General features: G+C 39.1%; 42 protein-coding genes (2 of these 42 cut by a window edge). 23 read left to right on the top strand and 19 right to left on the bottom strand.

Annotated elements, in window-relative coordinates; translation table 11 throughout:
• Positions 1 to 384, top strand: the 3' portion of a protein-coding gene (locus RM539_RS13135) for a hypothetical protein (protein ID WP_311503869.1). 147 nt of this gene lie to the left of the window's left edge; the window shows 384 of its 531 coding nt (coding positions 148–531); its start codon lies beyond the left edge, outside the window; its stop codon occupies positions 382 to 384.
• Positions 385 to 526: 142 nt separating this feature from the next.
• Complete coding sequence (locus RM539_RS13130) at positions 527 to 1,717, top strand: glycosyltransferase family 2 protein (protein WP_311503868.1); 1,191 nt, start codon at positions 527 to 529, stop codon at positions 1,715 to 1,717.
• On the opposite strand, the gene RM539_RS13125 is transcribed toward RM539_RS13130, so the two are convergent.
• The 4 genes from RM539_RS13125 to RM539_RS13110 form a co-directional block, all read right to left on the bottom strand.
• On the bottom strand, positions 1,642 to 2,955 hold the full coding sequence (locus RM539_RS13125; protein WP_311503867.1) for a PIG-L family deacetylase: 1,314 nt from the start codon (positions 2,953 to 2,955) through the stop codon (positions 1,642 to 1,644). The genes RM539_RS13130 and RM539_RS13125 overlap by 76 nt on opposite strands.
• A complete protein-coding gene (locus RM539_RS13120) occupies positions 2,952 to 4,010 on the bottom strand; it encodes an acyl-CoA dehydrogenase family protein (protein WP_311503866.1) in 1,059 nt (352 codons plus the stop codon). Before RM539_RS13120 ends, RM539_RS13125 begins: the two co-directional genes overlap by 4 nt.
• A gap of 312 nt (positions 4,011 to 4,322) precedes the next feature.
• Positions 4,323 to 6,578, bottom strand: a complete 2,256-nt coding sequence (katG, locus tag RM539_RS13115) for a catalase/peroxidase HPI (protein WP_311503865.1) — start codon at positions 6,576 to 6,578, stop codon at positions 4,323 to 4,325.
• A 322-nt stretch (positions 6,579 to 6,900) separates the two neighbouring features.
• On the bottom strand, positions 6,901 to 7,746 hold the full coding sequence (locus RM539_RS13110; RefSeq protein ID WP_311503864.1) for an alpha/beta hydrolase: 846 nt from the start codon (positions 7,744 to 7,746) through the stop codon (positions 6,901 to 6,903).
• A gap of 207 nt (positions 7,747 to 7,953) precedes the next feature.
• Between RM539_RS13110 and RM539_RS13105 the strand changes: the two genes are divergently transcribed.
• Positions 7,954 to 9,945 (top strand): serine hydrolase, encoded by a 1,992-nt coding sequence (locus RM539_RS13105; RefSeq protein ID WP_311503863.1) that lies wholly within the window; start codon positions 7,954 to 7,956, stop codon positions 9,943 to 9,945.
• 100 nt (positions 9,946 to 10,045) lie between these two features.
• Here the strand turns inward: RM539_RS13105 and wrbA are convergent, their stop codons facing one another.
• Positions 10,046 to 10,660, bottom strand: coding sequence for an NAD(P)H:quinone oxidoreductase type IV (gene wrbA / locus RM539_RS13100; protein ID WP_311503862.1), 615 nt, complete (start codon positions 10,658 to 10,660; stop codon positions 10,046 to 10,048).
• Between the two features lie 75 nt (positions 10,661 to 10,735).
• Positions 10,736 to 11,983, bottom strand: coding sequence for a cation:proton antiporter (locus tag RM539_RS13095; RefSeq protein ID WP_311503861.1), 1,248 nt, complete (start codon positions 11,981 to 11,983; stop codon positions 10,736 to 10,738).
• A gap of 110 nt (positions 11,984 to 12,093) precedes the next feature.
• On the opposite strand from RM539_RS13095, the gene RM539_RS13090 reads away from it, so the two are divergent.
• Positions 12,094 to 12,651 (top strand): hypothetical protein, encoded by a 558-nt coding sequence (locus RM539_RS13090; protein WP_311503860.1) that lies wholly within the window; start codon positions 12,094 to 12,096, stop codon positions 12,649 to 12,651.
• Entirely contained in the window at positions 12,648 to 13,037 is a 390-nt protein-coding gene (locus RM539_RS13085; protein WP_311503859.1) for a hypothetical protein, read from the top strand. The genes RM539_RS13090 and RM539_RS13085 overlap by 4 nt, the downstream gene beginning before the upstream one ends.
• Positions 13,038 to 13,063: 26 nt before the next feature.
• Here RM539_RS13085 and RM539_RS13080 read toward each other — a convergent pair whose 3' ends face one another.
• Complete coding sequence (locus RM539_RS13080) at positions 13,064 to 14,149, bottom strand: acyl-CoA dehydrogenase family protein (protein WP_311503858.1); 1,086 nt, start codon at positions 14,147 to 14,149, stop codon at positions 13,064 to 13,066.
• Between the two features lie 118 nt (positions 14,150 to 14,267).
• Between RM539_RS13080 and RM539_RS13075 the strand changes: the two genes are divergently transcribed.
• The 8 genes from RM539_RS13075 (at position 14,268) to RM539_RS13040 (ending at position 21,344) form a co-directional block, all read left to right on the top strand.
• Positions 14,268 to 15,164, top strand: a complete 897-nt coding sequence (locus tag RM539_RS13075; protein ID WP_311503857.1) for a cation diffusion facilitator family transporter — start codon at positions 14,268 to 14,270, stop codon at positions 15,162 to 15,164.
• 115 nt (positions 15,165 to 15,279) lie between these two features.
• Positions 15,280 to 15,630: a SpoIIAA family protein gene (locus RM539_RS13070; RefSeq protein WP_311503856.1), complete on the top strand. Its 351-nt coding sequence runs from the start codon at positions 15,280 to 15,282 to the stop codon at positions 15,628 to 15,630.
• Between the two features lie 134 nt (positions 15,631 to 15,764).
• Positions 15,765 to 16,724 (top strand): ring-cleaving dioxygenase, encoded by a 960-nt coding sequence (locus RM539_RS13065; RefSeq protein WP_311503855.1) that lies wholly within the window; start codon positions 15,765 to 15,767, stop codon positions 16,722 to 16,724.
• Positions 16,724 to 17,338, top strand: a complete 615-nt coding sequence (locus tag RM539_RS13060; protein ID WP_311503854.1) for an alpha/beta hydrolase — start codon at positions 16,724 to 16,726, stop codon at positions 17,336 to 17,338. Before RM539_RS13065 ends, RM539_RS13060 begins: the two co-directional genes overlap by 1 nt.
• Before the next feature lie 86 nt (positions 17,339 to 17,424).
• Positions 17,425 to 19,569, top strand: coding sequence for a M3 family metallopeptidase (locus RM539_RS13055; RefSeq protein ID WP_311503853.1), 2,145 nt, complete (start codon positions 17,425 to 17,427; stop codon positions 19,567 to 19,569).
• A 14-nt stretch (positions 19,570 to 19,583) separates the two neighbouring features.
• Positions 19,584 to 20,375 carry a HipA family kinase gene (locus RM539_RS13050; RefSeq protein ID WP_311503852.1) on the top strand — a complete coding sequence of 264 codons (792 nt, stop codon included), beginning with the start codon at positions 19,584 to 19,586 and terminating at the stop codon, positions 20,373 to 20,375.
• Entirely contained in the window at positions 20,353 to 20,736 is a 384-nt protein-coding gene (locus RM539_RS13045) for a DUF3037 domain-containing protein (RefSeq protein ID WP_311503851.1), read from the top strand. Before RM539_RS13050 ends, RM539_RS13045 begins: the two co-directional genes overlap by 23 nt.
• 29 nt (positions 20,737 to 20,765) lie before the next feature.
• On the top strand, positions 20,766 to 21,344 hold the full coding sequence (locus RM539_RS13040; protein WP_311503850.1) for a pseudouridine synthase: 579 nt from the start codon (positions 20,766 to 20,768) through the stop codon (positions 21,342 to 21,344).
• A gap of 69 nt (positions 21,345 to 21,413) precedes the next feature.
• Here RM539_RS13040 and RM539_RS13035 read toward each other — a convergent pair whose 3' ends face one another.
• The 5 genes from RM539_RS13035 to RM539_RS13015 all read right to left on the bottom strand — a co-directional run bounded on the left by RM539_RS13035 (position 21,414) and on the right by RM539_RS13015 (position 30,213).
• Positions 21,414 to 22,973, bottom strand: a complete 1,560-nt coding sequence (locus RM539_RS13035) for a hypothetical protein (RefSeq protein WP_311503849.1) — start codon at positions 22,971 to 22,973, stop codon at positions 21,414 to 21,416.
• A 225-nt stretch (positions 22,974 to 23,198) separates the two neighbouring features.
• Positions 23,199 to 23,756: a biliverdin-producing heme oxygenase gene (locus RM539_RS13030; protein ID WP_311503848.1), complete on the bottom strand. Its 558-nt coding sequence runs from the start codon at positions 23,754 to 23,756 to the stop codon at positions 23,199 to 23,201.
• Entirely contained in the window at positions 23,746 to 24,303 is a 558-nt protein-coding gene (locus RM539_RS13025) for a response regulator (protein ID WP_311503847.1), read from the bottom strand. Before RM539_RS13025 ends, RM539_RS13030 begins: the two co-directional genes overlap by 11 nt.
• 36 nt (positions 24,304 to 24,339) lie before the next feature.
• Positions 24,340 to 26,568 carry an ATP-binding protein gene (locus RM539_RS13020; protein WP_311503846.1) on the bottom strand — a complete coding sequence of 743 codons (2,229 nt, stop codon included), beginning with the start codon at positions 26,566 to 26,568 and terminating at the stop codon, positions 24,340 to 24,342.
• The gene (locus tag RM539_RS13015; RefSeq protein ID WP_311503845.1) at positions 26,569 to 30,213 is read right to left on the bottom strand and encodes a chemotaxis protein CheB; all 3,645 of its coding nucleotides are present in this window, start codon (positions 30,211 to 30,213) and stop codon (positions 26,569 to 26,571) included.
• 755 nt (positions 30,214 to 30,968) lie between these two features.
• Between RM539_RS13015 and proC the strand changes: the two genes are divergently transcribed.
• From proC to RM539_RS13000, 3 genes are read left to right on the top strand one after another with little or no spacing between them, the layout of a single operon-like run.
• Positions 30,969 to 31,775: a pyrroline-5-carboxylate reductase gene (gene proC, locus RM539_RS13010; protein WP_311503844.1), complete on the top strand. Its 807-nt coding sequence runs from the start codon at positions 30,969 to 30,971 to the stop codon at positions 31,773 to 31,775.
• A 24-nt stretch (positions 31,776 to 31,799) separates the two neighbouring features.
• Positions 31,800 to 32,570 carry a glutamate 5-kinase gene (proB, locus tag RM539_RS13005; protein ID WP_311503843.1) on the top strand — a complete coding sequence of 257 codons (771 nt, stop codon included), beginning with the start codon at positions 31,800 to 31,802 and terminating at the stop codon, positions 32,568 to 32,570.
• A 26-nt stretch (positions 32,571 to 32,596) separates the two neighbouring features.
• Positions 32,597 to 33,796, top strand: coding sequence for a glutamate-5-semialdehyde dehydrogenase (locus tag RM539_RS13000; RefSeq protein ID WP_311503842.1), 1,200 nt, complete (start codon positions 32,597 to 32,599; stop codon positions 33,794 to 33,796).
• Positions 33,797 to 34,034: 238 nt separating this feature from the next.
• Here RM539_RS13000 and RM539_RS12995 read toward each other — a convergent pair whose 3' ends face one another.
• Positions 34,035 to 38,033 (bottom strand): T9SS type A sorting domain-containing protein, encoded by a 3,999-nt coding sequence (locus tag RM539_RS12995; RefSeq protein ID WP_311503841.1) that lies wholly within the window; start codon positions 38,031 to 38,033, stop codon positions 34,035 to 34,037.
• A 158-nt stretch (positions 38,034 to 38,191) separates the two neighbouring features.
• On the opposite strand from RM539_RS12995, the gene RM539_RS12990 reads away from it, so the two are divergent.
• From RM539_RS12990 to RM539_RS12970, 5 genes are all read left to right on the top strand, one after another.
• The gene (locus RM539_RS12990; RefSeq protein ID WP_311503840.1) at positions 38,192 to 40,063 is read left to right on the top strand and encodes a M61 family metallopeptidase; all 1,872 of its coding nucleotides are present in this window, start codon (positions 38,192 to 38,194) and stop codon (positions 40,061 to 40,063) included.
• 245 nt (positions 40,064 to 40,308) lie between these two features.
• A complete protein-coding gene (locus tag RM539_RS12985; protein WP_311503839.1) occupies positions 40,309 to 42,309 on the top strand; it encodes a cation:proton antiporter in 2,001 nt (666 codons plus the stop codon).
• Between the two features lie 99 nt (positions 42,310 to 42,408).
• The gene (locus RM539_RS12980) at positions 42,409 to 44,058 is read left to right on the top strand and encodes an ABC1 kinase family protein (RefSeq protein ID WP_311503838.1); all 1,650 of its coding nucleotides are present in this window, start codon (positions 42,409 to 42,411) and stop codon (positions 44,056 to 44,058) included.
• Positions 44,059 to 44,147: 89 nt separating this feature from the next.
• Positions 44,148 to 45,632 (top strand): S10 family peptidase, encoded by a 1,485-nt coding sequence (locus RM539_RS12975; RefSeq protein ID WP_311503837.1) that lies wholly within the window; start codon positions 44,148 to 44,150, stop codon positions 45,630 to 45,632.
• 61 nt (positions 45,633 to 45,693) lie between these two features.
• On the top strand, positions 45,694 to 46,197 hold the full coding sequence (locus RM539_RS12970; protein WP_311503836.1) for a hypothetical protein: 504 nt from the start codon (positions 45,694 to 45,696) through the stop codon (positions 46,195 to 46,197).
• A gap of 116 nt (positions 46,198 to 46,313) precedes the next feature.
• On the opposite strand, the gene thrC is transcribed toward RM539_RS12970, so the two are convergent.
• From thrC to RM539_RS12945, 5 genes are all read right to left on the bottom strand, one after another.
• Positions 46,314 to 47,609, bottom strand: a complete 1,296-nt coding sequence (gene thrC / locus RM539_RS12965) for a threonine synthase (RefSeq protein ID WP_311503835.1) — start codon at positions 47,607 to 47,609, stop codon at positions 46,314 to 46,316.
• A complete protein-coding gene (locus tag RM539_RS12960; RefSeq protein WP_311503834.1) occupies positions 47,606 to 48,529 on the bottom strand; it encodes a homoserine kinase in 924 nt (307 codons plus the stop codon). Before RM539_RS12960 ends, thrC begins: the two co-directional genes overlap by 4 nt.
• A 2-nt stretch (positions 48,530 to 48,531) precedes the next feature.
• Complete coding sequence (gene thrA, locus RM539_RS12955; RefSeq protein WP_311503833.1) at positions 48,532 to 50,979, bottom strand: bifunctional aspartate kinase/homoserine dehydrogenase I; 2,448 nt, start codon at positions 50,977 to 50,979, stop codon at positions 48,532 to 48,534.
• Between the two features lie 343 nt (positions 50,980 to 51,322).
• Positions 51,323 to 52,786 carry a magnesium chelatase gene (locus RM539_RS12950; protein WP_311503832.1) on the bottom strand — a complete coding sequence of 488 codons (1,464 nt, stop codon included), beginning with the start codon at positions 52,784 to 52,786 and terminating at the stop codon, positions 51,323 to 51,325.
• A 16-nt stretch (positions 52,787 to 52,802) separates the two neighbouring features.
• Complete coding sequence (locus RM539_RS12945; protein ID WP_311503831.1) at positions 52,803 to 53,933, bottom strand: vWA domain-containing protein; 1,131 nt, start codon at positions 53,931 to 53,933, stop codon at positions 52,803 to 52,805.
• A 537-nt stretch (positions 53,934 to 54,470) separates the two neighbouring features.
• On the opposite strand from RM539_RS12945, the gene RM539_RS12940 reads away from it, so the two are divergent.
• Entirely contained in the window at positions 54,471 to 55,547 is a 1,077-nt protein-coding gene (locus tag RM539_RS12940; protein ID WP_311503830.1) for an endonuclease/exonuclease/phosphatase family protein, read from the top strand.
• On the opposite strand, the gene RM539_RS12935 is transcribed toward RM539_RS12940, so the two are convergent.
• Entirely contained in the window at positions 55,544 to 56,899 is a 1,356-nt protein-coding gene (locus RM539_RS12935; protein WP_311503829.1) for a capsule assembly Wzi family protein, read from the bottom strand. The genes RM539_RS12940 and RM539_RS12935 overlap by 4 nt on opposite strands.
• A 79-nt stretch (positions 56,900 to 56,978) precedes the next feature.
• Between RM539_RS12935 and RM539_RS12930 the strand changes: the two genes are divergently transcribed.
• Positions 56,979 to 57,671 carry the 5' portion of a tyrosine-protein phosphatase gene (locus RM539_RS12930; protein ID WP_311503828.1) on the top strand. 39 nt of this gene lie beyond the right edge of the window, so the window shows 693 of its 732 coding nt (coding positions 1–693); its start codon is at positions 56,979 to 56,981; its stop codon lies off the right edge, out of view.

Here is a 57,671-nt window from a genome sequence, read left to right as displayed (position 1 = left end):
GAAATTACCCAGGAAGTTCCATGCGATACGCGAGAGCCGGAGCTAAATGAACTTAACTATGAACCTGAAATGCTGGAGAACTTCACTTATGAAGTGCTGACTTTTAATTTCACTCCCGATACAGGGAATAATACCTCTAGGCTTCAGTTTGAAATTCAGCTTAACAACAATAATGATTTTGCAGCTGAAGGAATTACGGTGTTAACATTAAATATTGATGGAATGGAAACTACAGGAAATTTTTCTGCCAATGCCTCCTCTCCCTGTAATGAAATTGCGGCCAATTCCATTTGCACTTTTGTTTTTGACCAAGAATCTTCCCTGGATTATGGAACAACGGGTTCTGTGGAATTTGTTGATGTCCAATATTATGTCCCAAACTAAGTTGAGGCAGAAGCTACTACAGGAACTTTCAGAAAAATGGATTTCCGAATTCCTTAGACGCTTTAGATGAGCATGTATGTTAATTTCATGATAAGATTATTTCATCGGGAAATCATTTTCAGTACTTTTCCACATAAAAATTGTGATTGCAGATACTCCGTTTGTTGAATTTTCTGCGGAATTAGAACTTTATGGTAAGCAGTTACCGACTAAAAACAAAGCCTTAAAGCTTGTTGTAACTATACCCGCAAAAAATGAATCTGAAAATATCTGGAAAACATTATTTGCGCTTGCTAACCAATGTTCAGATAAAAATTCCCTGCCTGCCAGTGTTTATGAAGTGCTGGTATTATGTAACCACTGTGATGATGATACCAGGGACATCTGCTATCTTTTCCAGGAGATGCATCCTGAATTTCCGCTTTACATCTATGAAACCAATGATCCTAAAATCAATTCTGTAGGAGCTGCACGAAAGGCTTTAATGGACCTCGCCAGCCCACGACTTCCCGATGATGGTTTTATTATAATGACAGATGCAGATACGGTGGCAGATAAATACTGGCTGAATGCTTTTCTCAAAACTCAAAATACACCCGGTGATTTAATTTGCGGTATCATAAATCTGGACCTTAGAAGATTAAACAAAAACGTGAGGAAGCAGCTATACCAAACCAGGCAATATCTGGATATGGTAACAAGACTTGAAAGTGAACTATACCCACGGGAGTATGACCCCTGGCCACGACATTCTTATAATTCAGGACCTAACATGGCCATAAGAAAATCTGTTTACCGGGAGGTGGGTGGTATGCCCCCTCTGGCCTGTTTTGAAGATATTGCTTTATATCAAAAAGTAATCAGCAACGGATTTAAGGTAAAACATTCCTCTAAGCCTGTTGTTACCACCTCCTGCCGAAGTTCCGGGAGGGTTCCCGGTGGATTCGGCTCACAGATAAAAAATTGGTCAGAATCAAAAACAGAATCTGTAGAAAGCCTGAAAAAATTAAACGAGAGATTTAAGGCATTCGCTGAAATACGGGAATATTATCAAAATCCTTCTGCAAATCTTTTAAATTCTTTTTGTTTTCGTTTGCGTATGCAGGCATCAGATATGCAAGTTTTACTTCAAAACCACATTAGAAGCAGCTCACTCATTATTTATCTTGAGCAAACATTAAAATATCATATTCCCTGGAATTCAGCTTACCCAGATATTCCCTTGGAAATGGCTATTGAAGAACTTGTAGCCTATTTCTACTGCTTTTCCCAAACCACCAAATCATATAACTCCTGCCGTTCCGAATTTATCAATCTGAATAAGTTAGAATAATCTTTAGCAAAAACCTCATGCACCTGTAAGCCGGTAAGTGGATAGCTACGTACATATGCCGTCCAGTGAACCATTACCAGAATACCGCCAGGAGCCAATGCATCGTTAATATTTGCAAATAATACCTGTAATTTCTCCTCTTCAAAATAATATGCTACTTCAGACAGAATGATGATGTCAAAATCACTTGACGGCAAGCCGTTAGCAACATCCCACTTCATAAAATGGCATTGAGGAAGGTGTGAACAGCGCTTTCTGGCACTTTCCACTGCATTTCGATTTAGGTCAAGTGCCAGCAGTCTCTTACATTGAGGAGCAAATAATGCTGTAAATACTCCGTTGGCACATCCTATTTCCAGGGCATTTTTAAAATTTCTTTCGGGAATGGCATCTAAGGTTTTATTATATTTCTTCTGCTCGTAAGGGCTGGTTTCAAAATCCCATGGATCGTCATCATTAGAATAAAGATCATCGAAATAAGAAATATTTACTGCCGGTTTGGCTTCTGAAGGGAAAAAAAAGTATTCATAGTCACCTAAAAAAGGTTCCAATAGTTCCGGGCTTAGGGTAAAACCTTCCGGGTCATCATCAATTAATTTGGTAGTCTGACTTACATGCGCCTCGATGGCTTTCCTTTTCTTCTGTTTTACTGAATCTGTTACCAGCCTGAATGGTAATATTTCGCCTTCGGCTGGCCAGTCTTCCGGTTTGCCTTTTTTCCAAAGCCAGATAGGATATTCAGCAATTATCAGTTTCATATCTTCAGCTGCCTTCCCAATGATGCTGTTGGTAGCCACATGGTCTATATGATGATCTCTTCTCCAGGGCACAAAAAGCGTATCAATATTTTTCTGCTGAATTATACCAGTTAATTGCGCCACAACCGGATTATTTGCTTCAGAATATGAGGCAAGCTGCCCATCCCCGGCATCTAGAAAAATAAGATGATCTTTTGAAACTCCTAATATCTTACAGGCATTTACAGCTTCATTTTTTCTGAGCTTCCCCAATTTCTCCGGAGGATAAGCTGAAGAGTTAGGATGTGATGCTTCCCCGCTGGTCATAAAAAGTACCCAAACCTCAGCTTGTTGCGCCCTAAGATGTGCTATAAGAGCGCCGCAACCTAAAGTTTCATCATCGGGATGCGGGGCAACAATCATCACCGTTCCCATATCACGGCTAAGGCCCCCGGTATTCAGGATAGGGGCATCTTCTAAATTCTTGCTGAAATCCTTCATAAATTATAATGTTCAAAAGTAAAAGAACCTACATTTTGCAATGCCAAATCGGGGCCCGGCTGCTTCAGGTAAACCTTTAAATCCCGGTACAGGCGTTCAAGCGGATGATTTTCCATAAATCCCTGCACCCCTACCGAGCGTTCAGTTAAATGAAGAATATTTTCTGAAATCTCTAAAACAACACTCCGCATCATATTCCCAAAATTGATAATCTCGCCACTGGTGTATTTATCCTCATTATCATATATATCCTGTGCTTTTTCAAGCCAAAATTTACCAGATTGTATTTGTACAGCCATAGTTCCCATACGTTGCTGCTGGTATGGATCTGCCGTTCTGTTCTGTTTTTTTAAATGTTCCAGGCCGGCGATCATTACTGCCTCGGCCCCACCTAGTTGTACCGCGGCAAACCGCATGGCGCCACCCGAAAACCAGGGTTCCTGCTCATAATCATTTAAACTGCCCAGCAGATTTTTCGGAGGAATAGCTATTCCGCTAAAGTCTATCCGGCAGCTAACCGAATTCTTCATTCCCATAGGCTGCCACAAAGAGCAATCCTCCTCCAGCTGTTTATATTCTTTAAGAGGAATTATAAGCAACTGTTTCCCTCCGTCCATTTTGGCAGTTATTAAAGCATAGTCAATACCAAGGCCTCCGGAACAAAAAGTTTTAGCCCCGTTTAAATGTACCTGACTTTTGATCCTTTCAGCCGTAACTGCTTCAGAATTCATTTCAGTATTCCAAACACTAAATAATTTTCCGTTTATAGCCTCGCGGAAATAAAAATCTTTTTGAGAAGAGGAACCATAAGCCTTTATAAGTTCAAGCCCGTTAATATGTCCTTCATAAATACGACCAGCCGGGAGACCGGCCTTTCCAATTTCGAATAAGGCTTGAAAAACAGATATTGGGAAAGCTTCTTTCCGAAATTCCCCGGAAAGGTTTATATAAAGTAAGCGCTGTTCTGTAATTAACCTGAATACTTCTGAAGGAAAATGATGGGGATCATCAGGCACTCTTTGGCTGCAAGCCCTGATTTCTGAAAATTTAAGCATAAATTTAATTTAATACTAAAGATAGAAGGACGTCTTTTTTCTACTGTTAATTTGATACTAAAAATTGCTTTAGCCTGTCAGGCTTTCGGCGGAAAAAAATACGAAACCATCCTGGCTCGCTTTTACCGTATGTTGCAGATAAAACTTACGATGCTTGGATAATAGATTTTAATAAACTCTTTTATCTCTAATCTCTTCAAAATAGTAGCAAAACCATTGACTGGTAGCGGGCAAAAATCAAAAAAGATGACCCGTTTCCGGATCACCTTTTATTTTAAATTCTGAACAAAAATTACAAGGAAATTGTGAAACCTATTTCACATCAAAACGATCACTATCCATAACCTTAGTCCAGGCAGCAACAAAATCTTTTAAGAACTTCTCCTGCCCGTCTCCTGTTCCGTAAACTTCAGCTATTGCCCGAAGCTCTGAATTAGAACCGAAAATAAGGTCCACCCTTGTTCCGGTCCACTTTAAATCACCTGTTTTACGGTCACGGCCTTCAAATTCTTTTTTATCATCAGAAGTTGCCTTCCATGTTGTGCGCATATCCAGAAGGTTTACAAAATAATCATTGCTAAGCGCCCTGGGTTTATCTGTAAATACACCGTGCTTTGATTTGTTAAAGTTAGTATCCAGTACACGAAGTCCGCCAATAAGCACAGTCATTTCAGGAAGAGTCAGGTTCATTAACTGGGAGCGATCAATAAGCATTTCTTCCGGTTTTGTGGAAAATTCACTTCGATGGTTCACAAAATTTCTAAATCCGTCAGCCATAGGTTCAAGTACGGCAAAAGCATCAATATCAGTTTGCTCTTGTGAGGCATCAGTACGACCGGGTGTAAAGGGCACACCAATTTCATGTCCAGCTTCTTTAGCTGCTTTTTTAAGTCCTACACAACCTCCAAGCACAATAAGATCTGCAATTGAAACTTTCTTATTGCCTTTTTGTGAGTTATTAAATTCTTCCTGAATACCTTCCAGGGTACGGATTACCTTTTGCAATTCCGGCGGATTATTAACTTCCCAGTGCCTTTGTGGCTCCAGGCGGATACGTGCTCCATTAGCCCCGCCACGTTTATCTGAATTACGAAAAGTTGATGCCGAGGCCCAGGCAGTGGAAATAAGCTGGGAAACCGTAAGTTCCGATTTCAGAATTTTATCTCTTAGCTCTTTTACATCCTTATCGTCTATAATTTCATAATCTGCCTTTGGAACAGGATCCTGCCAGATCAATTCTTCTTCAGGTACTTCCGGTCCAAGGTATCTAGAAACTGGCCCCATATCACGGTGGGTTAATTTATACCACGCCCTGGAGAAAGCGTCTGCAAATTCATTGGGGTTTTCAAAATAACGCCTTGAAATTTTTTCATAAGCAGGATCTTCTTTAAGCGCAAGATCTGTTGTGAGCATAAAGGGAGCATGTTTTTTTGAAGGATTGTGTGCATCTGGTACTGTTCCTGCACCGGCACCGTTTTTCGGCTTCCATTGATAAGCACCTCCGGGGCCTTTATCGCATTCCCAATCAAAGCCAAACAGATTCTCAAAAAATTTGTTACTCCACTTGGTGGGGGTATCGGTCCAGGCTCCTTCAATTCCACTGGTTATTGTATGTTCTCCTTTACCGCTGCCAAAATTATTTTTCCACCCAAGACCCATTTCTTCAATGTCTGACCCGGCAGGTTCTGCGCCTACATGTTCTATAGCATCGGCAGCACCATGTGTTTTTCCAAAAGTATGACCTCCGGCAATTAAAGCAACTGTTTCCTCATCATTCATAGCCATACGGCCAAAGGTTTCACGAATATCACGCGCTGCACCTATGGGATCAGGATTCCCATTTGGTCCTTCAGGATTAACATAAATAAGGCCCATATGGGAAGCAGCAAGAGGATTTTCCAGATCGTCACCACTTGCATATCTTTCCTTATTTCCCAACCATTCTCCCTCAGAGCCCCAGTAAATATCTTCTTCGGGTTCCCATATATCTTCACGCCCACCAGCAAAACCATAGGTTTCCAGCCCCATGGATTCCAGGGCACAATTACCGGCAAGAATCATTAAATCTGCCCAGGAAATTTTCTTTCCATATTTTTGCTTTATAGGCCAAAGAAGTAACCTCGCTTTATCCAGGTTAGCATTATCCGGCCAGCTATTTAACGGAGCAAAACGCTGGGATCCGGAACTGGCCCCTCCACGCCCGTCACCAATACGATATGTCCCGGCACTATGCCAGGCCATCCTTATAAAAAATGGTCCATAATGGCCATAATCCGCAGGCCACCAATCCTGAGAATCATTCATCAGGTCAAATAGGTCTTTTTTTACGGCTTTAAGGTTGAGTTTCTTAAATTCTTCAGCATAATTAAAATCTTCTCCCATTGGATTGGACTTTGAGGAATGCTGGCGTAAAATTTTAAAATTTAATTGGTTGGGCCACCAGTCTTCATTTGATGTACCGCTACCAGCGGTAAAATCTAGTGATCCACCCATAAAAGGACATTTACTTGACTCGTTTACTTCCCAGACTTTATGATTACTGGGTTTATCGTGTTTATTATCTGCCATTGTGGATATGGTTTAATTAGTAAATCATTTATTAATAATAACAAAATTATGATAATTTTTAATGATGATATTCTAATTAATATAAGAAAAACCTATTATATAATAGAGGAAGAACGAATATAGATCTTTTAAAAGGTATTCAGGCAGCTGAATACCGTTCGAAAAGATGGTTATTTGTCTATTAATAATATAATAAATGATAACAAAGAGGAAGTTAAGTATTAATAATCCCGGTGTTTCTGGATATTAAAGGGCCTGCCAAAATATCCAGCCAAAATCCCTGAGAAATGTCTATTTCTTCTTTTTTCACTAATTTCTGAATTTAATCCGTTGTGAAGAGCATCTGGGAAAACAGGTATAAATCGTTCTTCCATACCTCAAAATCATGTTTTCCCTCTTCAGGATACCAAATATGCGGCACCTTATTATTTGCAAGATAGCTGTGGAAGTTTTCACTTATTTCAAAAAGTTCGTCATCTTTTCCGCAGGAGATAAACAGTAACTTAAGCTGCTTTGCAACTTCTACCGGATTACTGATCAATTTTTCCGGGGTCATGGTATTTGGCGCCGAAGAAAAACCTCCTATCCAGGCGAATATTTCAGGATTAGTGAGACCAAAATTAAGGGCCTGCCCTCCTCCCATAGACAAACCTGCAATTGCCCGGTGTTCCCTTTCAGCCAAAACAGGATAATTTTCCTCAATAAATGGAATAAGATCATTCAGGAGATCTTTCTCAAAATGAGCAAAGGCCTTCACTTTTGTGCTATCAAAAATATCTCCTTCGGCACGATCATTTTTCATGGCACGACCATTTGGAAATACCACAATCATTGGGCTTAGTTTTCCTTCAGCATAAAGATTATCCAGAATATGCCGTGGCGCACCCTGTTCCAGCCACTCTCTTTCATCACCACCAATACCGTGAAGTAAATACAGCACAGGATACTTTCTTTTTTCTGAAAAACCAGGTGGGGTATATACCGCAGTTGTACGTAAGGTATCTACGCTTTCTGAAAAATATTCTTTCATTTCAACATTACCATGTGCTATGCCGGCTGTTTCTTCAGCAAAATGCTCCTGATTGCTTTGGAGCTGCGCTTTAAGAGAATGGGAATATAATAACAAGCTTAGCAGACTCATTATCATCAGGAAGTAATTTTTCTTCATGTTGTATGGATAATTTTGTAGTGCAAATGAATTTACAAGGTACTGCGATTAATTATTTAAAATTACAGAATATTCTTTCTTACGTTCAATTTTCAACATCAAAAAAATAAAATGTAACCGGACTGACTTATTGGTCGTCCTATTTACAGAAAAAATCATCACCTGCTGCTTTAAAAATACTATTTAGATCAGCGTAAAACATTCATTATGATAAAAAAACTATTATTTTTTACAAGCATTTTATGTATTCCCACTGGTATTTATGCCCAGGGTTCCTTTTTAGAAAATATTAAACAGGGACAGGAAGTTGCTGAATTTCTTCCCGCAGATGGCGAGCATAGCTACAAACTCAAACTTGATTCTTCACGTTTTGTCCTGGGAAAGGTCAACCAGAATAGTGTAGATGTAGTGGTAAACATTTATAATCCGGAGGGAGAGAATGTTGCTCATGTGGATGGCCCCTCGAGAGGTCCGGAAATTTTTCAATTTAACACCAAAAAGGCTGGCGATTATATAATAAAGATCATTCCTTTTAAAGAAGCCAAAGGTAATTACAGTATTAAAATTACCAGGTTGGAACCTTTAGCAACAGAACCGGTAGAAATTGTAGATCAGCTAATGGCTCAATATAGCGGAAATGATACTCCGGGAGCTGCCGTTATGGTAATGAAGGATAGCGAAATTATTTTTTCTGAAGGCTACGGAATGGCAAATCTTAGTTATGATATTCCTTTTACTATACAAACTCCTACTAATATTGGGTCTACATCAAAACAGTTTACCGCTTTTGCCATAGAATTGCTTGCAAAACAAGGAAAATTGTCATTGGATGATGATATTCGGAAATATTTCCCGGAGCTGCCTGAATTTGATCACAAAGTTACCATCAGGAACTTACTTACCCATACCAGTGGTTACAGGGAATTTATTAACACCCTGGCGATAACAGGTAGAAATATGGACGCCCCCCTGGATCGTAAAGCTATTTTAAAAGTAATAAAGAATCAGCCGGAGTTGCAAAATGAACCCGGCACGCAGTGGAATTACAACAATACCGGATATGCAATACTGGCAGCCCTTGTAGAACGGATAACCGAAGTTCCTTTTCCGCAGTGGATGAAAACTAATGTTTTTGATCCTTTAGGGATGGAACACAGCATTGTTCGAAAAAACCAGTTTGAAGTAATAGAGGGAAGAGCTGCCGGCTACAATCTGGATGAAGATGGAGTATACCAGGAAGTGCAGGATTTAGCGGGTGCTATGGGTGCCGGTGGAATATATACTACATCCGGGAATTTAGCCAAATGGATAGGAAATTTTAATGATCCGAAGGTGGGAAGCGAAGAAATTATTAGTGAAATGACCACTCCTTTTGTACTTAAAAGTGGAGACACCACTCAATACGGACTGGGACTATTTATTGCTGATTACCGCGGGCTGAAACAAATTCAGCATGCTGGGGCCGATATTGCCCATCGTTCTATGTTAATGTATTTTCCTGAAATAGACGCAGCCGTGGTCACTCAAAGTAATAATGCCGGTTTTGAAGGAAATATTGCGTATAAAGTTGCAGATGCTTTCTTTTCAGAACATATGGAACCTGAAAAAGAAGAAAAAAGTAATGAGGAAGAATCCGGTACTTACAATTATAATGTTGAAGATTTTGATGGCCTTACCGGCCGTTATGAACTTATAGAAGCACCTGGTTTTGTTCTTAACTTTTCAAAGGACGGAGAAAGAATTTATACTCAGGCCACAGGCCAGGGAGAGGTAGATATGTATGCTGTATCTGATTCTATATTTAAACTGAAAGGTGTAAATGCTGAAATTAATTTTCATATAAAAGAAGATGGCACTGCCGATTCCCTTACCCTTAACCAAAACGGAAAACATCTCGCCAAAAAGATCAGCTGGAAACCTCAGCCTGAAGAGTTAAAGGAATATACGGGCAAATATTACAGTGATGAAATTGAAACCATTTACAGCATAAATATTGAAGATGAAAAACTCATGCTGCATAATTATCAAATTGCCGGGCCCATGCCATTGAATCCTGCAGATAAGGATTCTTTTGGATCTACTTTTCCTATCTCTGATCTATCTTTTGTAAGAAATGAACAGGGAGAAATTTCCGGTTTTAAGGCCTCTAATGGTCGGACTATTGGAGTGTTTTTCAGGAAGATGGCTGGAAATGAGTGAAGAGTACAAATTGATGATTTCCAAATTCAGGGTTCTGAATAAAAATTAAAAGCCGGAACAAAAAATTGTTCCGGCTTTTAATTTTATCATCGCTATTTAGTTATTCCTGCAATCCTTTTTTTATCCATCCGGCAACTTGTAAAGTTCTTTTTACCTGATGAGAAACTGCTTTCTTAATCTTATCATCAAGATTATCTTTACCAGCTTCTGTACTTACACCATGAGGATTTCCTCCGGCTCCAAACATTACCTCATCGGTATAACCCGGTGCAACCGGAATGGCGCCCCAGTGGAACATGGTTTTATAAAGAGCGGCTAAAGTAGTTTCCTGTCCGCCATGAGGATTTTGAGCACTGGTCATCCCGCTCACCACTTTATTTGCCAATTTTCCCTGGAACCATAGTCCGCCGGTGGTATCAAAAAATGCCTGCACTTGTGAAGGCAGACTACCATACCTGGTGGGAGCACTAAAGATAATGGCATCTGCCCATTCCAGGTCATCTAAAGATGCGGTAGTAATATCTTTAGTTGCTTCAATATGCTTCTTCCAATCCTCGTTTTGATTTATGGATTCCTGAGGGGCAATTTCCTGAATCCGGCGAAATCGTACTTCTTTCGCCCCCGATTCCTTACCTGCTTCAGCAGCCCATTTTGCCATTTGGTGGTTGGTTCCGGTTGAACTGTAATAGATAACCGCTAATTTTACATCTTTCATAATTCAATTTTTTAGTTTGTAAAAAGTTAAAAAAATAGCTCTTAAATATAATAATGAAAACCTAAAATCTTCACATTAAGCTTTATCAACAGAATATTTTTCTATCAATTTTCCTATACTTAATCCCTGCACAAGTATTGAAAATACAACAATTATATAAGTTATAACTAAAAATAGTTCCCTGTGCATCTCTTCCTGAAGACCCAGTGCCAGAGCTATGGAAATACCTCCTCTTAATCCGCCCCAGGTCATAATTAAATTTGTTTTAGGGGCAAATGCGAGTTTTCTTTTAAAGAAATTTATTGGTAAAAGCAGGGAGATATAACGACAAATAAGCACCAAAGGAATGGCTATAAGCCCCGCCAAAATATATTCGCCTCTAAAGCTGAGTAGCAGCATTTCCATTCCAATAAGCACAAAAAGAATGGTGTTGAGCAAAATATCAATAAGTTCCCAGAATTTATCTACATAACTTTCAGTAATTTCAGACATTGTACTGGCACGTATGGTGTCATTTCCCACCATTAAACCTGCAGTTACCATAGCCAGGGGTGCCGAAAGGTGAAAATGATGTGCCAGTACAGTTCCCAGCATCACAGTGGCTAGGGTTATAACCACTTCAATATCATAATCGTCTATAGACTTCATCAGCAAATAGGTGATGTAACCCAAAATTAGCCCAAGAATAATACCTCCTACCACTTCAACAGAAAAAAGTTCAAGAATAGACATAGCATTAATACTCCCTTCCGCAGAACCTGCAACCTGATAAATGGTTAGGAAAACCACCACTCCCACTCCATCATTAAAAAGAGACTCTCCCACAATCTTGGCTTCAAGATTTTTTGCAGCTCCCGCTTTTTTTAATATTCCCAGTACTGCAATGGGGTCTGTAGGAGAAATGAGTGCTCCAAAAAGAAGACAATATATATAATCCACATCCAATCCTGTGAGCATGAGCACAAAATACATTAAGGTTCCCACCAGGAAAGTTGAAACCAGCACGCCTACAGTAGCAAAGACCAGTACAGGCCAGCGCTGTATCCTAAGCTGTTCAAAATTGGTATGTAATGCTCCTGCAAACAGGAGGAAACTCAGCATCACTTCCAGCAAAATTTCCTCAAAATCTATATTGCCGATAATTTCCTTTTCTACATTCAGCAGGGTATCATCAAATGCGCTAAGGCCAAGCACGCCAAGGCTGGAGACTATGGTTATTAGCATTAAACCGATAGTGTTGGGAAGTTTTAGAAAACGAACATTTATATAACCAAAGATTGCAGAAAGAGTTACCAAAATGGTAATAATTAAGAAGTAGTCCATGGAAGTGATTTACAAACAATTTTTATAAGAAGGTAAAAAAAATTTCAGGAGCAGCACTGGATTATCTCACCCGCTTCAATTTTATTAGTTTTGCAAAAATTTTAAAACTAATGAAAAAGACCATCCGGAGAATAGCATTTTTCCTGTTTGTATTGTTTCATCTTTCCTTTTTACTGGCTATATTTTATGAAAAGATAGACACCCTTCAACTTGTAGCACTCCTGTTAATAATTGCTTTACTGGTAACAATTGGATATTTTAAATCTCCCAGAGAAGAGGAAGAACATTTCTTTGAAGATTTTTATAACATCATTTATGTAATAACCGGTTGTATGATTACATTTCTCCTGAACCAAATGGCAGGATTAGGACCAGTTATCGGTGCGGGTATAACCGGCTCTATAGCGTCTTTTCTTCCTATCATTTTCAGAAGAAAAGGAGCTGCTACAAAGGAAATTCCTGTAGCCATGTACTGTGGAGCATTTGTAGGAATGACCAGCCCTATGGTTACAGAGAACTGGAGGTTTATATTATTTGCCGGTTTTGTTACAGGTGTAATCTATATCTGCTCCAAGAATGTTTTTCAGGGTTACGGCGGTAAGTTGGGTTCAGTGGCTTTTGGAGGAGTGGCAATAACTTCCGTTTTTTTATTTCTTTTCACATCATGAATACAGTAGTTTTAATATTTACAGGGCCTGCTGCTGCAACAGCAACATATTTAGCCAATCATTATTTCAAAATGGGAGCCGTAAGGGCTTCTGCCTTATTATCTCTTGCAGTGGGATTAACATTTTATTCACTTCCACAATTTTTCCCTACCTATCTTGTAAAACATATTCCGCTGGTTTTTATGGGAGCAAGCTTTATAGGAATGGTTTCCAGAAAAGTAATGCCCAGTTATTATCAAATTGGCCTTTCAGGTATTGTATTCTCATTAATTTACCTGAATTCAAGTCGGTTTTTTACAGGTTTTGGAGGTGCGTTAGGAACAACAGCCTGCATTGCGGTGCTTGTATCCCTGGGGCTGCATTTCTTAATAAAAAGGAAATGGTAGAAAAAGGCAATTTTGCCTAACCTCGTTTAATATTCCTGAAAAGACATATGCTGGTAAGCTGTTTGCAGATTTTGCCATTTTTCCTGCAACGGATGATCTTTTTCCAAAACTTCCATTCCCAGCTTTGGCAGTATTCCGGCACAGGATAAATAATGCCGCTCCGCCAGCTCCAGCCCAATTTTACTAACTTCTTTTTCCAGAATTTTCTTCTCCCCGAGATGATTTTTCCAGCTTTTTTTTAGGCTTTTGTAAAAAAGACTGCTTAAGTGGCTGTGCCCGGAAAGAAAACTTTTCTTTTTCTTCAGAATAAATTCATATCGGCCCGGCTGAAATTGCTGCCATTTCTCTTTATTATTTTCCAGCAATTCTGAGACGGTTTGCCAGAAAGATTTACTAATTCCTAAAATTACCGGTACAAAGCAGGCTCTGGCAAAAAGCAGGAAAGGATAAGTTGCTAAAGGATAAGAGGAGATGCGGGAAGATTGCGATAGGTTAAAGAAATTTTCTGAAGGTATTTGTGCTTTTTTAGCAACAATGCTATGGCTACAGGTTAGCTGCATTCCTATTTTATTCCAGTCCCTTCTTATTTCCGCTTTATCAATCGGCAGCACAAAAGCTAAAATTTCCTGCTCCCGCCGGGTTACTGCCGTAAACATTGATGCCTGTTCACTACCGCTGCAGTAGCGCCAGGAGCCGCTTACCTCCCATAAATTATTGGCATTTTTTACTGCATCGCCGTCAGGTTTACCACTTCCGGCTATTAGTGCTTCCGGCGGGCTAAAATATTTTTCGGAAACTTCAGGTTTTAGATAATCGGCAAAATAGGCTCCCCCTACTCCAATACCCAAAAGCCATCCCCAGTTTCCATCAAGGTAAGAAGCGTTTTCTATCCATTTGCTCCCTTCATATAAAGGCAACTCCAATCCGTTATACTTTTTGCTGAGGAACATTTTAAAAAGACCGGCACGATAATGTGCTTCCAGGGCATTAGAATTTAGCTGTCCTTTGCCTTTAAGGTTTTCAGATTTAAAAAATGCCGGAAAATCAGGATTATTTTCTATTAACCATTTTTCATCAGACTCCTTTACTGCATTTATAGCTTCCTTCCACATGCGCTTGAAATTTATATTTATAGTGCAATGAAGGAAAAATTCATTAAAATTCTGCTGTGTACCTCATTTAAATTGAAGAAATTTACCCTACTGTTTTAACCAGATAACTTCAAAACTTATGGGTCATGATCATCACCACCATCATAGTTCTGGAAAGAACCTCAGGATTGCCTTTTTTCTCAACCTGGGATTTACTATCCTGGAATTTGTCGGGGGAATTTATGTAAACAGTATAGCAATAATTTCTGATGCTGTGCATGACCTAGGCGACAGTTTATCGCTTGGTACTTCATGGTACTTAGATCATAAGTCTAAAAAAAAGCCCGATGAAAAATTCTCTTTTGGTTACAGGCGTTTCTCACTGCTTGGCGCCCTTATAAACAGTCTGGTACTTATTGCAGGTTCCGTTTATGTTATTTATGAAGCGGTAGGAAGAATTCTGATGCCGGAACATTCTGATGCCGAAGGGATGATTCTTTTTGCCATTATTGGGGTGGCGGTAAACGGTTTCGCTGCCTGGAAACTCAGCAGTGGCAAAACCATGAATGAGAAAGTGGTTTCTTGGCACCTGATGGAAGATGTCCTGGGCTGGGTGGCAGTACTTATAGTAGCCATAGTGCTCAAATTTGAGGATATTCACTACCTGGACCCTGCCCTGTCTCTCCTTATAACACTTTATATTCTATGGAACGTTTTTAAGAGGCTTAAGGAAACGCTTTTTATTTTTCTACAGGGGGCACCAAAAGATATAGATTCTGAAAAGATAAAATCCAAAATCCTGGATATTACCCATGTGGCTTCCCTTCATCACGTTCACATCTGGTCTCTGGAGGGGGAAAATCATGTTTTTACCACTCATATTAAACTGCGGGATATCAGTGAATTCGCGCAGTTGCTTGAAGTAAAGAAAAATGTAAAAGACCTTCTTCAGGATTACAATTTTGACCACTATACCATTGAAACAGAACTGGAGAACGAAAGTTGCAGCCTCAATAAAGAAGACACAAAAAGTTAATTTTCCGTAGAAACATTAACAGCCATTTAGAAAAAGCTTGATAATTAAGGTTTGGCAGCTGCAGCAATTCTTCCGAAATTTAGGTTCCACTGAATTTAAATTAAAACCTGAAGTTATGATTCAACTGAAATCAGAACAAAACATAGTTTACACTACTGCTGAAGAGAAATTAACCGATGAAGATTATGAGAAAATGATTCCTTTCCTGCAGGAAAAAATTAAAGAATTTGGAAAAATCCGCTGGTATTTTGAAATGCGGGATTTTGAGGGATGGACTTTAAGTGCAATGTGGAAGGATGCAAAATTCGATTTTGAGAATAATGAAGATATGCAGAAAGTCGCTATGGTGGGTGCTGAAGAATGGGAAAAGAGCCTTACTCAGCTTATGAAGCCCTTTGCAGAGGCTGATGTAAAATATTTTAAAACCGCTGAAAGCGAGGCTGCAAGAAAATGGATAGAAGCATAGAAAATTGAACCTGCCTCCCCTCCCGGGATAGGCAGGTTTTTAAAAATATAACATTTGTATATACAATTATTGTTTAAACATTATTATCTTTGTGTTGTTCATTCTTCATCTGAACATTTAATTAAAAGAAAATTATGGAAAATCTAATCAATGGTCTTCATCACATCACTTCGTTTGCTTCGAACCCGCAGAAAAATGTAGATTTCTACGCCGGGATTTTGGGGCTTAGACTTGTAAAAAAAACAGTCAATTTTGATGCTCCCGATATCTACCATTTATACTATGGTGATGAACTGGGCCAACCCGGGACTATTCTAACCTTTTTTCCTTATGATGGGATTGCCAAAGGACGAAAAGGCAATGGCCAGGTTACCGTTACCTCCTTCTCTATCCCCGAAAATTCTTTGGAATATTGGATGCGCCGGCTGGATAAATTCAGTATTGCCTATAATAAACCTGTACAGCATTTTAATCGGGAATCCTCTATTTATTTTGAAGACCCGGATGGAATGGGAATAGAACTTGTAGCCAATAACGAAGACAACAGGCCCGGCTTTTCATATGGCCAGATTCCGCAGGAATATTCCATAAAAGGTATTTACGGCATCACGATTGCGCAAAATAATCCTCAAGCTACCACTGCCGTTCTTACCCAAGAAATGGAGCATAAGCTCGTTCTTGAAGAGGACAACAGGTTTCGCTTAACCACCTTAGCCCAACCCGGCAGTTATGTTGATATATTGAATGATCCTAAAGTCCCCCGGGGACTTGGTGGGGGCGGAACTGTACATCATGTAGCCTTTGCTACTCCTAACGATGCTACCCAACTTGAGTTTAGGGAACGCTTAATGAAAAAAGGATATTTAGAACCCACACCCGTGCTGGACAGGCAGTATTTTCACTCTATTTACTTCCGCGAACCGGGAGGAGTCCTGTTTGAAGTTGCCACCAATGATATAGGATTTACGCTTGATGAAAGCAAAGAGAAGCTTGGACAGGAACTGAAACTGCCCGAATGGGAAGAACCAAACCGTTCCAAAATTGAAAAAGGGCTGACACCAATTGAAGTTAATATAGAAAAATACAGAGACTAATGCACGAGTATCAAATTGTTGAAAAAGGGACTCCTGTAAAAGAAGCGGAAAAAGCAATAATTCTTTTACATGGCCGTGGCGCGACTGCTGAAGATATTCTGCAATTGGCCAGTCATTTCCCGACTGATAACACTTATCTGTTGGCACCCCAGGCGACCAACCGTACCTGGTACCCCACAAGTTTTATGGCCCCTGAAGATGAGAATGAACCCTGGTTGTCTTCTGCCGTAGCAATGGTGAAGCGGGCCATAGATGAAACTGCCAGGCATATTCCGCTAAACAAAATTTACCTGATGGGATTTTCGCAGGGAGCCTGCTTAAGCCTGGAAGTGGCCACCCGCTTCGCGAATGAATATGGCGGAATTGCTGCTTTTACCGGTGGCCTCATCGGCGAAACTTTAAAAACAAATCGTTATCAAGGAGACTTCAGAGGTACTAAAATATTTATAGGTACAGGTGACAAAGACATGCATGTTCCTCTTTCCAGGGTAAAAGAATCTGTTGATATACTGGAGAATTCTGGTGCTCTTGTTCATTTAGAAGTATACAAAAACCGCCCTCACACTATTACTTCAGATGAAATAGAAAAAGTAAGCCAGCTTCTGTTTAAATAATCTACTTTTTCCCACCTGTGCACAGAGCTTTACTAAAGAAATTGCCTAAATGTTTGTATATTCCTGCCGTAAAAAACCACACGAAAATGAAGATGAAATCATTAAAATTAATCGGCCTGTTCGCTTTTGCCTCCTTTACGGCAGGTACACAGGCCCAGGAAAATAATCAGAAAGAAATGGATAATATACTTCTTGCAGAATGGCAGGGACCGTATAGCGGAGTGCCTGCTTTTCAACAAATGCAGATAGATTTAATTAAACCGGCGATTGAAAAAGGGATGGAAATGCACCTGACCGACATTGAGAAAATTGCCAATAATCCTAAACCTGCTACTTTTGAAAATACTATTATTCCCATGGAAAAAGCAGGTGAGCCTTTAGACAGGGCTTTTACCTATTACGGAATTTATAGCAGCAATATTTCCAGCCCTGAGTTTAGAAAAGTACAGCAGGAATTATCTCCTGAAATTTCTGAATATCGTTCTAAAATTTCACAAAATGAGAAGCTTTTTCAGCGTATAAAAAATGTATATGAAAAAGCGCAGAAAGATTCACTGTCACCTCAGCAACAACGAACCATTGAGCTTATTTATAAAGATTTTGAAATGAACGGGGCTAATCTTAATAAAGAAGATAAAGAGCGTTATGCCGAAATTAATAAAGAACTTTCTCAACTCTACACCAAATTTTCAAATAATGTTTTAGCAGAAGAAGAAAATTATGTGGTATATCTTAATAAAGATCAAATTGGCGGACTTCCGGAATCTTACATAAAATCTGCCGAAATTGCTGCAACTGAAAGAGGTCATAAAGGCGAATATGCAGTAACAAATACCCGATCATCCATGGATCCTTTTCTCACTTATAGCAATGAAAGGGAACTAAGGGAGAAAGTTTGGAGAAATTATTACTCCCGCGGAGATAATCAGGATGAATTTGACAATAATGAGGTGATTTCAAAAATCCTCAAACTACGGGATGAGCGTGTGGAATTAATGGGATATGACAATTATGCCGAATGGAGGCTGCAGGACAGGATGGCTAAAACTCCCGAAAAAGCAATGGATTTGATGATGGCGGTTTGGCCGGCAGCCCTGGCAAGGGTTGAAGAAGAAGTAGCTGATATGCAAGCCATTGCCGATAAAGAAAATAAAAACATTACCATTAAACCCTGGGACTACAGGTATTATGCTGAAAAAGTGCGCCAGCAAAAATATGATCTTGACAGTGAAGAAGTAAAGCAATATCTGGAATTGGGCAATTTAACCCAGGCATTATTTTTTACCGCCGGTGAACTTTTCAACTTTGAATTTACACCGGTTGAAAAAGGAAGTGTTCCTGTTTTTCATCCCGATGTTAAAGTTTGGCAAGTAAGTGTTAAGGGCACCGACGAAACTATAGGTTTATGGTACCTGGATCCATATGCGCGCCAGGGAAAACGCTCCGGTGCATGGGCCACAACTTACCGCAGTGCCACAGAACTTATGGGCAACAGACCTGTTTTGGCTTCAAATAATTCCAATTTTATTAAGCCTGCTCCGGGAGAGCCTGTACTGGTATCCTGGGATGATGCGGAGACTTTTTTCCATGAATTTGGTCATGCTTTGCATTTTCTTTCTGCAGATGTAAAATATCCTACTCTTCAGGGTGGCGTTAGGGATTATACCGAATTCCAGTCACAGTTGCTGGAGCGTTGGTTATCTACAGATAAAGTAATTAATCAATTTCTGAAACATCATGAAACAGGTGAAGTGATTCCGCAGGAATTAGTTCAGAAAATTAAGAAAGCATCCACCTTTAACCAGGGATTTGCTACTACCGAATTTCTGGCTTCTGCCCTTATGGATATGAAGTATCATACCACGGATCCTGAAAATATAGATCCGAGAGAATTTGAAAAAGAGCAGTTGGAGAAATTAGGAATGCCGAAACAGATTGTAATGCGTCACCGTTCTCCTCATTTTGGCCACGTTTTTTCAGGTGAAGGTTACGCCACAGGATATTACGGCTATTTATGGGCCGACGTACTCACCTCAGATGCTGCGGAAGCTTTTGCTGAAGCTCCCGGCGGATTTTATGACAAAGAAGTTGCACATAAACTGGTGAAATTCCTATTTGCGCCCAGAAATGCCATGGACCCTGCAGAAGCTTATCGAAAGTTCCGCGGAAGAGATGCCAATATTGATGCCCTTATGAGGGACAGAGGTTTCCCTGTTCCGGAAAAACAGTAAATTTTATTTCCTGAATGAGTAAAACCGAATTAAGAAAAGTAATGGTTACCAGGTACATTGCCCCCTTGCGTGAAGGGGGTTCTTTACCTGCTCTTGCAGAGGCCGATGATGATTTTAAATATGTGTTGAAATTCAAAGGCGCCGGCCATGGAACCAAAGCTCTTATTGCAGAATTAATTGGAAGTGAAATTGCCCGTACTCTCGGGTTAAAAGTTCCTGAACTGGTATTTGCCGATTTAGATGAAGCTTTTGGAAGAACTGAAGCTGATGAAGAAATCCAGGATTTACTCAAGGCAAGCCGCGGTTTAAACCTTGCGCTGCACTTTCTTTCAGGAGCACTTGCTTTTGATCCTGCCGCAAACCAGGTTGATGAAAAACTGGCTTCACAAATTGTCTGGCTGGACGCTTTAATCACCAATGTGGACAGAACGTTCAGGAATACCAATATGCTCATCTGGCATAAAGAACTGTGGCTTATAGACCACGGTGCATCCTTTTATTTTCACCATTCCTGGGAGAATAAGGAAAAACATGCAAAAAGTCCATTTGAGTTGATAAAAGACCATGTTTTGCTGCCACAGGCATCTATGCTTACAGAAGTAGATAAAGAATATAAACAGCTCCTGACTGAAGATAAAATTCGCGAAATTGTTGAACTTATTCCGGCGGAATGGTTGCAATGGCGGGAAGTATTAGAACCTTCGGAAGAAATTAAAGAAGCATACATTCAGTTTTTGCTGACAAGAGTGGAAAATTCAGAAATATTTATAAAAGAAGCTCAGCATGCCAGAGAAAATCTTATATGAATATGCCGTGGTTCGGGTTGTGCCTAATGTAGAGCGGGAAGAGTTTATTAATACAGGGGTTATTTTATTCAGTAAAAAGAATAATTTTCTAAAGGTTACCTGTAAAATCAACGAAGAAAAATTAGAGTTATTCTCTAATGACACCGATGTTGAACAACTAAAAATAAACCTTTTCGCGTTTGAGAAAGTTTGCAAAGGTACCAAAGATGGTGGCCCGATTGCTAAAATGGACCACGCCTCCCGATTTAGATGGCTTACGGCCACACGCAGTGCATCTATTCAAACTTCAAGCCCACATTCCGGTTTAAGTGATAATCTGGACAAAACCCTGGAAAGATTATATGCTGAACTGGTACTTTAAAACAGAGTATTAAAAATTGCCATTTTTATATGCATTCTGAAAAGCACTTCAAAATATACAAACCTTACGGATACCTTAGTCAGTTTATCACCAATGAAAAGCCAAGAAAGAAAAAGAAATTACTGGGAGAATTATATGATTTTCCGGAAGGAACCATGTCCATAGGCAGGCTGGACCAGGATTCGGAAGGTTTGCTTTTGCTCACCACAGATGGAAAAGTGAGTGCCAATATCACCGGCGGCGAGGTGGAAAAAGAATATTATGTGCAGGTTGATGGCGAAATTACCAAAGAAGCTATTGGGAAACTTCAGAAAGGAGTGGAAATAAGCATAAATGGAAAAAGCTACTCAACACTTCCCTGCAAAGCTTTTTTACTTCAGGAAAAACCGCACTTCCCGGAAAGGACGAAAAAGATTCGTGATGAACGGCATGGGCCTACCAGCTGGATTTCCATTACACTTACTGAAGGTAAATTCCGCCAGGTAAAGAAAATGACCGCTGTTGTGGGATTTCCAACTTTACGACTGGTACGGGTAAGAATCGGAAAGGAATTTTTGGGAAATATGCAACCGGGAGAAGTGATTAACTTAGAGGAATTTGAACTGTAAAATCTACAAATTAAAGGAGGCTGCCTGCACGGCAACCTCCTTCAAGAAACAAATTAGAAAAATTTTAATTTATAAACTATAACCTAAACCTGTTAAAGCATCTACTATTAAGTCAGCATAATATTGTGCAGAAGCCCCGGGAGTAACACTATATTCAAAAGCCACTTCCGGCCTGTCCCCTAACCCATACTGGCCACTGTAGTTACCTGTACTACTATCTACATATTCCATCAACTTCCTGAAATTTGCAAAAGCACCGGTAGTAGAGGTTTCCACCTGAAATACCACTCCATGGTAATAATTGACAGGAAAAGCACTCAGTCTGCCCCGCAATACAGCAATATCGGTATTATAAGTACCTGTCCTTGGAGTGGATGAATCCCAATTGGGAGACCCATCATGGTAGATATATTCAGCTTCATCCTGGAAAGCCAGAACAATTACATTTCCTACAGGGGTTTCTCCTTCAATATTGAGAAAATCTAAAGTCCTCTCATTTCCATTTGATATTACACGTACCTGATTATCGTAAGCATCTTCATCGTTCCCGTATAATGGTAAAAGCGTTTGCTTAAGCAATGTAGCCCTCATTTCCTGTAAAGGACTTAACGTGCTACTCATTGATCCTGAAGAGTCAAAATAGATATAAATATGTGTATCTTCATTAATTACCGGTCCCCCACTATCGCAATTTATATTAAAATGATAATAATCTACTGCATCTTCCCCAACAAACATCTCCCTCACCTGAGCATCGGTAAGAACTGCAGAATGAACCACTTCTTCTGTTACATCTGGATAGGCATCAGAATTTAGAAGCGTGATTTCAATGTAGTATTGATCTTCCCCATCGGTATCAGGCAAGGCAAAGCAAACAGGAGTTCCTGCATAGTCCCCGTTGTTATCCATTTCAACTGTATTTTCAACATCTGAGTAAAGAACAGTACCGCTGGAATCTGTACCCAACCAGATATCCACAGAATATTCGGCTGGATAGTGCCTGCCATTATCTGTACAATAGTTCCCAAACATACAGAACTCGATTGCCCGGTTTGGAATAATATCAAAGAATACATAGCCGTATTGATTTACCTCACGGTTATCGTAACACAGCACTTCCACATCTACGTATTTTTTTACTCCAGGCCCTAAATTGATGCTAATAGGAAGGGCATCGCTAACATAGCCATCGTAATCCCCGCTGTCATCATCGTCTATAGGTGCCAGCCATATTACGTTGCCTCCGGCATCATAAACGATAAATTCTTCAAGTTCATAAGTACCAGGCATTAATTCCAGATCATCGGAATAATCGGTATAATAATCTTCATTACCATTTCCATCTAAATCATCAGACAGAATGTTTAAAGTAACCGGATCCATATCTACTCCTTCCTCAGAGATTACCACTACTACAGTGGCCGGAGCAGCATCTGAACATTCCGGAAGATCTGAGATCTGTTGTTTGGTATTCATCTGCCGGTTTAAAAGATCATTTAGGCTAGCTCCAAAAGACAATGTAGCCATTTCTTCCTGTTCTCTGTTACCAGAAGATTCTTCTGTACTACAAGATACGAACGACAACCCCAAAGCCATAAGACCCAAAAGAAAAAATCTAAAATTTTTCATAATAAAATATATTTGGTTAGTAAAAAATTAACAATTACCAATTTGATCATATGTGCCCTGCTTCTACTAAAGAAGATATGAGCCCATTTGGGAATTTTGAATGAAGGGGTATTTGGATACAAAGATCTATGAAAGGATAGATCTCATATTAGTCTAAGGCTAAGCTAAAACTATCTTAAAGAAAAGTGAATGGGGGAAATCCCTTAATTTCTGTATTCCAGAGTATTAAGTTACAGGTAAGGGTTGTTTAAATGCTTTTGAAAAGAAAAGGAAGGTTTCTTTAGCCTTATTAGTTGCTTCAACTACTTCCTGTTTATTAAATCTGCTTTCTTCCAGTTTTTTTACGAATCCTCTCCAGGATTTAATATTATCTCTTTTTCCATTAAAGAAATGGTGGGTTTTAATTTCAGAAAGCCCGGGACATTTTTGTAAATTTTTAGCAATTAGCATTCCTCCCATAACTGAACCCTCTACCACATAAGCAGCTCCATAAGCTTCAGCTTTAGAATTACAGTAAAATTCCATAGCGAGCGATTGCGGAATTTCTCGTGGAATACCAAGAGCCCTGAGATCCTGTTCAAGCGCTCTATGTTTGGATTCCTGATAATGGGATAACTGACTGCTAATTTGTTTTTCGGCAATATAATAAGCGATGTAATTTTGAAAAAGTAATTCCCTATACTGCTCCAGGGTAATATTATGATCCATTATTAGGTTAGCTGCATTTTCCTTTTCCAACTGCTCATGTAAAACAGCCGTAGCTTCTCTCAGATTATTTAGCATCTCCACGGGGACTAATTTTATCAATATTCTGCTTAATCCTGGTAACATTAAGCCGTTGTTCTTCATTATCAGTATTAATTTCATCCAGATATTTATAAATCTGATTGATACTAATTCTGTTTTTCCTGATTTTTTCCCGGAGTTCTTCCTTTTCAATCATATTGAAAACCACCTGCTTGAATAATGGAGCAAGCTTTTCCGACATATCCTTCATATGCTTTTTAAGTACAAAACCAGTTGCACCGGAAAGTATGGTGTTGGCAGCCAGTTCATCATTGTCTATAGTGCCGGTTACAAAAATAAAAGGAATGGTATTATCGTATTCCTTAGCTAATTTAAGCACATCCAGACCATTACAGGTGGGGAGATTATAATCGGAAAGGATAATATCTGGAGCGAAACTGTGCAGAAGAGTGGCAATATCATCCAGATTATCGGCCAGTTTTATCTCAGGTTTTTCTACTATTTTCCGGATATGATATTCCAGAAGTTCTGCATCAGTTTTTACGTCTTCTACCAGTAATATTCGTAAAGCTGTTTTTATCATTTTTTAGTTTCCCTTAAAGTTTAACACCCTCAGCCACTAAAGTTCTTCCTCCTTCAGAGTAAAATAAAAAGAGGAACCCCGGCCGGGTTCTGTTTCCACCCATATTGATCCTTCATGCTTTTCTACCACTCTTTTGGCTATTGCAAGGCCCACGCCGGTACCGGAATACTCTTCGGTGGCAATTCGCGAAAATACATCAAAAATTTTATCTTTATGTTTAGGATCAAAACCAATCCCGTTATCACTAACATAATAGAGGTTTCCTTCAGCTTCAGACTTACATCCTATTATTACTCTAGGGTTTTCTGTAGCCGATGAATATTTAAATGCATTTTCTATAAGATTTGCCATCAATTGCTTAATCATCCTGCGATCTCCTGTAATTTTAGGCAAATTTTCAATTTTGACAGTTGTTCCAGGAAATTGTGATTTTAGATTTTGAGAAGCTATAATTTCCTCTACCAGGGTTTCCAGGGAAAATACCTGTTGTACCCGGCTGGTTTGACCAACTTTGGAATACGATAAAATATCTTCTATTAATTCCTCCATCTTTTCTGCTGAACTCATTATTGTTTTCAATGCATTTTGACCGTAATTATCAAGTTTTCCCGCATAATTATCCAGCAAAATTCTGGCATAACCATCTATTCCACGCAGAGGTGCTCTTAAATCATGAGAAACACTGTAACTAAAAGTTTCCAGTTCGGCATTTGCTTCAGAAAGGTTTTTATTCAGCTCGTTAATTTCATCTTTTTGCTTTTTCACCACAACATGGGTGATACTTTCCTGCAAATTTTGTGCAGCTTCCAAATCGTAAGCTTCCCATGCTTTCGCAACTCCTGAAACTTTCTCTGTCCATATTTCAAAAGATTTACGCGGACTCAGATATTCAACCCCGTCCTTTATATAAGCATTTTTTTCAGGATTTCCACCCCAACTTACCGATTCTGAAGCTTCTGCTCTAAACCAGATTAAATAATCCTGTTTCTCCTGCCCTATTCTTATACTTAAAATTCCCGAAGCTTTATCTTTAAAATCATCTCCTTCAGGATACAATTTTGTTAAACTTTTGGTTTGAAATATTTTTTCATCCCTGTCATTCAAAAAGTTCAACAGCAAATTGATTACTTCTTCTTCAGAAGGTGTTTTTCCTGTAAGGTATAATTTACCTTTGCGGTACACCGCTCCCCCGGTAGAATCTATTAAATCTGTAAATCTTGGTTTATATTTAACCAATGCATCAGAAATATTGGCCATGGAATTCATTTGCAGTACAAGTTCCTTCCTTACTTTTTCTGATTTTTTTAATTTCTTCAGAAAAACACTGGTCGTTCTTAAGGCAAGTTTATTGGAGAACACCTGCGTTAAGAATTTACAGGACTGTCGCTTATGATAATTAATAAATTTTGGAGTATTATGGTGGCAGGCCAGCAATCCCCACAATTTCCCATTCAATATAACAGCAGCCGTAAGCGACGCCCCTACTTCCATATTTTGTAAATATTCTATATGGATAGGGGAAACTCCTCTTAATTCTGAACCTGAAATATCTAGAGGCTTATTATTTATTGGGCTTAATTCCGGTTGAATTGCTGCAGGACGATAGTTTACATCACTGATAATGCGCACTCCCTGTTTCATAAAAATCTCCCGGGCAGGTTTAGGGATATCTGTAGCGGGATAATGCAGCCCCAGCCAACTTTCCATTCCCGTTTCCTTAACCTCGGCCACTACTTCCCCGTTCCACTCTTCATCAAACCGGTACATCATCACCCGGTCATAATCAAAAAGATATTTTACCAGGGAAACAGCCTGCTGGCACATTTCTTCAATAGAACCGGAATCACCAAGTTCACTCAGGATTTTAGTAAGCTGCTCCTGAAACAGCAAAGGATCTATCGATTCCCCAAAAGGTTCAAAATCAATAATCAGGTTTTCCCCGGATAAATGCGGAATAAGCAAAAATCTGGAATTATTTAAACAGATTTCTTCCGGCAAAAGGGTTTCATTGTTGATCACCTTTTGTTGAAGTTTTTGCAGCTGCTCCGCAGGAATTACCTTTGACAGCGAATCTGACAGTACTTCTTCCAGCTCAAAACCTAAAATATCTTTAATATTATCGCTTCCCTGGGTGATCTTGAATGTATTCTTATTACAAACCAGGATAACGCCGTGTGCCTGCGCTCTGGCAATAATGTGTATGGGTTCCCTGTCGCAATTGGTTACATTAACTTTTTCAGAATAGGATATGGTATTCAAAGCCATTTATTTTCTTTTAATCTTAAAGTAGAAAGTACTTCCCACACCGGGTTGGGAATCCACCCAGAGTGTTCCCTCGTGCAAGTGAACAATTTTTTCAACATGCGCCAGCCCTACCCCTGTTCCTTCATATTTCTCATCGGTGGGTACCCGGTTGAAAATAGTAAATATTTCCTTCTGGTCTTCCTCAGAGATTCCTATCCCGTTATCCATAACCGCAAACACCCAGTAATTTCCTTCCTGGTAAGAAGAAATCCTGATTTCCGGATCCCTGTCTTTAGCCTTGTACTTAAGGGCGTTACTAAGAAGATTCTGAAAAAGCAATCTTAACTCTACCTCATAGGCCTTTACTTTTGGCAAAGATCCTATGTGCACCCTGGCCCGGGTATCTTTTATTCTCTTCCCCAGATCATATTTAACTACCTCAACCAGCTCACGGGTATTCACAAAAGTCTTTTTAGTATTTCTACCAATCCTTGAGTGTTCCAGCAAAGCTTTAATCTGATTGGCAAGCCTGTTTGATGCTTCGTCTATATAAGAAATATATTCTTTTCCTTTATCATCCAGCTTATCTGCATATATCTTCCCAAGAATATCACTTCCAAATTTAATGGTGGAAAGTGGCTCCTGAAGGTCATGCGAACAAATGGAAACAAATTGTTCCAGGTCCCGGTTGGCTCTTTCAAGATCTGCTTTTTGTTCCTTCAAATCTTCCTGGGCCTTTTTAAGCGCAGAAATATCAACGCAGGTAAATCTATGGGTAACCCCATTACCGTCCCCGTCAACTTCAATAGTAGAATTCATAATTATAGGAATAACCTCACCTGATTTTGTGATCATTTCCTGCTCTACATTCTTAAGTTCCCCTTTTTTTCTGAAAATTTCATTAAGCTTAAGTGCCTCAATCTGCGATTCTGCCTCATAGAAATCAAAAAATGGCATTCCTACAATATCTTCTTTGTCGTCATATCCAAGTTTTTCCACAGCTTCCTGATTGCACTGTACCACGAGCGAAGTAGTTGGGTCTATGCTAAAATGCATTACCGGATCTTCTTCGTAAAATGATTTAAACCTTTTTTCGCTGGAGATTAACCTTCTGCGGGATTTTTCAAGATTTTCTATATCAATAAATGTCACCACCACTCCGCTTATTTCCCCGGAAGAATCGCGGTAAGCAGATATTCTTCTGAGGAAATTCCTGCCTTCCTTAGAAGTTATTTGCTTCTCAACCGTTTTACCATTTTTTAGGACCGTTTTACAGCGGGCAACGAGATTGTTCTTTCCAATATTATCTGTAAAATGTTCAATAGGACGGCCTTCGTCAGAATTTATAAAACTGAAATGTTCCTTGATTGAAGGCGTGAATTTGCGAATCCTTAAGTTACGGTCAAGAAAAATAGTTCCAATCTGAGTACTTTCCAGCAGGTTGTTCATATCGGCGTTTAATGCTGCCAGATCATCCATTTTCTGAACGTTTTCAGCATTTACCGTATTTATCTCCTCATTTACACTCTGCAGTTCCTCGTTGGTGCTTTGTAATTCTTCATTAGAAGCTAACAGCTCCTCATTTGCAGCCTGAAGTTCTTCATTACTGCTTTCTATTTCCTCAAGGGACTGCTGGAGATCTTCCTTGGCTTTTTTCAACTCCTCCTCCAGCTCATTGATATGATTTTTTGTCCTGCTGTCTGGGGTTGACTTTTCTACCTCTTTAATTTCAGAAAGGTTTACATTCTTTTCTACAAAGGTGAGGACAAAATTAAGTTCGTCGTCAAGGTGCTTCTGCGTGAAAGGCTTTACGATAAGATCTAAAGCTTTGGTTTCACCATGGTGGCTGTAAACAGCATCACGGTAAACTGCTTTGGAGTTTTCTTTCCTTGCTGTTTTAATAGTACTAAGAACAATATGCTTCATCTCAGGCCCCATCATATCTATAAGGTTCACAGAAAAGCCGTTTACCGGAAGATTTGCGTATTTTCGAAATTCCCCGATAGCATGAAGAATATTATATTTTGAATCTATATAGACACTCGCTCCACCAAACTGATCCAGGATAGCCTCACTAAGCTGATTGATGAACTTTGTTTTGGAATTAAGCTCAAAAGATGAAGTGCCTGGTTTTTCTTTTTTTTCCGGTACGCTGTGCGACACCCTTGATGAAGAAGAACGCAAAGTTTCTGTCTGCAATCTCTTCCGCGGAAAAATATTTCGATAAATTTTCCATTTCCGGCTGACGTCATCAAAATATTCACGGTGTGTATGAATACTTTCACTTGTGCCTAAAACAAGAAATCCGTTTTCTTTCAGCCCATAATGCAAAACATTCAGCGCTTTCTTCTGAATGGAGGGTTGAAAATAAATCAGTAAATTACGGCATAGAACCAAATCCATTCTATTAAACGGAGGATTTTTAATAACGTTATGCTTTGAAAAGATTACCATACGCCGGATCTTTTCAATTACCTGATAACCTTCTGCCCTGTCTATAAGATATTTTTGTGCAAGATTGGGTGGTACATCAGCAATTATACTCTCAGTATAAATTCCCTTACTACCAATTTCCAAATGCTTTTCAGCTATATCTGTAGCAAAAATTTTCACCTCAACCTGTTGTTTATCCTGGCGCTCCAGTTCATCATTTATAAGCATCGCCAGAGAATAAGCTTCTTCACCGGTACTACAGGCTACATCCCAAACCTTTAAAACATCCCCGTCATTTTTCTTACTTATAAGCTCCGGAATAACATCATCTTCCATTATTTCCCACACCCGGGTATCCCTGAAAAATTTGGTGACCCCTATTAAAAATTCCCTGTAAAGGCAATCAATTTCTTCGGGATTAGATTTTACCAGATAATAATACTCCTCTAAAGAATTACACTTGCACACATTTACCCTGCGGGCCACTCTTCTTGCCAGTGTGGAATATTTATATTCGCTAAAATCAAGCTCGGTTTGCTGATCTACCAGATGTAGAATCTTCTTTAAAGAATGTTCATCGTATTCAATATTATCTTCAGTGTATTTTAACACAGAAGGTGCATTGATAAAATTTTGCAGTTCCTGACCCATTTCATCTATTGGAAGTATATAATCCACCAATCCGGTATTAATAGCGCTTTTGGGCATTCCATCAAATTTGGCTTCTTCCGGGTCCTGCACCATCACCATCCCGTCCTTCTCTTTTATAGCTTTTAGTCCTCGGGTTCCGTCAGTTCCTGTTCCGCTAAGAATTATAGCTATTGCTTTATCTTCTTTAAATTGCGCCAGAGATTCTAAGAATATGTCAATCGGCAGATTTAGTTTCTGATCTTTGGGTTTCTCAAGAAGATGAAATTTATTTTGTTTGACAACAAGGTTATTCACCGGTGGGATTAAATAAATTTTTCCTGGTTCAATCTCCTGCTCGTCTTCAATGTGTTCAATAGGAAGTTTGGCAGTTTTGGATAAAATTTCCCCCATCATACTTTTATAATCCGGAGAAAGATGTTGTATAACCACATAAGCGTTGTTATCTTCTTCAGGAATGCCTGAGAAGAAAGCTTTTAAGGCCTCCAGGCCACCTGCGCTTGCACCTACCGCCACTATACAGAATTCCTCAACGGGATTTTCTGATTTGGGTTGCTGGGAAAGAATATTTTCATTTTTGGTCATGGGTAGTAGTAGTAAAAATTCCGTTACGGGAAATAAAAATCAAAATTAATAGTTAAATGCGAGGTTTTTATACTGTTTCCACACTATTATGACTCTAATTCGTACAAATCTTAAACCCTTTCAGCACTAAAACCCGGATTTAACATCTCGAAATCTTAAATTCTCTTAATGATTAGTTATTAATACCTAAAGTTAGTTAAAAAAATCCCTTCTGAAGAAATAAATTTTTTGAGTATATAAAAATGTTTGCCAGAAGTGAGGAGATTTTATACACAACCTAAGGAAATTTTTACACGCTTACTGCTAAAATTTTCTAGCTGGGAAAAATCGTAACCCTGAAGGAACTTCAAATTCGGTACATTATTGCAGTATTCTGCCATATTAGCAGTTTCCTGTCAGAGCGCGGTATAAATAGGGAAAATTTAGAAAAACAATTTTTTTCGATTTCCCTACCGTCTAACTACAGCATTTAAAGGTTGAAAACTGAATTTTTCTTTATAAAACATTTTTCCAGTAATACCAGGCCAGTCCTGCCTTTTTGGGCTTATCTCAACTGGAAAATTCTCATTTAAAGACCTTTTTTTACCCGGCAAATTTAAAGAGCTATTCCAAATTTTGAAGATTTAATTTATCTTGAAGGGCAAAAAATGCCTATAAAAATTATTAATAACCGGAATGCTCGCACGATGTTTGGGCATAAAGCGTCAAACAAATCGGCGGTAATGCCGTAAAATTAATTAACCAAATAATTTAAAATGAAAGTACTAGTTATCGGAGCAGGAAATATGGGTCTTACTTATGCTGAAGGCATGGCAAAGTCCACAATGCTTAACAGAAGAAATCTAATGATCTTCGACAAGTCAGCAGAAGTATTGACCACTTTAAGCAGTATTGATCATTTTGACGTTTATGATAACATTGAAGATTGCCTTCCACAGGCCGATGTGGTTTTCCTGGCTGTAAAGCCTTACCACTGCGAAGATCTTTTTAAAGAAATAGAATCCTATGTGAATAATGAGCAAATTTATGTCTCTTTAATGGCCGGGGTTACTATAAAGAAGATTCAGGATGGCCTGGGGGTAAAAAAGGTTGTACGCTCAATGCCAAATTTACCGGCACAGGTAGGAAAAGGCGTTACTTCCTACACGGCTGCAGAAGAAGTTTCCCGTGTGGAACTTCTTATGGTAAGAAACCTCCTGGATACTACCGGTGAGTCCATTAAAGTTAAAAATGAAAACTTTATAGATGCCTCAACAGGTATTTCGGGTAGTGGACCTGCCTACGTATTCTATTTCATGCAATCTATGCTGGAAGCAGCCTTAAAAATGGGATTCTCACAGCATGACTCCAAGGTACTGGTAAGCCGCACTTTTGAAGGAGCTGTAGAGCTATTCAATCAGTCAGACCTTTCACCAACAACCTGGATGGAAAGAGTTGCCTCTAAAGGAGGAACCACACGTGCCGCACTGGATTCCATGGAGGATAATAATATAAAGGAACTCATAAAGGATGCGGCGTATGCTGCCTTTGACAGAGCTGTTGAGTTAGGAAAAGAAAAATAAAAACTTATCTGTAAAACGAATAAAATGGATAAAAAGAGAATAGTGGTAAAGGTTGGAACTAACGTAATGACCAACAAAGATAACAGGATTGTGGGTCACGTTCTTAAAAATCTTGTTAGGCAAATAGCCACTCTTTATGAACAGGATGTGCTTGTTGTACTTGTTTCATCGGGTTCAGCAATTGCCGGAAAAGAAATTCTTGGTGAGATTGCCATTACTGAAGCTTCTAAAAGAAGACAGGTATTTTCTTCAGTTGGCCAACCACGTATGATGCGTCATTATTACAGTATTTTCCATGATTACGGAATGCGCTGCGCACAGGTACTGGCTACAAAAAGAGATTTTAGTCCGGGTATTCACCGTGAAAACATGATTAACTGTTATGAATCTCTTCTTTCTGAAGGAATTATTCCTATTGCAAATGAAGATGATGCGGTTTCAGTAACCATGTCTATGTTTTCAGATAATGATGAATTAGCCAGCCTGGTTGCAGAGCTAATTGGTGCTGATTCTTTAATTATTTTAAGTGACACGGATGGATTATATACAGGACATCCAGATCATGATGAGTCAGAGAAACTGAATAAAGTTCAGGTGGATCAAAATGTTGAGAAATACGTTCAGGAATCTGGAAAAGGTGAAGGCGAAGGTCGCGGCGGAATGGAGTCCAAAATTAAGATTGCCAAAAGCACCGCTTCCAAGAATATTACCACATATATCGCAAATGGTAAAAATCCAAATGCGATCCTGGATATTATGGACGGAAAACCTGTGGGTACAAAATTTACCCAGTAAGAACAAATCAAAAAAATTGAATTAATATGAAACTTTTAAAAACAGAGACTAAAAATAATGTGCTTAAATCCATGATGCAGATTCTGGATAAAAGGCGCAACGAAATAATTGAAGCCAACAAGAAAGATCTTGACGCCTTTAGTAAAGACGATCAGGCCATGTATGATCGATTGATCGTGGATGAAAAAAAGGTAGATGGCATGATCCAGTCTGTAAAGGAAGTAATGGAGCAGGATGATCCTGTAGGACAAGTGATAGAGCACCGTCAACTGGATACCGGGCTTGATATTACCAATAAAACGGCACCGTTCGGAAATATCATGATTATTTATGAATCCCGTCCTGATGTTACTATTGAAGCTTCAGTACTTGCCTTTAAAGCCAATAATAAGATTTTTCTTAAAGGTGGTAAGGAAGCTATAAATTCCAATAAAATCTTGGAAGAATGCTGGCATGAGGCGCTTAAGGAAAATAGCCTTGGAAATGAATGGATCAAATTGCTCCATATGAGCAGAACCGAGACTCAGGAATTTCTCAAAAATCCGCCGGAGCAACTAGATCTTATCGTACCACGTGGTGGCGAAAGACTTATTGCTTTTGTAAAAGAGCATGCTACGGGAGCAGTATTGGTAAGTGGTAGAGGAAATAATTTCCTTTATATTTCTGAAAATGCCGACTTTGAAACTGCTAAAAAGGTAATCCTTAATGCTAAAACTGATAAGATTTCCGGGTGTAATGCACTGGACAAAGTTTTAGTGGATAAAAATCTTCCGCAGTACGAAGAACGAATTAAAGAACTCGTTAAGTTTATGGTAGATCATGAAGTTGAGGTGCTCGTTGACGAAGAAGTTTCAAAAATTGCCACTTCACAGTCTAAAGTTCCTTCTGAAGATACCTGGTATGAAGAATTCCTTGCCATGAAAATGGTTATTGGAAGTATTGACGGACTTGACGCGGTAATTGAAAAAATCAATAAATATTCCGGGGGACACTCAGCATCCATAATTACTAAAGATAAAGAGGAAGCGCTGAAATTTATGGAGCAGATAGATAGTGCTGCTGTTTATCATAACGCTTCTACCCGTTTCACCGATGGAGGACAAATGGGTGTTGGTGCAGAGCTGGCAATTAGTACAGACAAGCTTCACCACCGTGGGCCACTTGGATTAAAACAATTGGTTACCAATAAATATTATGTATTAGGAGAAGGCCACATAAGGGCATAATTCCTCTTACTCTTAAAGATGAAAGCCGTCCGGAAATATTCCGGACGGCTTTTTTATTTGGTATCTTCTAATCTTCTTATAAAACCTCTTAAAATTTAATTCAAGGTATTGTTGCAGGCAAGGCTGGTTTATTTCAAAAACTTTTAATCAGATTATTAAAAAATCAGGATACATGTTCAGGTTAACTTAGGATGAGCTTTTTGGTTAGCCTCTTTCTTTCTATGATCCCGATAAACAATTAATATTTTATAATTTTTACAGGATCAGTTTTAAAACCTGAACCTCTGATTATTAGAATATAAATACCCCTGAACTCACGCCCCAGGTTTATATGATGATTATTTTTTCCTTCAGAAAGTTTAATATCATCCTTCAGGATGCGTCTTCCAATAAGGCTGTAAACCTCAACGGAAACTTTTTCCTTTCCTGCTGAAATAATTTCCAGATTCACCGGCCCTCTTGTGGGGTTAGGAAAAGCCTTTACTTCCTGTATAACAATCGGCTCTTCGTTACAATTTCCCAAAGTGGCACCTTTTCTTAAAAATGTAGGGACTGCTACTCTGGGTAGACACAGAGACCTTCCCCTGTAACAAATTTGCACCTTATCTTGCCTCAGTTTATTTCCACAGGATATATTCTCTACATCTACGATTACACTCCCTTGGGTACTACATCCATTTTCATCTGTAACTTCCAGGGTATAAGTAGTGGTTTCTGCTGGTGATACTTCAATTGTTCTGGTGGTTTCACCGGTACTCCATAAATAGTTATAATTCCCGGAGCCCCCGGTAATTTTCTCCGGATCCAGTTTTACAGGTTCATCATCATAGCCCAGGTAATATGTCTGGTTCTCTGGCATTTCAACTATAATAACGTCATATTCTTCAACGGTAAATTCTGCTGTGGCTGTATTTCCTAAAGCATCCTCGACTTCTACGGAATAAGTGCCTGCACCTAAACCAGTAATTGTTTTGGTATTTTCCCCATTGCTCCAGTTAAAAGTGTATGGAGCTACTCCGCCTTCAATATTTGCTGTTAATGTTCCAGTTTCGGCACCATTACAAATATTCCCCTGCCCTTCAACAGAAACTGACAGCGCTTCTAACTGAAGCCTCACCGATACCGGAAAATGATCTGATGCAGTATAGGTATAATCACTGTTGTAAAATTCATAATGCACCCTGGCAGAACCTTCAATATAGTTCCCATCAAGCTCATCAGTAACGGTAATATGATCTATTACATCATTATTAAAAGCATAAGACCTGTACCCCTGCTCACTTAAAACAGCTGTTAGCACGGTGTAATCTTCTGCGTCATTCACATATTCCACATAGCTGGAAACAGTAGTACTTATATCGGCTACAGTTTCATCCACATCATCATTATAATCGCCAAGAATCATTACTTGCTCATTGGCATAATTAGAGTCTAAAGAATCTTTCAATACTTCTACATCATATTTTCTCATTTCATACCTGTTAAGAGGGCCTGCACTACTGTTAGCCCTGGCATGAAGCGCAATAAAATTGATATTGCTTGTTGTGCCGTTTATACTAACTTCTGCATTCATAAGAAAGGGTAATCTTCCACTGGCATAAAAACGATCTACATCGGCAGGATAATCAGTCAGTAGTCCGGAATCACTTCCGTCGTAAAATGGATGAAGTGACTTAAACATTGCTCTTGTTGAATTTACCGATACGGTTTCAGTTTTGTAAACAAATCCTACTTTTTGACCGCCCGGACTATCGGGATATGAGGTAGCATCGGAAAGAATATAATCATACCCCGACATTTCTGATATCATTTCATCAAAAAGCACTTCATCTGAAATTTCCTGAACCGCAATTACATCGGCATCCAGGCCAAGAAGAATTTCCTTTACCGCTTCCTTTTGAACCTCATCTGAATTTTCACTGGAAGCAGCAGGGGAATTTGCTTCGTCCCCAAACCACTCGATATTCCAGGTAACAGCGTCAAAAGTTAGGTCTCTGGAAATATCAGATCCGGGATAGGTGGGATTAAATTCTTCGGCACAAGGTAAATCTTCTTCATTTCGGGGAAGCAACTGAGTGATATCATTGTACCTTCCTACCACGCCAATAACTTCAGCGCAGGTTTCCGGCTGGGTTTTACCAACCAGGTCTTCCACGTCACCATCAATACGCAACTCGCCCGTACCGCTTTCATCTGAAACCTGATAATTGGCATTTCCGAAGAATAACTGCCCCGGTTCAGGAAAAATCATATCGCTGATTTGCACCAGTTCACCACGGTGGTCATCAAGTTCTGCCAAAGTAATACTTACCGGCTCTATAGGATTTTCAGACACGCCTAAATATTCAACAGACTCCACGTCTGATATCTGTATCAATTCGTTATAAACTGCCCGAACTCCTGTAACTTTCAGGCTGTCACCAATCTCATAAAGCCCTTCTTCAGTAACCAAATCGCCAAAAATTGCAATTCCGGCGGTGTCATCTTGTATATAAGCAGTATTTCCAAGCTGGTCAGACACGCTAAGGGTTCCTTCAACAATAACCCTTGTTCCAAGGCTAATGGCCCTTGCTTCTGCTATTGGAATTGGTTCGGTTATTTCAGGTTCCGGCTCGGGCTCTACAGGCCCTGACCCGAAAGACTGGTTAGTATTAATTTCTCCAAAAGTGCTGGCAAGTGCTTCCTGCCAGGAAAAATCATCATAATTTGTTCCTGTTCCCTCCAACTGCAAAGAATAACCAGCAGGGGTAGAACCGGTTTCCTCCACTCCAATATCTATACTCTCCATTCCGGCAGCAGGACCTTCAACAGGGGTAAATGTTCCTTCATAGCTTAAAAACTGAAGTACATTTCCTTCGGCATCTACCAAAGCAAGCCCATCAGGACTTCCATTTTGAAGCCCTTCTATTAAAAAGTCCAAAGTTCCAAAGCCATTGTCCAGGTTTGGAATAATTCCGCTAAGCGCTTCAGTATGATAATCATTTAGCTGACTGCTGGAGCCGTTGTAAAGAATAATGCTGAAACCCTCAAGGTCTGTTCCGGCAGTACCGGCAATTTCCACACCTTCATTAGTATCACTGCTGGCATTGTCATAATGCAATTCGTTGATAAAAAGAACAGGATCAGGCGAAATAAATGTTTGCCCTGTATTTACTTCTCCAAAAGTACTGGCAGCTTCCGGTGCCCAGGTAAAATCTGAATAGTAACTGCCTTCCCCGCTTAACTGAAGTGAATATCCCACAGGAGTACTACCACTTTCTTCCACGCCAATATCTGTACTTTCTATCCCGACGGCAGGGCCTTCAACAGGGGTAAAAGTTCCTTCATAACTTAGGAACTGAATAACATCCCCTTCCGGATTAATCAATGCCAGTCCATCAGGACTTCCATTTTGAATCCCTTCAATAGCAAAGTCCAATGTTCCGAAACCATTTTGCTGATTAGAAAAAGTTCCGCTAAGAGTAATTGTTTCATAAGAATTTAACTGGCTGGAAGATCCATTATACAATAGAATGGAATAGCCATCCAGGTTTGTTCCGGCTATTCCGGCCAACTCCACACCTTCCCCGGAATCTGAACCTGCATTGTCATAATGTAATTCGTTGATAAAAACCACTCCTTCTGCGGGAGAAGGTTCCGGTTCTGGCTCTGGTTCTGGTTCTGGATCAGGATCGATAACTTCACCGCCAAAATCCTGGTTTGTATTAATTGCACCAAAGGTATTTTCCAAAGGATCCTGCCAGGTAAAGGCAGTATAGTCCCGACCTTCTCCACCTAACTGCAGAGAAAATCCAACTGGTGTAGAACCTGTTTCTTCCACTCCAATATCTTCACTGGTTAAACCTGAAGCCGCCCCGTTAAGAGCAGTTATTGTGCCTTCATAACTTAAAAACTGTACAACATTTCCTTCATTATCTACAAGGGCTACACCATCGGGAGAACCATTTTGAATACTTCCGCCAGAAAATTCCACTGTTCCATAGCCTCCCTGTAAACCGGGAATTATCCCCTCCAGGGCAATATTCCCATAGGTTTGAGAATCGTTGCCGTTATAAAACTCTATAATCCATCCGGAAAGATCTGTTCCGGCGGGACCGGCCAGTTCTATTGCCTCGCCAGTATCCCCGCCGTCATTATCATAATGAATTTCATTAATAAAAACCGACTGTGCCGATACGAAATTCAGAAAAAAGATGAAGCATATAAATATGCCCCGGAATTGTAATTTTTGCTTCATGGTTAAAGGTTTTGATTATGTGCAAGAAACAACAATAATGGTAGGATCCCATTACCATTTTATTAACAGCATGTTAACAGAGAGTAACTTATTACTTTTATTGAAGAGGTTGTAACTTTCTGCCAAAAATCAGGACTCATATATAAATAAATCAAGTAATGAAGAAAATTTTTTATGCTATTGCAGCTTCAATTGCACTATATGGCTGTAAAACCACACAAAGCACAATTACAGAAGAACCTCCAATTGTTACCAATCTGGACCTTGTTAATGTAGATAATGACCGCGTAATGGTTAGCGTTGATCCTCCTGATCTTTCCACGGAAGAAACCGTTTTTTATATTCCCAAAACCGTACCTGGAACCTACTCTACCTCAAATTACGGCCAATATGCCGAAGATTTTAAGGCCCTGGACAGTAAAGGAAATGAACTGGAAGTAATTAAAATTGATGAGAACAGCTGGAGGATTCCAAATGCAAAGAAACTGGATAAGGTTACCTACCTTATTAATGACACTTTTGATATTGAAGGGGAAGGCGGAATTTATTCCATGGCCGGAACCAATATTCTGGAAGACGAGAATTTTCTTCTAAATTTACACGGATTTGTAGGCTACTTTCAAAACATGGAAGAGAAGAAATATCGTGTTGAAATATTAAGACCTTCAGATCTTATCGCAGGAAGTTCATTGAATGTAGATGAAACACTCGACTCAGAAATTGCCAATGCCAAAACAGATGTTTATAATCTGAACAGGTATTTTGAGGTTACCGATAATCCAATTATGTACGCTGAACCCGACACTACCAGTTTCATGGTAGATAACATGAGGGTACTTATTAACGTATATTCTCCAAATGACAAACACTCGGCGCAAAGCATGAAACCGGCCATGGAGAAAATGATTAAAGCTCAAAAAGATTTCCTTGGGGACATCAATAACACCGATAAATATGCAATTATCGTATATCTTTCTGCAACTCCGGGGCAGGAAGATGCCGGTAATTTTGGAGCACTCGAGCACCATACTTCTACAGTAGTGGTAATGCCGGAAACCATGGAACAGGAAGCGCTAAACGAAAGCATGACTGATATTGTCTCCCACGAGTTCTTCCATATTATCACTCCGCTTGGGGTCCATTCCAATGAAATCCATTACTTCGATTACAACAATCCTAAAATGTCTGAACATCTTTGGATGTATGAAGGAGTAACCGAATATTTTGCCAATCTTTTTCAGGTAAATCAGGGGCTTATTGATAACCAGGATTTTTATGACAGAATAAATGAGAAAATCAATACCGCCAAAAGGTTTGATGACAACATGTCTTTCACCGTAATGAGTGAAAATATTTTAGAAGATGCTTATAAGGACAGTTATTATAATGTTTACCAAAAAGGAGCTTTAATAGGCATGGCTTTGGATATTAGACTAAGAGAGCTCAGCGACGGCCAAATGGGAATTCTGGACTTGATGAAAAAATTAACAGAACGGTATGGCAAAAATAAACCTTTTGAAGACGAGGAATTAATTCCTGCAATTGTAGAGCTTACTTATCCTGAAATACAGGAGTTTTTTGATACCTACGTAAGTGGAACTACTCCCATTCCTTACGATAGCTTTTTTGAAAAAGTAGGGCTGGAACTAAGGGAAGATCAGGTGCCGGTAGATTATTTATTGAAAGATCAATCTACCCCATACATCACAGTAAACGCTTCAGGAAGTATACTGGTAAGGAATGATATTGAACTTAATACATTTTTTACAGATTTAGGCCTGCAGGGTGGAGATGTAATAAGAGAAATTAATAGTGTTGCCTATACCCGTGAAAATATATACGATCTTGTTATGGCCTCCCAAAACTGGAACGAGGGTGACCAGATTGAAGTTAAAATAACCCGAAACGGAGAAGACATGGTTTTGGAAGGCCCTATGGTAGCCGCAAAAGCTCCCGGAATGAGGTTAACTGAAATCCCCAGTGCCGGCAGCCAACAAATTGAACTGCGACATACCTGGTTAAAATCTTAAATTAAGAAGCAAGAATTTTAAGCGGTTGTCTAAAAAGTAATTAAAATCGTTATTCTTAACCTGCCTGACAGGCAAGGCAGGTTTTTCAGGATCTCCATCTATTCATAACCAAATATGTGAGATCCTGAAACCAGAGAGTGACAAAAACATGCTTTTTAGACAACCGCTTTTTTTATTTTATTTATCAGCGTAAATCTCCTAAATTGAGGACTTTTACTAACCAACTTTAGACATTACGCTGCCAAATGGAAATCCCTATTTTACAGGACATTGTTGTGATATTAGGATTATCTATATTGATAATCCTTGCCTTCCAGAAAATAAAAGTTCCTTCTATACTGGGATTTTTACTTGCGGGAATTATTGCAGGCCCCCATGCTTTCAATTTAATTAGCTCCAGCCACGAGGTAGAACTGCTTTCAGAAATAGGGATTATTTTTCTGCTATTTGTTATTGGAATTGAACTTTCACTAAAAGGACTGGCTTCTATAAAGAACACGGTTATTCTTGGAGGAGGATTACAGGTGGGCGGCACCATACTTTTCACCGCCCTTGTAGCCATGTTTTTTGGTTTACCTTTAAATACTTCAATTTTCCTGGGCTTTTTATTTTCACTCAGTAGTACCGCTATAGTTTTAAAGCTATTACAGGAAAAAGGAGAAATTACTGCACCACATGGGCGCATAGCAGTGGCCATACTAATCTTCCAGGATATTATAGTGGTGCCTATGATGCTGTTTACTCCCCTTTTGGCGGGGAAATCCAATAATATCCTGGAAACAATCGGCATTCTTACAGGAAAGGTTATCCTGGTGGGAATAGTAATATTTCTGCTGGCAAAATATGTAGTTCCCAAGGTTTTCCGGTGGGTGGTAAAAACAAAAAATCAGGAGTTATTTATTCTTACCGTTGTGGTATTTTGTTTTGCCATAGCCTGGCTTACCTCCTCTGTTGGACTATCCCTGGCATTAGGTGCTTTTTTTGCCGGACTTATTATTTCTGAAAGTGATTATAGCCACCAGGCTACTGCCAATGTGCTGCCATTTAGGGAGATCTTTATCAGTTTCTTCTTCATTTCAGTAGGAACGCTGCTGGACCTGAAGTTCTTCTTTAATAATTTACTTTACATATTCTTACTGGTAATTGGAGTGGTACTATTAAAAATGGTAGTTATTGGCATCACCACGCTTATTCTTAAGTACAAACCGCGAACAATTTTTATGACTGTATTCAGTCTTTTCCAGGTTGGGGAATTTTCGCTACTTCTTTCAGGAGTTGGGGTAGATAATGGCCTTATTCCGCAGAATATTTATCAGTATTTTTTGGCAATTTCCATTATAAGTATGGGATTAACGCCATTTCTAATCTCCTATTCCACCAAACTAACTTACGCTTTATTACAGGCACCAATTTCTTCCGCAGTAAGAAAGAGAATGAACGCGATGAGAAAAACCGCCGAAAAAGAAGAAGTTTCGCAAGAGAACCTGCAGGACCACCTGGTTATTATAGGCTATGGAATAAACGGAGGGAACATTGCCAAGGCCGCAAAAAATGCCAATATCCCTTATATCATTGTAGATATGGAACCGGAATCTTTTGAAAAAGCAAAAGCCAAAGGAGAGCCGGTTGTTTTTGGAGATGCCACAAATGCCACCATTCTTAAACATATTCATGTACAGGAAGCACGGGTGGTGGTAATAGCAATATCAGATCCTAACGCCACAAAAAAGATTATTAGTAGTATCAGGTTATTTACGCAAACCGCCTTCATTATTGTAAGAACAAGATATGTAAGGGAAATTGAAGAAAGCATTCGTCTTGGGGCAGATGAAGTAATACCCGAAGAATTTGAAACTTCCATAGAAATTTTCACACGTGTCCTGAAGAAATATCTTGTGCCATTTAATGAAATTCAGGAATTTACAGATGGGATACGTTCTTCAGATTATGCCATGCTTACGGCCATTAAAGGTAAGCCTCACAATCCCAATTTGCAGCACCTGAATATTCCAAATAAAGAAATTGCCACAATTAGCGTGAAACAAAACAATAAATCTATTGTTGGCAAAACAATTGAGAAATCGGGAATGGGAAAAAACTACCGGGTGACGGTACTTGCCATTAAAAGAAAAAACAGATATTTAACCGAAATTTCTCCTTCTACTATTATTAAGCAGGACGATTTACTTTATTTATTTGGAAATCCTATTAACATTAGTCATCTCAATAAGATTCTTTCATCTTAAGTTAACAATACCCAAAACCGGAAACTAACCTGTTTTTCATAAAGCACCTAATTTGTATATTGTTTTCTAAAAGACCGGCGCTTAACCAAAACAATATTTATGTCTGTTTTACCTAACAATATGCTCCGATACCGGAAGTTTATCAGTTTTATGCTGAAGTACTGGCATAGTGACCTCTTTCGCAGTACTGCTTCCCAGGTTACGAACAATAAAGAAGGCCAGGAGAATGAAGATTTTGACCAGACCCCTGAAGAACTTGTAGAAGATCTAAAAAGGATGGGGCCTACATATATAAAATTAGGACAACTTCTTTCAACCCGGCCCGATTTGCTTCCTGATGCCTACCTGCAGGAACTGGCTACTTTACAGGATGATGTGCCGCCTATTTCTTATAAAGAAGTACACCACATTGTAGAAGAAGAACTGGGTACCCGAATTTCCAAAGCTTTTGGTTCTTTTGAAGAAAAACCACTGGCAAGTGCTTCTATAGGTCAGGTGCATTATGCTACTTTAAGATCCGGCCAGCCTGTGGCGGTAAAAGTGCAGCGCCCGGGAATAAGGTTAAAATTTCTTGAAGATCTGGATACCTTGCGTGAGCTTGCCGGCTTAGCCGTTAAGCATACCGAGATGGCCAGGAGATATTCTTTTGATCAAGTCCTGGAAGAATTAAGGCGAATATTACTACAGGAATTAGATTATAACCGTGAGGCGAAAAACCTGGAAACCCTTGGGCAAAATTTAAAAAAATACAGGCACCTTGTTGTTCCGCAACCCATAAATGATTATTGTACAGGCAAGGTTCTAACCATGGAATACATCCAGGGCAAGAAGATTACCTCACTTTCCCCGTTAAAGCAGCTCGAGGTAGATTATAGTCCGCTGGCAGATGAACTGGTACAGGCATATTTACAACAAATCATTATTGACGGGTTTGTTCATGCCGATCCGCATCCCGGGAATGTGCAATTTACCGCAAATGATAAAATTGCCCTTATAGATCTGGGGATGGTAGCAAAATTCACTCTCCAAATGCAGGAATATATCCTGCAGTTACTCATTTCTATAAGTACCACAAATGGTTCGGAAACTGCGAATATTTTGCTCAAAATGAGCAAATACGATGAACTTGCCGATATTGAAATTTTTCAAAAGACCATCAGTGATCTCATTATGGATAGTGAGCATAGCACTGCCAAAGATTTGCAAACAGGCAGGCTGCTTATTCAGCTTAACAGGCTTGCAGCAGAATGTGGTATTCATCTTCCTGTGGAAATTAATATACTCGGCAAAATCCTGCTGAACATGGACCAGCTGGTGGCTATTCTCGATCCTGATTTTGACCTGAAAAAAGCCATACAAAAGCATGTTCAGAAAATTATGCGTACCAAAGCTTATGAAGAATTAAAGCCGGAAAATTTCTTTTCCATGCTTCTTGAATCCAAGAAACTGGCTGAAAATATGCCGGAACGTCTAAATAAAATTTCTGAAAATCTTGCCAACAACGAGCTGAAAATACATGTTGATGCCATTGATGAAAAACGTGTAACGGACGGTTTTCAAAAGGTAGCCAACAGAATAACGCTGGGGCTCATTATAGCGGCTACTATTATAGGTGCCGCCATGCTTATGCAGGTACCTTCAGAATTTAACATTTTTGGCTATCCGGGGCTGGCAATAATCCTTTTTGTTCTGGCCGCAGGCGGTGGGATAATATTAAGCTACATCATAATCTTTAAAGATGAAAGCTGAATAATTAAGAAGTAGTTGATCTTTATATTCGCGCTTGTGTGTTACTTGGAATAGAAGTATTTTTCGCTCTAAATCTAAAATCTATTTAAATGAAGAACCTTGCAAGTCTGTTTCTGCTTTTTTTATCTATTACCTCTTTCGCCCAAAATATAGAAATTCCAAAGGATACCACTGTAGTAACTGAACACTCGGTAAGGATTAAAGGCCAAAATATAGATTATTCTGCCACTACGGGAATGCAGCCGGTTTGGAATGAGGATGGTGAACCAATTGCCAGCCTCTACTACACCTATTATAAAAGAAGCGATGTAAAAAATACCGAAGACAGGCCTTTAGTTATATCTTTTAACGGCGGCCCCGGTTCAGCTTCTGTATGGATGCATATCGCCTACACCGGCCCACGTGTTTTAAAAATTGATGATGAAGGTTTTCCCGTTCAGCCTTATGGAATAGAGGAAAACCCGTATTCAATTTTAGATGTGGCAGATATTGTATATGTTAATCCGGTAAATACAGGTTATTCAAGACCAATTCCAGATGCTGACGGAAAAGTGGACCGGGAGAAATTCTTCGGAGTAAATGCTGATATTTCTTACCTGGCAGAATGGACAAACACATTTGTTACCAGAAACAGCCGTTGGCTATCCCCCAAGTACCTCATAGGTGAAAGTTATGGTACCACAAGAGTGTCCGGGCTTGCACTGGAACTACAAAACAGCCAGTGGATGTATTTGAACGGAGTTATTCTTGTATCTCCTACAGAATTAGGAATAGAGCGGGAAGGCCCTGTGGAAGTAGCCAATCGCCTGCCCTATTTTACCGCTGCTGCGTGGTACCACAAAGCCCTGCCTGACAGACTTCAAAACCGTGATCTGGAAGAATTATTACCTGAAGTGGAAGCTTATGCCATTAATGAAGTACTTCCCGTACTTGTAAAAGGAGGTTTTGCAGAAGAATCTAACAGAAAGGAGATTGCAGCACAAATGGCAGAATATTCAGGAATATCAGAAGAGATAATCCTTCAGAATAATCTGGAAGTACCAATCAGGTATTTCTGGAAAGAATTGTTAAGGAATAAATCCGGCTATACCATTGGCCGTCTGGATTCACGATATTTAGGTTTAGATGAAAAAGAAGCGGGAGATTCACCAGATTATAATGCGGAACTTACTTCCTGGTTACATTCCTTTACTCCGGCAATTAATCATTATTTACGTGAAGAGCTAAATTTTAAAACCGATTTAAAATATTTCATGTTTGGCCCTGTACATCCCTGGGACAGGACGGGAAATAATTCTGGTGATAACCTTAGACAGGCCATGGCACAAAATCCAAATCTGGATGTAATGATCCAGTCCGGCTACTTTGATGGTGCCACGACCTATTTTAATGCTAAATATTCCCTGTGGCAAATTGACCCAAGTGGTAAGATGAAAGACAGGCTAAATTTTAAAGGATACCGCAGCGGGCACATGATGTATCTTCGAAATGAAGACCTTCAAAATGCAAATGACGATATTCGGGAGTTTATTCAGAAGACACTTCCTACGGAAGGAGCATCTGCTAAATATTGATGAGCATGGCGCAACCTTTTTGGGTTCAAAGCATCTATAAGGAAATAACAAAAACCTAATTATGAAAAGATTGCTTAGCCTAATGACTATTCTTGTTCTATTTTCCTGCTCTAATGATGATAACAATATAATGCCAAACGGTGAGGAAATACTTGGAGTTTGGGAAAAAACTTATGAAATAAGTAATGAAGATTATCCCGATCTGGAAGACGAAGATTATGATTATGTACGGCAGTTTGAATTTTTGGATGATGAAACTTTTGAAAGTTACACCTTCTTAAGAAACACCAGTACCAATACTATTGAAGGTTATAGTATGCAAATGAAAGGTACTTTTACTACTGAAGGTAATCGCATGAATTTAATTTATGATCAATGGAATTCTAACACTGAAGCTTCAGAATTTGTAAGCCTTGATGAACTGGAATTAATCCAGGAAGATGTAGAATGGAGTTGTGATTTTTCAATAGATAAAGAAGAATTGTTATTCGATTTTGATCCTTGTGGGCCTTTAGAAAATTGTGTAGGTGAAATAACTTTAGAGCGTGTTATTAAAGCTCTATAACATAAAACGATTCACGGTCCGAAAAAAAAGTGCACCTCTAAAAATGGCAATTATCAATACTATATAATATAAAACCTCACAAGTTTTAAAAACCTGTGAGGTTTGATAAAATAAATTTACTGAAGAAGATGGTTTTTCAGCTCATCATAATCACTAATCTGGTGAGTTTTTTTCTTTTTATCCAAAATGCTATCAATTACCGCCGGAATTTGAACTTTTTGTTCTATTACACTTTCAACAGTTTCCATAAATTTTACAGGATGTGCTGTTTCCAGGAATGTTCCGTGATAATCCTGCCGGTGCTTTAAAAACTCCTGAAGTCCAAGATATCCCACCGCACCATGTGGATCCATGGTATAACCTGTTTTTTGATGAACTTCTTTAATGGCCATTTTAGTGGCAAGATCATCAAAACTGTAAGAAGAAAGGTGCTTCTTCAGGTTTCCAAATTTATTCTCAAATATTTCCAGCACCCTTACAAAATTACTGGGGTTACCAACATCCATTGCATTGGAAATGGTTTGCACACTGTTTCTAGGTTCATAATTACCATTTGTAAGATAGCGTGTTACCACATTATTGGCATTATTAGAAGCCACAAAATGGTCTATGGGCAGCCCCATTTCCTTTGCCAGTATACCTGCACAAATATTCCCAAAATTTCCACTGGGTACCGAAAATACCAATTTTCGGCCTTTATCTTTTAACTGCCTGTATGCAAGAAAATAATAAAACATTTGCGGAAGCCATCTCGCCACGTTGATGGAATTTGCTGAAGTAAGTGGTCTTTTCTGCTGAATCTCATCATCAAGAAATGCCCTCTTCACCATGTCCTGACATTCATCAAAAGCACCGTTTACTTCAAGCGCCGTGACATTTTGCCCCAAAGTGGTAAGCTGTTTTTCCTGAATTTCACTCACTTTTCCTTTAGGATACAGGATTACCACATCAATTCCTTCAACTCCCAAAAATCCATTAGCCACCGCACCTCCTGTATCTCCGGAGGTGGCTACAAGCACAGTAAGCTTTTCTATTTTGCCTTTTTCAACAAAATAGCCCAGGCTACCTGCCATAAATCTTGCTCCCACATCTTTAAACGCCAATGTTGGCCCATGAAAAAGTTCCAGACTGCTGATGTTCTCTTCTACCGGCACCACAGGAAAATCAAAATCCAGAGTATGAGCGAGAATATCTTTAAGTCTCTTCTCCGGAATTTCCTCTCCCACATAATTTTTAATGGCTTCAAAAGCAACTTCTGTTTTACTAAGGGAACCTATCTGCTCAAAAAAACTTTTTGGCAGTTTACCTATTTTCTCAGGGAAGTACAAACCTTTATCGGGAGCCAGCCCACGAACTACTGCATGTTCAAAATTTGCCTTATGCTCCCTGTTGTTTAAACTGAAATAATTCATGATAATATTTTTATTCCTTCCTTATTTATTTCAGAAAGATGTAGTTCAAAATCTATGTCTTTGGATTTGTAAAAATCCCGTATGGCCGTTCTTACTTTTTCAGCATTTTTATCGCCTCTGCACATGCCATAAACAGAGGGCCCCGAACCTGAAATTCCAAATCCAAGTGCTCCGTTTTCCACAGCAATTTTCTTCAGCTCATCAAAATAAGGAATAAGAATAGACCTTACCGGTTCCACAATATTATCCTGAAGGCTGCGGCCTAAGAGACCATAATTTTCAGTATAAAGTGCACTTACCAATGCCCCCAGGTTACCCCACTGGCTAATCGCTTTTTTCAGGCTTACACTTTGTCTTAGAATTGATCTTGAATCTTTGGTTTTAATTTCAATAAGCGGATGCAATACCACTACGCGGAGTTCTTCCGGGGTGGGTAGTTTAAGCACCTCCAACGGCTCATAGCTTCTTACAAGGCTAAAGCCACCCAAAAGTGCCGGCGCTACATTATCGGCATGTGCATTGCCGCTAGCCAGCCGTTCTCCTTCCATTGCAAAAGGAATTAATTCCATATTACTGAAGGGATCTCCTAAAATTTTATTAACCCCAAAAACAGCGCCTGCAGCACTGGCTGCACTACTGCCAATCCCACTACCAGCCTTAATTTTTTTATCAATTTCTATATCAAAACCCTTTAAACTGCCCACGGCCGCAAGAAGGGCTTTAACAGCCACACCGGCCACGTTCTTATCGGCTTCCAAAGGTAAATCCTGGCCGGTAATTTTGGTTATCCTAACCTGGTTTAGATCATTCTGCCTGATAGTCATTTCATCACCAACATTGTCCAGGCAACATCCCAGCACATCGAATCCGCAGGATAAATTTGCCACCGTAGCAGGAGAAAATATTTTTATCTGCTCCATAACTATTTTTTTCCTATTCGTATCACATCGGCAAAAATCCCTGATGCCGTAACTTCAGCTCCGGCACCTGCTCCTTTAACAATAAGTGGCTGTTCGCTGTAACGATCTGTAAAAAACAGCACAATATTGTCACTCCCGCTAAGATTATAGAACGGATGATCGGCTCCTACTTCCTGTAGGCCAACTTTGGCTTTTCCATTTTCCAGTTGGGCCACATATTTCAATTGCGCGTTGTTTTGTTCTGCACTGTTGAATATTTCCTGAAATTTAGATTCATCCTGCTTCAGAAGTTTGAAAAACTCCTCATTATTTTCTGAATTCAGGCTTTCTTCAGATAGAAAATCTTCGCGTTCTATATCTTCAAGTTCCATTTCCTTTCCACTTTCCCGGGCAAGAATGAGGATTTTTCGTGCTACATCTACTCCACTTAGATCTATTTTGGGATCGGGCTCAGTATATCCCTGCTCCATGGCCATTTCTACTGTTTTATAAAAAGGATCTTTAGCTTTATAAGTGTTGAACACAAAATTAAGGCTGCCTGAAAGTACCGCCTGGATCTTTTGAATACGATCTCCGGAAGCCATCAGGTTTTTCAACGTATCGATAATTGGCAATCCTGCACCAACATTAGTTTCGTAAAGAAAAGAAGCTCCATATTCCCGGGCGAGATTTTGCAGTTGCTGATAATTGACAAAATCGTCGGCACAGGCAATTTTATTACAGGTCACCACCGAAATTGAATTTGCCAGATATTCTTTATACCATGATGCGATTTCGGCACTGGCTGTATTATCTACAAAAATGCTGTTGCGCAAATTCAGTTTATTCACTTTATCAAAAAACTCCTGCTTATTTGCCTGATCACCGCTTTCCAGATGTTCCTGCCATTTTCCTAGGTCTATGCCGTCTTCATTAAAATACATTTTTCGGGAATTGGAAAGTCCCAGAACCCTTACCTTCAGCCTTAATTTTTCGAGCAGGTAATTTTCCTGCTGTTTCAGCTGGGCAAGCAATTTACTTCCTACATTCCCAACACCGGTGATAAAAAGGTTCAATTCCTTTGAAGGCACTTCGAAAAACTGCTCATGTAAGGTATTAAGCGCTTTCCTGACATCTTTCTTAGCGATAACGGCAGATATATTCCTTTCCGAAGAACCCTGCGCAATTGCCCTTATATTGATATTATTATTCCCAAGTGCGCTGAACATCTTTCCGCTAAGGCCATGGTGGCTCTTCATGCTGTCCCCCACAAGAGCTATAATTGCCACATCTTCTTCAATTTGAACAGGCTTAATTTTTTTATATTCAATTTCTGATTCAAAAGCTGCATCCAGAGCTTCTTTTGCAGCTTCGGCTTCATCATCTTTTACCGCAATACAAATGCTATGCTCTGAAGAAGCCTGTGTGATAAGCACTACATTAATATTCTCCTGGAACAGCACTTCAAAAAAGCGCTTGGAAAAACCGGGAATTCCCACCATTCCGGAACCTTCTATATTTAATAATTTTATGGAGTCTATATGCGTAATCCCGGTAACCCAACGAAAATTTTCTTTGCTGGACCTGGAAATCACAGTCCCATCCTCCTTAGGTTTAAAAGTGTTTTTTATATGTATCTTAATTTGCCTGTCCAATAATGGTTGCAAAGTGGGCGGATATAAAACCTTGGCACCAAAATGGGATAGTTCCATTGCTTCTTCATAGGAAATATTTTTTAGCGGATAAGCCTGCGGAACCAGACTTGGATTGGCCGTGTACATTCCGTTCACATCGGTATAAATAATCACTTCCTCTGCTTCAAGGGCACCGGCAAATATGGAGGCAGTAAAATCTGATCCTCCGCGCCCCAGGGTACTGGGAACTCCCTGGGTTGTTTTAGCTACAAAACCTGGCACCACATAAAGATCACTCCTGGAGTTTTTAAAATAATTCTGAATATTGGCGTAAGTTTGTTCGTAATTCACCTGTACTTTTTCACTCACATTTCTGCAAACCACAAGTTCCCGGGAATCTGCAAAAAGTACATTGGTGTTTTGGCTCTTAAAATATTCGGTTATAATTAGGGAAGAAAGAATTTCTCCGAATCCGGAAACCACATGCCGCGTTTTATTGGAAAGCTCATTAAGCAAATATACACCTTCATATAAAGTTTCTAAACGGTTAAATTCAGATTTAATTTTACTAAGAATGGCGCTTTGCGATTGTACGGGAATTAATTCCTTTACTGCTTCTAAATGCCTTTTTTCATTTTTTAAAAGGATTTCTTTATAAGAATCATCTTCCCTGGAAGCCAGTTCTGCCATATTCAAAAGGTCATTGGTAACACCACCAAATGCAGAAAAGACGGCAACAGTTGAACCTGATTTTAAATGCTCCTGAACTGTTTCAGCTACTAGTTTTATGCGGTCTGGAGATGCTAAAGAAGAACCTCCGAATTTTAGGATATTCATGATTTATGCTAATTAAAAAAGTTGAAATATTGGAAATAAGTTTTTACCAGGTATAGGTACGGACGGAAGTTTATATACAAATTACCCCAAAGGGGTAATACGGGTAATAATCATAGTAGTAATTCCGAAAACAGAAATTCCGGTAGAGAAAAATTGGCTACTATGGGTTTTACTTGTTCGCATTGTTTTGGCTAAACTGCTGATAAAATTATATAATTTTATATGTAAAAAAAACAAAACAACAGCTTTCCATTAATAATTATTAATTTCTCACCAGGAGGAAAAAAAAATACCTGATCTGTAATGAGATCAGGTATTTTTTATTTTTTTCGGAAATTTTTTTTTACAAACCACTTATATAACTTCCGTAGAGATCCTTAAACTGAACTCCTTGGGAGAAACGGTGCTTGCTAAGCTTTTTGTATTCTACAAGCCCCCACAGCAAAAATTCTTTAAAGAAATAGCTTTCTTCATTGCTGAGTTCAGGCTGATATTTTTGCATTAAATCATTTAAGGGTTTTATAGAATCCAGTCTCTCTTTATATTCAGCGTCTGAAAGATCATCGGGCAGTTCAAATCCACTCTGTTCAAAGAACCATTCCACTAAATCATCATACGGACTTCTATTTTCTGCCTTCTGAAGTTTTTCAATTTTTGGAAAATATTCAGGAAAAATTGTTTTTACTGCATCGCCTATAAGCTCCATAGCTACAGCTGATGCTCCCTCCTGTTCTCCTTCGTATACAAGTTCCACCTTTCCGGTAATTGACGGGATCACCCCCAGAAAATCACCAAATCTAAGCAGCGTTTTACTATCGCCGGATTTTAAACTACGACGTTCAGCAGCACTTAGTAAATTTTCATAGGCAGTAATACTCATCCGGGCACTAATACCACTTTTTTCATCTATAAACTCACTGTCACGTGCTTCAAAGCTAATTTGCTCTAAAAGATCCTTTGCCAGTTCCGGCACATATACAAGCTCTGCCTGCCTTTTGTCCAGTTTTGCTTCCTGCTGGGTAATAGTTTTGGCAATCTCTATAGTTTCCGGATAATGAGTAAGAATCTGGGAGCCAATCCTGTCCTTCAGGGGAGTAACTATGCTTCCACGATTAGTATAATCTTCAGGGTTGGCAGTAAATACAAACTGAAGGTCCAGTGGGAGCCTTAGCTTAAAACCTCTAATCTGAATATCCCCTTCCTGTAAAATATTAAATAAAGCAACCTGAATTCTTGCCTGCAAATCGGGAAGCTCATTAATTGCAAAGATGCTCCGGTTAGCTCTTGGGATCATTCCAAAATGAATTACACGGTCATCAGCATAACTTAGCTTGAGATTTGCTGCTTTAATCGGGTCAACATCGCCAATAAGATCGGCCACGGTAACATCTGGCGTTGCCAGTTTTTCGAAGAACCGCTCTTCCCTGTGAATCCAGCTAACGGGGGTGTCTTCCCCTTTTTCTTTTAGCAATTCTTTCGCAAAACGGGAAATAGGATTTAAAGGATCATCATTTATTTCCGACCCTTCCACTACCGGAATATATTCATCCAGAAGATTCACCATTAATCTCGCCAGCCGCGTTTTTGCCTGTCCACGTAATCCGAGCAAATTTATATTATGCTTAGAAAGAATTGCACGTTCAAGCTCGGGAATAACTGTATTGGAATAACCGTGAATTCCTTCAAAAGCAGATTCATTGTTTTTAATTTTCTTAATAAGATTTTGCCGAAGCTCCTCTTTTACACTCTTACTCGTATACCCGGCGTTTTTTAATGCGCCAAGGGTTTTTATATTTTCAATTTTCATAGTTTTTTATTTGGGTTTAACCTCTGATTCTTTTTTTACGGTTGGCCTCATAATCTTCAAAAATCATCTCACCAAGACCTTTTAATCCGGTATAAAATGCCTTGCCCTGATTGGCATTTGTGAATTCACGCACAAACTGGGTAAGGTACGGATCCTGGGCAATCATAAAGGTTGTAATTGGAACATGCAATTTTCTCGCCTGGCGGGCCGTGTTATAGCACTTATCAACAATATATGGATCAAGTCCCATGCTGTTTTTATAGTACGAACCATCCCTTTCCCTTATACAGCTGGGCTTTCCATCTGTAATCATAAAAATTTGCTTGTTGGTATTTCTTTTTCTTCTAAGGAGATCCATAGCCAACTGCATACCTGCTACCGTATTGGTATGGTATGGGCCTACCTTTAGATAAGGAAGATCTGCAATAGAAATAGGCCAGGCATCATTTCCAAATACAAGAATATCCAGCGTATCTTTAGGATATCGCGTGGTGATAAGTTCAGCCAGCGCCATAGCTACCTTTTTGGCCGGAGTAATCCTGTCTTCCCCGTAGAGAATCATACTATGACTAATATCGATCATGAGAACAGTACTCATCTGGGATTTATAGTGGGTTTCCTCCACTACAAGATCATCCTGGGTCATATTAAAATCTCCCGGTCCATTGTTGATTTGTGCATTTCTAAGACTTTCAGTCATAGAAATACTGTCTAATGAATCACCAAACTGGTAACCCCGGAAATCGCCGGTATGTTCATCTCCTCTCCCTATACTGTTGGTACGATGGTTTCCGGAAGTACCTTTCTTTAGTTTGCCAAATATCTGGTCCAGGGCCTGTTGGCGAATAGCACGTTCAGTTTTTGCAGTAATTACCATGCCACCACCTTCTTCAGGATCTACTTCTTCTTTTATATAGCCTTTCTTCTTCAGATCTTCTATAAAATCCTCTATAGTATAATCATCGTCAGTAAGTTTATATTCATCGTCCAGCTGCTGAAGCCAGTCCAGAGCTTCATCCAGATCACCGGAAGTATGGGTGATTAATTCTTTGAAAATTTCAAAAAGTTTTTCAAAAGGGGTTTTAAAGGGTTCTTCGTATTTCTTAAATACAAAACCTCTCTTCTCCATTTCATTTTTCTTCTCCATGATTTAAAAATAAGGTATTTTGTACAGAAGGAGAAAAACATTCTCCTCAACATGCTTTAAACTTTTGTTAATGGATCTTAATAAGATATTACCCCATACAGGATATTAATTTATATATAACGAAATAGGAATTTTTTTAGCTTGTAATTTTTTTTCAGATAAGCTATTTCCTGAATTACAGAAAGATAATTAAGCTTTATTTTTATTATTCTATTTCTTTACTTAACCATTACTACTTTTTTACTACAAAAGTTTTTCTTTCCTTTGATCCTGATTCTACTGCATTAGTAAATATTTGATCTTGTGCGGCGGCTATTTTATTTAAATGGATATCCTTCTAATGAAAACAAAGAAAATTTCCTTTAATTGATAAAATAAGATGGATATTTACCAAATTCTACTGAAATTTGCTCCGGCAGATCATGGAAACATGACATTTCGATCTAAACCTACTAAACATAATAAATTATTAACCACATCTGAATTTATTCGGTTTTTCATGGAATTTTATTCTGGTGTTAAATTAAGATTTCCCCTATGAGGATAGCAGAAATAATCCTTTTATTCTTTTCATTTGTAATGATTATTCCCACACTGGCATCTTTAACCAGATTTGATCAATGGTGGATTCGCGGATTTGATTTTCCACGGGTTCAATTGAGCTTTCTCATATTGGTAGTTATTGTGTTTTCAGCCTTCTTTTACTCATTTGAAGAAACCTGGCACTATATAGCTATTGCTGTATTATGTCTCAGCCTTTTATATCAGTTAAAAAAGATTTTCCCCTTTACTCCTATGGCAAAAAAGGACGTACTCGAATTTGCCGGTGATGATCCCGATGCTACTCTTTCCATTTTAGTGAGCAATGTGCTCACCCCGAATAAAAAATACAGCGAACTTTTAAAATTAGTGAGAGAGCGGGATCCCGATATTCTGCTTACGCTTGAATCTGATAAACGTTGGGAAAAGGAACTAGCCGTTCTGGAAGAAGATTATCCATACACTGTTAAGGTTCCGCAGGATAATCTTTATGGAATGCATTTATATTCGAAGCTGAAGCTGGAAGAAGAGCGAATTAGATTTATTGTTCAGGATGACATTCCATCTATAGATGGATATTTAAGGCTTAGAAATAAACGAAGAATCCGTTTTCACTGCCTTCATCCAATGCCCCCCAGCCCTACTGAAGCAGAAACCTCTACTAACCGTGATGCCGAGTTGCTTATGCTTGGCAGAGACATTAGAGTTGACAAAGAACCTGTTGTGGTATTTGGAGATTTGAATGATGTTGCCTGGAGCAGAACCACCCGATTGTTTAAAAAAATGAGCGGGCTTCTTGATCCAAGAGTAGGACGAGGTTTTTTTAGTACTTTTCACGCAGATTACAAGCTGTTACGCTGGCCCCTTGATCATGTATTCCATAGTAATGATTTTACCCTGGTAGATATAGCCAGTGATCGTAATATAGGTTCAGATCATTTTCCTATGTATATTAAACTGAATTATGAGCCACGGGCTGAGATTATTCAGGAAGAACCCGAGGCAGAGGAAGAAGAAAAGGAATGGGCTGAAGAAAAAATTGACGATGCCAATCCCAGGGAAAAAGCAGTTTAATATATTACTTTAGAAATCTTAATTCCAGCCCCTACTCTGGAAGAGGCATCTGAAATGAAATCTGCTCCTAACTGTACATCAATAATGAAATTATTCCTGTTAAACACTTCAGCATCAAGCAGGGTGGAAAAAATAGTATTGTCTAAAATGTCATTTCCTTTGTTCCCATAGTTGGACCGGTAACTTCCCAAAAATTTATAAGGCAGGCCTCCAAAAGCCATTCCTGTGAAAGCAAGATGATGGGCAACAATTGTATTATTATATACGCGTGTTCTATCTTCATTCATAGTAATAAAAGGCACTCCTATAACCTTATTTTCATAAGTCCAACCTGATTTATACATATTATGTACAAAATAATTATCATCCCCATCGGTAGTACCGCTGCCTTCACTTTGATCCCTGGTATAATAAAGCTCATACATAACGGCTTTTATCCAGGAATTTTGCTCTAATTTATAAGTATCTTCGATGTAAATTCCATATCGACCATCCGGTGTATTATAAAGCATCCTGCCAGAGCCATCTTCAAAAAGATTATTGTACAACAATTCAACTTTATATTTGTTGATTTCAGTACTTAGCTTTACTTCATAACTTCCCAGCTGGTTTCCTTCGGCATTCTCCAGAACACCATTCTCAGAATCGCCCTGCTGTCCCGTAATTACGCGAATATATCCATCCAATCCCGAAGATAATTCCCCATATTCAGGAGAAGTTCCTCCCCATTGCACAAAATGCTGTAAGCCTGCTGAAAGTTGAAAGTTACCTGCTGTTTTGTAAACAATATTCAGACTTTTATGATGAACCCGGGTATTCCTGACAAAACGGTCATCGTCTAAAAAATACTCACCATAGGATGCTGTAAAGCCTAGTCCATGATCATTAGAAAAGAAAATAGGCTTATTTGTTTCTATTTGAATCCCTGGCAATGGTCTGGCATTTAAGGACCATAAAATATTTTCATTACTGGCACTTAAGCCGGAATATTTCTCCTGCCTATGCTCTCTCCCCGCCGTAATACTAAACCATGAATTCTGGTACTTCAGGTAAGATTCGTCAAACCTTAATCTGTCAATGTACCCATCCTGGAATAAAATACCCGCTCCAACTTCCAGAAAACTTTCATTATTGAAATAGGTTCTGGCCGAGCCGTTAAGCCAGGTAGAAAAATTAGCAGTTTCGTCTATTCTTCCCCGTTTATTACTATGAAACCAGAAAGGAGACTCTTCTCCGGAATAATAATTACCATAGGCATTGGCCTCAAGATCATATTCAAAAAATTGAGCACTTGCAGGTAAAGAAATAAATGAGAGTAATAAAATAGTAAAAGTTAGTCGCTGAAATTTCATATTATAGGTGAAAAAGTCCGTTGGGCGGAAACTGATGTAGCGCCAAAATTATGTAATTTTGTTTATTAAAAGATAATAGATGCTTTCGATTTTTCAGAAAAAACAATTTTTATCAGATTATCTGGAAGGTTTTACAGATTTTCATAATCACCTTCTGCCTGGTATAGACGACGGTGCTTCTACTATAGAAGAGAGTCTGCTCCTGATAAATACGTTTAAACAAATGGGAATAACTTCGTTTGTTGCCACGCCACATGTGATGAGCGAATATTACCCTAATACTCCACAAACTATAAATGAAGCTCTAAACCAACTAAAAGAACAAATTCCAAAGGATGTAACAATAAAAGCAGCTGCAGAATATATGATGGATCAGAATTTTGTTGAAATTCTTCAGCATGATGATATTCTTCCAATAACCGGAAAAAATATTTTGGTAGAAATGTCTTTTTTTCAACCTCCTATCAATCTAAATGAAATTCTTTTCAAGATACAAAATAGTGGCTTGAGCCCAATTTTAGCACATCCCGAAAGATATCCATTTTTCCACGAAAAAGAACTTAAAAAATACAATGACCTAAAGTCCAGAGGCTGCAAATTTCAGCTAAACATGTTGTCATTAACAGATCACTATGGACCGGGAATTAAAAAGATGTCATATAAGTTACTTCAGGAAGGTCTTATAGATCTTATTAGCAGTGATTGCCACAGAATTGAACATTTGGAAAAACTGGGAAAAATCCGGCTTTCTTCAAAAGTAATAGATCAGTTA

The organism is Autumnicola musiva (assembly GCF_031846585.1).
In the GTDB taxonomy this organism is placed as follows: Bacteria; Bacteroidota; Bacteroidia; order Flavobacteriales; family Flavobacteriaceae; genus Autumnicola; species Autumnicola musiva.
This window is presented reverse-complemented; position numbering and strand designations above follow the sequence as displayed.

Bases quoted from the DNA above. Each gene is read 5' to 3' on its own strand.
- RM539_RS12970 (WP_311503836.1), top strand. From the start codon at position 45,694: ATGAAAAGATTGCTTAGCCTAATGACTATTCTTGTTCTATTTTCCTGC.
- RM539_RS13120 (WP_311503866.1), bottom strand. From the start codon at position 4,010: ATGCTTAAATTTTCAGAAATCAGGGCTTGCAGCCAAAGAGTGCCTGAT.
- RM539_RS12940 (WP_311503830.1), top strand. From the start codon at position 54,471: ATGAGGATAGCAGAAATAATCCTTTTATTCTTTTCATTTGTAATGATT.
- RM539_RS13105 (WP_311503863.1), top strand. From the start codon at position 7,954: ATGATAAAAAAACTATTATTTTTTACAAGCATTTTATGTATTCCCACT.
- RM539_RS13075 (WP_311503857.1), top strand. From the start codon at position 14,268: ATGGGTCATGATCATCACCACCATCATAGTTCTGGAAAGAACCTCAGG.
- RM539_RS13000 (WP_311503842.1), top strand. From the start codon at position 32,597: ATGAAACTTTTAAAAACAGAGACTAAAAATAATGTGCTTAAATCCATG.
- RM539_RS12985 (WP_311503839.1), top strand. From the start codon at position 40,309: ATGGAAATCCCTATTTTACAGGACATTGTTGTGATATTAGGATTATCT.
- RM539_RS13125 (WP_311503867.1), bottom strand. From the start codon at position 2,955: ATGAAGGATTTCAGCAAGAATTTAGAAGATGCCCCTATCCTGAATACC.
- RM539_RS13055 (WP_311503853.1), top strand. From the start codon at position 17,425: ATGAAGATGAAATCATTAAAATTAATCGGCCTGTTCGCTTTTGCCTCC.
- RM539_RS12960 (WP_311503834.1), bottom strand. From the start codon at position 48,529: ATGGAGCAGATAAAAATATTTTCTCCTGCTACGGTGGCAAATTTATCC.
- RM539_RS13110 (WP_311503864.1), bottom strand. From the start codon at position 7,746: ATGAAGAAAAATTACTTCCTGATGATAATGAGTCTGCTAAGCTTGTTA.
- RM539_RS12945 (WP_311503831.1), bottom strand. From the start codon at position 53,933: ATGGAGAAGAAAAATGAAATGGAGAAGAGAGGTTTTGTATTTAAGAAA.
- RM539_RS13060 (WP_311503854.1), top strand. From the start codon at position 16,724: ATGCACGAGTATCAAATTGTTGAAAAAGGGACTCCTGTAAAAGAAGCG.
- RM539_RS13050 (WP_311503852.1), top strand. From the start codon at position 19,584: ATGAGTAAAACCGAATTAAGAAAAGTAATGGTTACCAGGTACATTGCC.
- RM539_RS13015 (WP_311503845.1), bottom strand. From the start codon at position 30,213: ATGACCAAAAATGAAAATATTCTTTCCCAGCAACCCAAATCAGAAAAT.
- thrC (WP_311503835.1), bottom strand. From the start codon at position 47,609: ATGAATTATTTCAGTTTAAACAACAGGGAGCATAAGGCAAATTTTGAA.
- RM539_RS12995 (WP_311503841.1), bottom strand. From the start codon at position 38,033: ATGAAGCAAAAATTACAATTCCGGGGCATATTTATATGCTTCATCTTT.
- RM539_RS13040 (WP_311503850.1), top strand. From the start codon at position 20,766: ATGCATTCTGAAAAGCACTTCAAAATATACAAACCTTACGGATACCTT.
- RM539_RS13020 (WP_311503846.1), bottom strand. From the start codon at position 26,568: ATGGCTTTGAATACCATATCCTATTCTGAAAAAGTTAATGTAACCAAT.
- proB (WP_311503843.1), top strand. From the start codon at position 31,800: ATGGATAAAAAGAGAATAGTGGTAAAGGTTGGAACTAACGTAATGACC.
- katG (WP_311503865.1), bottom strand. From the start codon at position 6,578: ATGGCAGATAATAAACACGATAAACCCAGTAATCATAAAGTCTGGGAA.
- proC (WP_311503844.1), top strand. From the start codon at position 30,969: ATGAAAGTACTAGTTATCGGAGCAGGAAATATGGGTCTTACTTATGCT.
- RM539_RS13080 (WP_311503858.1), bottom strand. From the start codon at position 14,149: ATGTGGAAGGAAGCTATAAATGCAGTAAAGGAGTCTGATGAAAAATGG.
- RM539_RS13085 (WP_311503859.1), top strand. From the start codon at position 12,648: ATGAATACAGTAGTTTTAATATTTACAGGGCCTGCTGCTGCAACAGCA.
- RM539_RS13045 (WP_311503851.1), top strand. From the start codon at position 20,353: ATGCCAGAGAAAATCTTATATGAATATGCCGTGGTTCGGGTTGTGCCT.
- RM539_RS12950 (WP_311503832.1), bottom strand. From the start codon at position 52,786: ATGAAAATTGAAAATATAAAAACCCTTGGCGCATTAAAAAACGCCGGG.
- RM539_RS13070 (WP_311503856.1), top strand. From the start codon at position 15,280: ATGATTCAACTGAAATCAGAACAAAACATAGTTTACACTACTGCTGAA.
- RM539_RS13025 (WP_311503847.1), bottom strand. From the start codon at position 24,303: ATGATAAAAACAGCTTTACGAATATTACTGGTAGAAGACGTAAAAACT.
- RM539_RS13035 (WP_311503849.1), bottom strand. From the start codon at position 22,973: ATGAAAAATTTTAGATTTTTTCTTTTGGGTCTTATGGCTTTGGGGTTG.
- RM539_RS13095 (WP_311503861.1), bottom strand. From the start codon at position 11,983: ATGGACTACTTCTTAATTATTACCATTTTGGTAACTCTTTCTGCAATC.
- RM539_RS12935 (WP_311503829.1), bottom strand. From the start codon at position 56,899: ATGAAATTTCAGCGACTAACTTTTACTATTTTATTACTCTCATTTATT.
- RM539_RS12975 (WP_311503837.1), top strand. From the start codon at position 44,148: ATGAAGAACCTTGCAAGTCTGTTTCTGCTTTTTTTATCTATTACCTCT.
- RM539_RS12980 (WP_311503838.1), top strand. From the start codon at position 42,409: ATGTCTGTTTTACCTAACAATATGCTCCGATACCGGAAGTTTATCAGT.
- thrA (WP_311503833.1), bottom strand. From the start codon at position 50,979: ATGAATATCCTAAAATTCGGAGGTTCTTCTTTAGCATCTCCAGACCGC.
- RM539_RS13030 (WP_311503848.1), bottom strand. From the start codon at position 23,756: ATGCTAAATAATCTGAGAGAAGCTACGGCTGTTTTACATGAGCAGTTG.
- RM539_RS13090 (WP_311503860.1), top strand. From the start codon at position 12,094: ATGAAAAAGACCATCCGGAGAATAGCATTTTTCCTGTTTGTATTGTTT.
- wrbA (WP_311503862.1), bottom strand. From the start codon at position 10,660: ATGAAAGATGTAAAATTAGCGGTTATCTATTACAGTTCAACCGGAACC.
- RM539_RS13065 (WP_311503855.1), top strand. From the start codon at position 15,765: ATGGAAAATCTAATCAATGGTCTTCATCACATCACTTCGTTTGCTTCG.
- RM539_RS12990 (WP_311503840.1), top strand. From the start codon at position 38,192: ATGAAGAAAATTTTTTATGCTATTGCAGCTTCAATTGCACTATATGGC.